Here is a 57,671-nt window from a genome sequence, read left to right as displayed (position 1 = left end):
TACAAATAGTGGTCAAACTGAAATTATGCCACAAGCAGAAAGCATTGTTGCAGTGGGTGTTGAGAAAACATTTGCAGAAGCTGAATTTAATATTCTAGCAACTACTTTCTCGGCGTTTAATGCAGAGTTTTGTGACTCAGGCATATTTGTTACCTCATCGATTCAACTACGTGACCCACTAACGCATACCTTCCAAGCGGGTTACAGATTAGAAATTGATACCGATAATGACGGTGTAGCAGATCAGTTTATGACAAACTTAAACGACCGTGGCCGCGATACAGCGTTCCCTGGGCGTAGCCGTACGCTAATTGGTGAGACAGATGGCGCGGGTAATGATTCATGGGCGTGGGGTACTCCGCTTTATCACTCTGCGGGAGAGGACACCATTACCTTCTCTGGTTGTTCTGAACTACTTAATATAGATGGGACACTACTAGGCGAGCAGATGAACTTTAAAGCATCTGTGGGTTATGCTGCATATCAAAGTGGTGTATTTACTGAAACTGATAGTGTTACAGGTTCAACTGTATTTGGTATGCAACCTCAAGTAGCATTTACCTCGCTTGAAACAGGTGAAGCAGTTACAACACTTAAACCAGGTGAAAAAGCAGTTGTTACAGCAAGTGGTCCATTTGCGCTAACACAGGCTTCAGGCTTAGATGTTGTTAAAGTGATGGCAGCTGCTGATTTAGAGGTTCCAGATGTTTCAGCGCCAGCGCTTGTTGGTGGTGAATTTACTGTTTCTGAAGATGCAGCAAACGGTACCGTTGTAGGTGCTTTAACAGTAACAGAGTCTGAGTTTGATTTAGCTATTTCAGAGTACTTTGTTCAGTCAAATACTCACCAAGGTTTGGGTGTTGATGCCGATGGTCAAGTTGTTGTTACTAACACAGCTTTACTGACAGGTGATTCTTCAGCTGAGATACAAGTAGTGGCAATTGATACGCGTGGTAATGTATCAGAGCCTGCAATGGTTACGGTTAGTATTACTAAAGTAGTACCACCACCGGTTGTTGTAACACCAGAGCCAGAGAAAAAATCTTCGGGTTCATTAGCTTGGTTATTACTTACTGCGCCGCTTGCATTTATGCGTCGTCGTAAGCAAAAGTAAGCTTATAACTTAATTGTTACTTAGAGGGAGCTTCGGCTCCCTTTTTATTTAGCTTCACTAAAGTAAAGGCTTTATCTTATGAAACATATCCCTTGTGTTCTAGCTATATCATCTTTAGCTATTTTAAGTGGCTGCAATCAGGCGCCCGAAGCAGTCCAAACAAACGTTATAAGTACTACAGCAGAGCAGTTACCTCAAGTTGTTGCACCTATAGCTAAAAAAGTACCGCACGCCATGACTATTCATGGCGATACCCGCATTGATAATTACTATTGGCTGCGTGACGATGAACGCAAAGCAGCCGATGTTATTAGTTACCTTGAGGCTGAAAATAGCTACACAAATACCATGCTTGCTCATACTCAAGCGCAGCAAGCTAAACTTTTTGCCGAGCTTAAAGGGCGTATTCAAAAAGATGACGATTCAGTACCGATAAAAAAAGGTGATTATTATTACTCGTCGCAAACTCGTGGCAATAACGAGTACACTACTTATGTGCGTAGCAGTGACTTTTCAGGAGCTAACCAACAGGTTATTTTAGATGTAAATGAACTTGCTAAGGCTCATGACTATTATGCTGTAAGTGGTTTAGATGTGAGTCCAAACGGTAACTTAATGGCTTACGGTGAAGATACTCTCAGTAGACGTATTTATACCGTTAAAATTAAAGATTTAAGCACCGGGAGGCTACTCCAAGATACGCTTGAAGGCACAAGTGGTAACCTTGTTTGGGCAAACGATAACAAAACACTGTATTACATTAAAAAAGACTTACAGACTTTGTTAGGCTACCAGGTTTATCGCCATACTTTAGGTACGCCGCAGGCCAATGACGAACTAGTTTACGAAGAAACAGACTCAAGCTATTACACCGGGTTAAGTAAAAGCAAAGACGGTACTGAAATTTATATTTGGCACAGTAGTAGCACTGCATCAGGTATGTCGGTGCTTAGCGCAAATAACGTTAAAGCAATGCCTCAACGCTTAATTAAACGCCAAGCGAATCTTGAGTATAGTATTTCTAAATTAGGTGAGAGTTATTATATTGTCACTAATTTAAATGCGGTTAATTTTCAGCTAATGAAAGTCGCTATTAATAAAGCACATGATCAAGCAAACTGGCAAACGCTGATCCCAGCACGTGATGATATAAAGCTAGAAGGGATAGAGTTATTTAATGACTATGTGGTTTACCAACAGCGTGAAATGGGGCAATCGCGACAAATAATACGCAATTTAAGCACTAATCAAGAGCAGTTATTATCTTTTAACGACAGTGCCTACACTATTAGTGCTTATGGTAATAACGATATAAACAGCAATAAGTTACGTGTTTACTATACGAGCATGACCACGCCGGGTTCATCTTACGATATAAACCTAAAAACAACGGATAAAACGCTTTTAAAACAACAAGCTGTGCTAGGCAACTTTAATGTTGATAATTACGCATCTGAACGTATATTTATTAACGCCCGCGATGGTGTAAAAGTCCCCGTAAGCTTAGTTTACCGTAAAGATAAATTTAAAAAAGATGCGACGAACCCATTGCTACAATATGGTTATGGCTCGTATGGCGCCACTATGGATCCAACTTTTTCAAGTGCGCGTTTAAGTTTACTTGATCGTGGTTTTGTGTTTGCTATTGCCCATGTTCGAGGCTCGCAAATGTTAGGTCGTCCTTGGTATGACGATGGTAAATTACTTACTAAAAAGAATACGTTTAATGACTTTATAGATGTGACTAAAGCACTGGTAGAGCAAAAGTATGGCGCTAAAGACAAAATATTTGCCCAAGGCGGTAGCGCTGGTGGCTTATTAATGGGCGCAGTAGCAAACCAAGCTCCTGAACTTTACAAAGGTATGGTTGCCGCAGTACCTTTTGTGGATGTGGTTACAACCATGCTTGATGAAAGTATTCCACTAACAACTAACGAATATGGTGAGTGGGGAAACCCAAATGAAAAAGAATACTATGAGTACATGCTATCTTACTCGCCGTACGATCAAGTGTCTAAGCAAGCGTACCCTAATATGCTAGTAACTACGGGTCTGCACGACTCGCAAGTACAGTATTTTGAGCCAGCAAAGTGGGTTGCTAAGCTGCGTGACTATAAAACAGATGACAATAAGTTACTGTTTAAAATTGATATGGAAGCAGGGCATGGCGGTGCATCAGGGCGCTTTAAGCGCTTAGAAGATACCGCGCTAAACTATGCATTTATGCTCGATTTAATGGGTATTAAAGAGTAAGCAAAGTACAACCATTGAGTAATAAGCTAAAGGCATCATTTAAAAGTGATGCCTTAATTTATTACTAAGTTAGCTAAATAAGTTTATAAACTGAGTTATAGTTATGAAATACACACTTACACTCACGCAAAAATAGTAAATATAAGGATAGCGTTATGCATGATGAGCAACAGCTGGAACCCGTCAAAAAAGATGACCGCACATGGGCAATGCTTTGTCATTTAAGTGCCTTGTCTGGATTTATTGTGCCATTAGGCTCTGTAATTGGGCCGTTAATTGTGTGGTTAATAAAAAAAGATGACATGCCGATTGTCGATGTTCATGGCAAAAAAGCACTCAACTTTCAAATCACTATGATGATTGCTTACTTTGTGTGTTTTCTTTTAATGTTTGTTGTTATTGGTGTAATTTTACTGCCAATAGTCGCTATATTTTCGTTTGTAATGGTGATTATTGCCGCGGTTAAAGCCAATGATGGTAAAGAGTTTGACTACCCGTTGAGTTTAAATTTGATAAAATAGCAATGTCGGTTTGTTAATAGCGTATTTTAAACCCAGCTTTTGCTGGGTTTATTTTTTATTTACTTCCTATTGTTAAGGATACTATGCTTTATCTCACGCTATTTTTTAGCGCTTTTATATCGGCTACTTTATTGCCCAGCTCGTCAGAGGTGGTAATGGTAGCTATGATGACCCAAGGTAAAGTAAATTTATTGTTGTTATGGCTAGCTGCCACTTTGGGCAATGTATTAGGGAGCTGCGTTAATTACTGGTTGGGTACTCAAGTACTGCGCTTTAAAGATAAAAGCTGGTTTCCAGTGTCAGAGCAGGGGCTTGAAAAAGCACAAAAGCAGTTTAATAAATACGGTGTATATAGTTTATTATTTGCCTGGCTACCTATAGTTGGCGATCCGCTTACCGTAATAGGGGGAATATTTAAAGTGCGTTTTAGTACGTTTTTATTGTTGGTAACACTAGGTAAGGGGGCACGCTACTTAGCCGTTATCGCCCTTACCTTAGGTGTCGAAAAGCTTATTTAAGCTTTCTTATTTATTCTAAATCAATTGATCCACACGTATTATTTAGCCCAATCTAACGTCAAAGACACAGAATCGGCAAAGCGTAATGCATGCGGTTTATCTACGCGAGCCTTAGCATAATGAACACTTGGGTGTGAATGACAAACAGCAAGAATTTCAGCAACCAGTTTTTCGAGTAATAAAAAGTCGCCTTGTTCTACTAAAGTGATTACTTCTTTGGTAATTACTTTGTAGTTTAGTGCTTGATCTACTTCATCGGTTTTACAGGCGTCGTGTGCAGGGTAATGAATTTCTAAGTTAATCACTACATCCTGCTTTTTCTCGCGCTCTTCTTGGTTAAAGCCAATAAAAGTACGCAGTCGTAAATTGGTTACGTTAATAATTGCATTAGCCATAAGTTAGCCTTTTATTAGCTGCAAAAACTCATTACGTGTTTTTGGATCGGCTCTAAAGTTACCCAGCATTACAGAGGTACGCATACTTGAATTTTGCTTTTCTACGCCGCGCATCATCATACACATATGTTTAGCTTCAACAATTACGCCAACCCCGGTTGCACCCGTTACTTCTTCAACGGCTTTAGCAATTTGATGAGTTAGTTGCTCTTGAATTTGAAAACGACGGGCAAACATGTCAACAATACGGGCAAACTTAGACAGTCCCAATACTTTGCCATTGGGAATATAAGCAATATGACAACGGCCAGTAAAAGGTAATAAATGATGCTCACACATAGAATAAAGCTCTATGTCTTGTACTAATACCATGTCGTCTGCATCTGAGGTAAATACGGCGTTATTAGTAATTTCTTCTAATGTTTGACGATACCCTTGAGTTAGGTATTCCATTGCTTTAGCAGCACGTTTTGGCGTGTCGAGTAAGCCTTCTCTGTTAGGATCTTCCCCTACAGCGGTAATAATATTTTCATAGCTTTGTTTTAGTTCGTTATGCATAAATTTCTCAGTTAATTTAGTTTGGTTTACTTTAAATGCCGACCACCATCTACAGGTATAGCGCGGCCTGTGATGTAGTGGCTATGTAATAGTAAATCAATACTATTGATTATTTCTTGGCATCCTGGTTCGATACCCATTAATGACTTTTTCAGCGTTTTAGCACGATATTGTTCATCATCATGCTCATTAAAAATAATTAACGATGGTGCAACCGAATTTACTTTAATATTAGGTGCGTACTTAGCACTGAACGACTTTGTTAAGTTATCAAGCGCTGCTTTACTTGCGGCATAAGCGACATGTTTTGGGCTACCTGTTTCTACTACGTAATCGGTAAGATGAATAATATCTGCGGGAGTATTCATCTCTGTTTGATAATTTAGTAATAACTCTGCACACAGTAAATTAATTAAATAAGGTGTTTTTGCATGAATTCGCATCATATTGTCAAACAGTTGCGCAAAGTTGGCGTTATTAGCTTCGCAGTCCCAACTGGAAGCATTATGCAAAATAGCGCGTAGTGAGTTGGTATGCTCTTTAAGTGCTTTAATAAAAGTGCTAATACCATCATCAGTACTAAAGTCTGCATAAATGCATACAGCGCCCTGCTGCTCCAATAAATCAACTGCAGCGTGGCGAGTACGATAGGTAATAATTATCGGCTGCCCTTGTGCAATAAAATGTTTAGCTAAAGCAAGGCCAATGCGTTGCCCAGCACCTGTAATTAAAATCGGTGGTGTCATATATACTACAAAGCTCTCTTTTGGCAGGGGATCAGCGTTAATACCAATTTAATTAAAATCTTACGTAATACTTTAAGCGGTCGATCAGTCAAATTACTAAGGTATCGTACGATAATTACTGTATTAAAGCTCATCGTATATAGTTGGCACTGGTTGACGCTTATGTTGCGTACGCTGATAAATAGCGCTAAGTGTTTGTTCAACCTGTTGCGTAACCGGTTTACCTTCTAAAAAGTCATCAATTTGCTCATAACTTAAACCTAACGCTTCTTCGTCGGTAAGTCCTGGGCGATCACTTTCTAAATCTGCGGTAGGTGCTTTATTAACTAATACAGACGAAGCACCTAATGTACTACCTAAAGCGCGCACTTGGCGTTTTGATAAGCCAAAAAGCGGTGCAAGGTCACAAGCGCCATCACCAAACTTGGTATAAAAGCCGGTAATATTCTCGGCACTGTGATCGGTGCCAACTACTAAACCTTGGCAAAATGCAGCAATTTCGTATTGTGCAATCATGCGTTGACGGGCTTTAACATTACCCTTAATAAAATCAATTTTTTCTTGCTCAGGGAGTGATTCACCGTTACCAACAATAGCCGCCATTGTTTGTTCGTGTAGCGCATCGGTTGCGGGCTTAATATTTACCGTCATGCGGCTGCTAGGTTGAATAAAATCAACCGCTAGTTGCGCTTCATTTTCGTCGGCTTGCACACCGTAAGGTAAGCGTACCGCAACAAATTTATAATCAGTAGTGCTTTGCTCTTGGTTAAGTTCATTAACAGCAAGTTGGCATAAACGACCGCACACTGAAGAGTCGACTCCACCACTAATACCTAATACCAAAGACGTTGCATGGGCTGCTATTAAGCGGGCTTTAATAAAGTTAACACGACGGCTAATTTCAGCATTTACATCAATAACTGGCTGCACTTTCATTGCAGCCATAATCTCGGCGCGCATGGCCAACTCCTTAGGGTTAAATAATTATTTCGCTCAGCAGAGCGCTTGTATTATGTGATTTAGGGCTAATAAATTAAAGCCCTAAGTGAGCTTTAATTTTTTGTAACTCGGCTTTTAACTCATCGACTTCGGCGAGTAACTCATTGAGTTCTTCACTTTTTAATTCATCAGTCGCTTGCTCTGCAGGGCGTGTTATTTCACTTATTGGTTGCTCGCCAAGCAAATGCATATAACGACAGTCACGTTTACCAGGCTCGCGCGCAAGTTTGGTTACTATGTCACTTTCAATTAGTTTATTAAGTGCAAGCTCAACGTCATCTACACTATTAAAATTTGCTAATCGTGCGCATCGCGTTTTTAATTCTCCGGGAGTTTGCGCACCACGTAACAGTAACAAGCAAATAATTGCGCGCTGCTGCGTACTAAATTTTAAGCTACTAAACTCGGTGTTACAAAAACGGTGGTCGTATTTATTTACTCGTCCAGAAAGCTCTTCATCAATGGTAACCAGTCGGGCATTTATTAATTCATCGAGTGCAATTTGCACTTCGCTGTCGGTTAAGTTTAAAACCGGTGCACGATTTGATTTTTGATTACACGCATTAGTTAGCGCATTTAACGACAAAGGGTAGTGTTCGGGAGTTGTACTTTGCTTTTCTAGTAAACAGCCAATAATACGCTGTTGATTTGCTGATAATTGCATAACTCATCTCAACTAATAAACTATATGATTAGCTTACACTTTTATTGAGTGCCAAGCCATTGCTGAAGTTTGGGGTGCAGTGCACTAAAATCGAGTGGCTTACTTAAGTAATCATTCATACCCGCTGCTAAGCACTTTTCTTTATCTCCCTGCATTGCATTGGCAGTTAAAGCAACAATAGCTATGTTTTGATAATGTTTACCCGCGTCACCATTTCTAATCGCTTTAGTTGCTTGGTAGCCGTCCATTTCAGGCATTTGGCAGTCCATTAAAATTAGCTGATAAGTATTAGCGGGTTGATCATTTAATTGCTTTATCGCCTCACATCCGTTTTCAGCAATATCAAATGAAATACCGGCTTGTTTTAATAAAGCCCCTGCAACCACTTGGTTAATTTTATTGTCTTCTACCAATAAAACTTGTGGCTCATTTGTATTCACTAATGGCGTTTCAGTGAGTTTATTTTGTAGTTGTGCCTGTTGCTGCTGTTGTTCTATGTATTTATCATTAGCAAGAGAGTCAAATAGGTCTGAGGGCGTTAATGGCTTAAAAATCATTGAGTCTACTTTTAAACTTAGCGTAGAGTCATCTTTGGAATAGCTCATAGGTGCCATTATTATCAGCTTACAACTGTGCTTAGCCAGGTAATTTTTAACTTCAGTAATTTGCGATTGCGGCGCTTGTTCAAAAAAATAATAGTCGATTAAAATAGCATCGAGGGTTGTAGTTGCCTGATCTTTAAAATACGCACTTACAGCAGTGTAGTCGGTTAAGGTATTTGCATTTGCTTGCCATATTATCAGCTGCTTTTTAGCTATGGTTGAGTTTAATAAGCAGCTATCAATAATTAAAATATGTTTGTTTTTAATTAAATGGCTAGGTAGGTCTTGCTGCTTACTTAATTTAGGTTGTACTTTTATTGAAAACGAAAAAGTGCTGCCTTCGTGTAGCATACTGGTTACGCTTACTTCACCTCCCATCAGCTCACATAACTGCTTTGCAATAGCGAGGCCTAAGCCTGTGCCGCCATACTGGCGTGTTGTAGAGGTATCTGCTTGAGTAAATGAGTCAAATAATGTGGCGTGTTTTTCTGGTTTTATGCCAATACCGGTATCAATAATGGAACAAACTAAAGATGTACCATCGGTTGTTTCATCAATTTTTGCGGTGACTACTATTTTTCCGTCAAATGTAAACTTAACCGCGTTACTAATTAAGTTACTTAATATTTGTCGTAACCTATTAGGGTCGCTAACTATTTCGCTGACGGTGATGAGGGTTGCATCTAAAATTAAGATGGTATTATTTTGCTCGGCTTTAAGCGCAAATGATTCAACAACCTCACCTAACAAACGTGGTAAATTAAATTGAATCTTTTCAATATCTAATTTACCAGCCTCTATTTTAGAAAAATCTAAAATATCGTTAATAATATTCAGTAATGATTGCGCCGACGACTGAGCAAGTTCTATATGATGCAACTGTTGTTGATCTAATTGGGTGTTTTTTACGATATTGAGCATCCCTAACACCCCATTCATAGGAGTGCGAATTTCATGACTCATGCTCGCTAAAAACTCACTTTTAGCAGCTACAGCTTGCTCTGCCGTTTCTTTGGCGGTTACTAGTTGTTGCTCTGTTTCTATACGTTGTTGGCTAGAGTAAAGGCTGCCAATAAGTGCTGCTACAGCAATTAAAAAGCTTTCTTCGTTGTGCGCCCAAGCGCGGGTTTTGTTGCATTGCTCGGCGCAAACCATACCTATGATCCCACTTCCGGCAGGAATAACTGCACACAACATGGCATTTATTTTTAGTGGCTTTAGGTAGTGCTCTTTAATTGGCATTAAAATAGGGCACTGCTGTGCATCTGCTGCACTAAATATGGCTTTGCGCTCTATAGCTTCAAAAAAATCAGGAATATCTTTTTGTAACCATGGTTCATTGTTGTTATTTATGGTGGTGTTTATATTATGAAAGGCAATAGGCTTGAGCTGGGTTTTATTGTCGCTAAATAGCCAAATGCTGGCTTGATCGATGTTGAGCGCCTGACAAATTGCTTGAGTAATCACATCTTTAGATTGGCTTAATTGCCCGTTTAAAATTTGATCGTTAACGGTTAAAGACGCTAAGGCTTCGTTAAATAGCGATATTTTATTATTTTCTAATTCTATTTTTTTACGGGTATCAATATTTTGTAATGAGCCAAATATTCTTATACAGCGATCATTTTTATGCTCAGCTTCACCGTGTACCAATACCCAAATAATATTGCCTTTAGCGTCAATAACTTCAAGTTCAGCTTCGTAGCTTTCACCAAATTTAATCGCTCGTTCAATTAATTTAGCTGCTTTTTCTCGGCTTTTTCCGGGCTTAAAGTAGCCAAGATCCTTTGGCCATTGTGGTTGTTCGTCAGGGGCGTATTTAAATATTTTTTTGGTCATATCAGACCAATATGCTTGTTTGTTTTCTAAATTAAACGACCAAGCGCCTACGAGTGCCAGATCACTCATAACTTCCAGCATTTTCTCATTTTGCTGTTGCCGATTAAGCATTTTTAAAAAGAACAAAAATGACCAAATAATCAGTCCGCATATAATTATGCTTGCTAAGCGTAGTGGCCAAATAGTCGCGCTAGGCGGGGCCCAGCCCTTTTTAGGTACAACATAAAGCTCCCAGCTTCCGCCTTGAAAGTTAAGCGTAAACTCTAGTGGGTCTTGTTGCTTTATACTTTTATCGCCATAAAAAAAATCGCCTTTTTTACCTAAGCCATGGCGTCCTTGAATAGCAACATTGTACTGCTCTTGAAGCTCGTAAATACCAGCGTTTTGATATATCTTTTCAAGATCTAATACGACAGAAAGCAGCCCCCAAAAGGATTTATCTGTTTTATAAACAGGAACGCGAGCAACAAGTGCAGAACTCCCTTGTATTAAAGTTAGCGGGCCAGCCATTACAATTTTATTTGTGTCTCTGGCTCTAATTGCATCGATACGTTGAGTTTCATTATCTAAAAAATTAAGGCCTAAGGCTTGTTCATTACCGGCAAGCGGGTAAATCATTTTAATTATCATGTCGGGCGCACCGCCAATATTCCGTAGCTCGTTTGAGGTCTCAAATAAGGGGGCTGCAATTTGTGAGAAACGTGCTTGGTCTAAATTAGCTTCGGCAGTAATAGCGACTCCCAAACCACGAATTAACTGAATATTAGACACTAAAGTTGCTTCGAGTTGGGCCCTGTAAGTGCTCACTTCTGAAAAGGTATGTAATTGATTGGCGTCTTTTGCACGATTATAATTAATACGATCTAGCATAATGATAACTAAGACTATAAGCGTAATCGACAGCCAAAAGGCTAACTTAAAGTTATTGTTTTTACTGTTGTTACTACTTTTTATTGGCGACATTAGCTACATTTTGCTTTTATATTAGACAGTATCCACTATAGCTAATTTATTGTACAAATAAAAATGGCGCATCAGATTATGCGCCATTTTATTTTTATAATTAATAGTTTAACTAAATTACGAGTCGCTAACCTCGCGTGCCCAATGCTGCTGTTTAGCTACATGGAGTTTGCGATAACCATCAAGTAATGCGGCATGCTTTGTAAAGCCAGTAAGCGATAAGCCTGGGAAGGTTAAACCGTTAAATAATTTACGACCTTCGGCTATTTCAATTGCTAGCGTTACATTGGCAGTACCAAACATTAAGCCTAATGCATCTTGATAGTCTGCATATTCGCGTTCGTCATCGTATTTTATTTCTAAAATAGCTTTTAAACAGCGAAAGTGACGCATTGCATCTTCGTTTACTTGCCCGGTATGTAATATCCAGTCAACCCAATCAATGGCTTCTTCGTTACCTGCGGCTAGGCAAAGGTGCGCTTTTAGTTCACCAATACGCAGTGTATCCCAAGATGTATCAGGGTCGGTTACTAAACCAATAAACTCGGCGGCGCGAATGATATCGCTATGACCCGCTTCTTCTAGTGAGTCATAAATTTCCATCCATTGCTCAACGTCGTACTGATCAAGTGATAAAAATGTTTCGCGGAACTTAGCGCCTTCATTGTTGTTACGCCAAATTAGTTCATCAACTGGGTAAATGTCTGACATACCAGGGACTAAAATACGACATGCATATACGTTTAAGTGGGTGTAATCCATGATGTAAATATCATGCCCCATGCTATGAATTAAGTCGGTACAAAAGTTATATTCTTGCTCAGTTGTGCCGCTAAAGTCCCAATGCACAAAGTCAAAGTCGGCTTTTGCGCGGAAAAAGTCATGAGAAATTAAGCCACTAGAATCAATAAAGTGCAGTTCAGTGTTTTCAGGAGAGGCAACTTCATCATTATCAAAAGTAGCAGGTTGGAACACATCAAGTTGATCTAAACGACGACCTTGTAATAGTTCTGTTACGGTACGCTCAAGTGCCACTTCAAACGATGGGTGAGCACCAAAAGAAGCAAATACAGAGCCATCGGCTGGGTGAATAAGGGTAACGCTCATTACTGGGTATTTACCGCCTAGAGAGGCATCGGCAATACGTAAATGAAAACCATGGCTGCGTAACTCTTCACACGCTTCATGAATTTTAGGATACAGCTTAACTACTTCTTCAGGCACGATAGGCAGACACAAGCCCTCAGTAATAATGCGGCTTTTTATAGCGCGTTCAAATACTTCGGATAAGCCTTGTACGCGTGCTTCAAATTTAGTATTGCCGGCGCTCATACCGTTAGATACAAAAATATTACCAATAACGTTAACCGGAATATACACATCTTGGTTATCGCTTTGGCGGGTGTATGGCACAGTACAAATACCACGCTTAACATTACCAGAGTTAAAATCGAAAAGGTGCGATGCATTAAGTTCGCGCTCTGGATCAAAGTAGTCCCATAAGCTTTCATCCATAATGCCTTCAGGCACTTCATCGTTTGTTACTGTAAACCACTTTTCGGTTGGGTAATGGGTAAACTCTGCATGGGCAAACTCTTCACCTAAATAAAAGTCAGCAAAAAAGTAGTTACAGCTTAAGCGTTCAAAGTATTCGCCTAATGCCGAAGCTAACGATGCTTTGTCGTTTGCGCCTTTACCATTGGTAAACATTACGCCACAGTCTTGGTCACGAATATGTACCGAATAACAGTTAGCTACAGGGTTAAGCCATAACGCTTCCTCAATATTAATATTAAGGGCTTTTAGCTTATTTTGCATAGTAGAGATCGACGATTCTAAATCGCGGTCTTTACCTTTTATAAATGTTTTATCAGTCATACTCATCTCAACTAGGGCTGCACAATATGTGGATTAGCTATTATCGTGGATTTTGAGGTTTATTTCATCCTTTGCGCCGCAGAATATGACTTTTTAATAGAAGGATAGTAAATATATGTTAATAATACTTTATTAGAATTCTTAAAGGATAGCTGGATGTTTAAAGTAATCAAGCGCTTGCTGCTGTTAGTAGTGGTTTTAGGGCTGGCCGGTACTGCGGTTGTTTATGGTGTACTTAGTTTGAGTTTACCAGCGCTTGACGGCAAAGGTCATAGCGAAGCGATTAATGAGTCGGTCATTATTTCGCGCGACGTACTTGGTCAAGCTGTTATCAAAGCACAAAGCCACAACGATGCCGCTTATGGTTTGGGGTATGCGCATGGGCAAGACCGATTTTTTCAAATGGACTTACTGAGGCGTAATGCCGCTGGTGAGTTGAGCGAAATTTTTGGTAAGGCGGCGCTAGCACTAGATAAAAAAATGCGTTTTCATCAATTGCGTAAACGCAGCCAAGTTATTTTAAAAAATCTTCCTGAGTCGGATAAGCAATTACTTAAAAGCTACGCTCAAGGGGTTAACGAAGGGTTAGCGCAAATAGGTTACTCAAGCTTTGAATATTTGCTCACTGGTGCACAGCAAAGGCCATGGCAAAGCGAAGACAGCCTATTAATAATTTTTAGTATGTATCTTGATTTACAAAGTGCCACCTTTGAGCGCGACCAAGCATTAATTCAAATTGAGCAGCAATACGGCAAACATATGCTCAAATTTTTAACGCAACCTAGTCAATACCAAGCTGCGCTTGATGGCAGCCAACTAGCGCCTTACAGCGCAGGCATACCTAAACTACCAATACTCAAGCAACAAACGCAGCAATCATCCACTGTGCAATCATCAACACCAGCAATGTATGCATTTAATTCTTTTGCAGCAAGCCAAGAGCGCGGCAGTAATAACTGGGCAGTTACCGGCGCATTAACTACAACCGGATCTGCTATGCTCTCCGATGACATGCACTTAGCAATGGCAGTGCCTGTTATTTGGTACAAAGCGCAACTAAATTATGTACATAACAATGTAAAAACCCAAGTTACGGGCGTATCGTTACCGGGGGCGCCAGCTATTGTAGTAGGCACTAATAATCATATCGCATGGGGGTTTACCAATGGTTATATTGATACCGCGGATTGGGTTGCGCTTACAAGTAACAATAAAACGTGGCAAGTAGATGAGCAAATTGCATTACCTAATAATGAAGCCGAAACTTACACACTTACCCTGAGCGAATATGGCCCGGTAAAATATATTAACGGGCAAGCTTATGCACTGAGCTGGGCGGCGCATCAAAGTTATGCGGTTAACATGCAATTATTACAGCTCGAACAGGCAACTGAAGTTGATGATGCCCTAGCTATAGCCAGCGATGTAGGTATTCCGGTACAAAATTTAATTGTAGTTGATAGCCAAGGCAGTGCCGCATGGAAGTTAATGGGGGGAATTCCTGGGCGTAAAACACCCAGCGAGCTTAGTGTGAAAAGTACTGATTACTCGCCGCTTTGGTTGCAAAATGAAGCGCAGCGCCCCGTGGTTAAAAACCCAGTAAGTGGACGAATATGGACTGCAAACTCACGGGTGGTAAGTGCCCAGGATAACGCTCGCTTTGGTAACGGCGGCTATTCACTTGGCGCGCGTGCAACACAAGTGCGCGACCGCTTGTTTGAAAAACAAAAATTTGTTGAAGATGATTTTTATCAATTACAGCTTGATAACCAAGCCCGGTTTTTAATTCCTTGGCACGCTTTATTGCTCAAGCAACTCAAAGCCGATGAAGGTAATAACGCCGCGTATATTAGCGCGGTTGAAAACTGGCAGCAGTGCGCGTGCGCAAGCTCAGTAGGTTATACCTTGGTAAAGCATTATCGCGATGAAGTGATTAATATTACCTTTAGTACGTTGCAGCAAAGCTTAAGTGAGAAAAATGGCACGTTGAGCTACGTAAGGCGTGACTTAGAACCGGCAGTTTGGCAGCTTATTAACGCGCAACCAAGCAGTTGGCTCAATCCACAATTTTCAACTTGGGAGCAGCAGCTGCAGGGGGCATTTAGTCAAACTATTGCTAAACTCAGTACGCAATACGGTAATAACATTCAAGGCTGGCAGTGGGGCAAAGTAAACGAGCTGGTTATAGAGCATCCGTTTGCTAAACAAATACCAATACTTGCCCGCTTTTTAAATATGCCAAAAACGCCAGGGTTTGGTGATAGTTACATGCCAGCAGTGCAGGGGCGTAGCTTTGGTGCTTCACAGCGCTTTATTGTACAGCCCGGACATTTAGAAAACGCCATTTTAACCGTACCTGGCGGGCAGTCTGGGCACCCGTTATCAAACTTTTATCGTGCCGGTTTTAGTCAATATATTAATGCAGAAAACACGCCATTATTACCACAAGCGCTAGTACATCAAATAATAATATCGCCAAAAGGCAAGTAGCTGTTTAGTGAACTAAGCTAGAGCTTGTTTATCTTTCGAGATTAAATTTACAGCCGTATGTTTGGTTTTTAGGTAAGGCAGGGTCTATGTCGTGTAATTATTCTTCATAAATAGACGATAATTAATTATAAATATAAGTGAGCACTAAAATGAAAAAATTACTTCCCGTATTAATCACTGGCTTGTTGTTAAGTAGTGCGGCTTATGCCGATGAAAGTGTAGTTAAAACGCAAAAACTGAGCGAGCATATTTATATGTTACTTGGTCAAGGAGGCAATATTGCTGTAAGTGTCGGCGACGATGGTATTTATATTATTGATGATCAATTTGCCAAGCTTTCAAGCGATATTAAAAAAACGATTAGCGATTTACAGCCCGGCAGTACTGAGTTTGTAATTAACACCCATCATCATGGCGACCACACCGGAGGCAACGAAAATTTTGCTAAAGCAGGTGCCCACGTTATTGCTCACGATAATGTGCATAAGCGCTTAGTAGCGGAGCATGGTGAAGGGTCAGATTTTTTACCACGGATTAGTTTTAGCCACGATTTAAAGCTGCACTTTAACAACGAACATGCTCATGTAATGCATTATCAGCATGCACATACTGACGGTGACGCAGTCATATTTTTTAACAAGGCTAACATTGTACACATGGGCGACATTTTCTTTAACTTTGGCAGCTTACCGTTTGTAGATGTAGACAGTGGTGGCAGTGTTGATGGTATTTTAGCGGCTGTAGATGACGTAGTGAAACAAATTGACGATAATACAAAAGTGATCCCAGGACATGGTCCGCTAAGCGATCGTTCAGGGCTGGTGGTGTATCGTAAGCTGGTGCAAAAAGCCAAAGATGTTATGCTTAAAGCAATGCAAAACAAGGTAAGCTTAGAGCAAGTACTTAACGCCGACCCATTGGCAGAGCTTGGCCTTGAATACGCTAGCTGGTTACCTAAAGAGCGTGTAACTACACTTTTTTATCGTAGTTTAAAATAATAAAAATGAATTAAGTAATAGCACATCAACTATTTTATTAAGCTGGGCGCATGTTCGGCTTTTTTATTCCCCATTCCTCAAGGAGTTGTGTATGACGGTAGAAAAAACCCATCTCGAAATTTGTAATTTAACTAAAGAGCAATACCCACAAATTAAAACCTTGATGGATCAAGCATACCCAGATTTAGGTGGTGCATGGCCTAGCCATACAATTTTTAGATTAATAGACCAGTTTCCAGAAGGGCAAATAGGCATTGTGGATGATGGTGTGCTGGTAGGCTTAGCATTAAGCGTGCAAGTAGACTATGCCCGCTTTTCTAACCCCCATACCTATGAAGACATAGCCGATGGTCATGACCGCGTATTTAGTGATACCGCTGGCGATGCACTGTATGGCTTAGATGTTGCGATTAGCGAAACGCACAGAGGTATGCGCCTTGGGCGTAGGCTGTACGATGCCCGAAAAGAATTGTGCCGCCAATACAACTTACGCGCTATTTTAGCGGGTGGTCGTATTCCGCGTTATTACAATCACAGTAATGAAATGACCCCAATGGAATATATAGCTAAAGTAGATCAAAAAGAGCTGTACGATCCTATCTTAAGTTTTCAGCTAGCAAACGATTTTCAAGTTAAACGCTTACTTAAAAAGTATTTACCCGAAGATCAAGAATCAGTAGGTTATGCCACATTACTGGAGTGGAATAACATATTGTACGAACCAACCGACACCGTTATTAATATAGTAAAGTCGATTGTGCGTGTAGGTGCGGTGCAGTGGCAAATGCGTAAGGTGGAGTCGGTAGAGGAAATGCTCAAGCAGGTCGAGTATTTTGTTGATACGGTTTCTGATTATCAAAGTGACTTTATTTTATTCCCTGAGTTTTTTAATGCCCCGCTAATGGGCTTAACTGAGCAAGTTAATCAAACCGAAGCGATCCGCAATTTAGCCGAGTACACAGAAACCTTTAAAAATGCTATGTCGCGTATGGCAATTGAATACAATGCCAATATTATTACCGGCTCAATGCCAGTAGCCGACGGGGATAAAATTTATAACGTCAGTTATTTATGTCACCGCAGCGGTAAAATAGATGAGCAACGTAAAATTCATATTACCCCGCATGAGCAAAATGACTGGGTTATTCAAGGCGGCGACAAAATAGCGGTATTTGAAACTGATGCAGGGCGTGTTGGTATTCAAATTTGTTACGATGTTGAGTTTCCAGAACTATCTAGAATTATGGCCAAAGAAGGCTTAGAAATTTTATTTGTACCTTTTTGGACTGATACTAAAAATAGCTATTTACGGGTACGTCATTGTGCTCAAGCACGCGCTATTGAAAACGAATGTTATGTGGTTATAGCAGGCTCTGTTGGTAACTTACCAGAAGTAGAAAGCCTAGATGTACAGTTTGCACAATCGGCAGTACTTACACCGTCTGACTTTTCATTCCCACATGATGCAACACTCAATGAGGCAACCACTAATACCGAAATGTTGTTATTTAGTGACCTTGATATGGATAAATTAAAAATTCTTCACAGCGAAGGGACAGTACGTAACTTAAAAGATCGACGTGAAGATTTATACGACATAATGCTAAAAAAAGTGAGCGACGATAAAAAGGTTAGTGCGGATAAGCAAAAAAGTAGCTTTTAATCACTACAAAATAGGTAGCTTATTAAAGTGTGAGCTGGTTAATTATCATTAATCTTGTTTATTGCTGTTAATGAATAAATTAGCTCGCTAAAATACCGCAAATTTTTAATAGAGTGAGTGCTTTAAGTGGCTTGGATGTATTTAATAATTGCGGGCTTGCTTGAAATTGGCTGGCCAATAGGCTTAAAAATTTCGCAACAAAGTGACAGCCGCTGGTTAGGTATTGGCATTGCGGTTGCATTTATGGTGGTTAGTGGTTTTATGTTGTGGCTAGCTCAACGTGATATTCCTATGGGTACATCTTATGCGGTATGGACAGGCATTGGCGCTGCTGGCACATTTATTGTGGGCATTTTGTTTTATGGTGATGCCGCCACTTTTGGCCGTATTGCCGGTGTATTAATGATTATTTGCGGTGTGATCACACTTAAAATAAGCCATTAATTTATTTTTGTAGTAGATATATTATTAAAACAATATTTTAAAGTAATAGATTCAAGTTAACCCTAAAATATCGCTTTTTAATAAGCATATATTTTAGGGTTATTAAGTGCTGCGACGAGTCGTATGTAATCAATTATGAAACTAGGGTTAATTTATAAATCTAGCCTGTTCTGTATGGTGTGCATCAAAACATGCCGTTAACCATCTCGTGGCTGTATCAGATATGCCTGGGATATATTTAACCCCAACAGCTTGAGGGTATATTGGTAGTTCACCATCTACATAATGCTGTTCATTTAAAAAAGATGTAGGAAGATCTTTGCCATGGGCAAAAAGTATCATCATTAACTTAACTGGAGATGCGCCTACTATATTACCTTTTTTAAATTGAAATACATTATGTAAATATTTTTCAGAAGTTTCTTTAAGTGAGTACTTTAATACATTGGCTCTACTAGAGTATTTAGCATCGAGAATGACAATTAAAGGATCTTTCCAAGCTACTTTGTTAATCCGGATAATATAATCTGGAGAATAATAGTGGCGACCATAAGCAGATCTAGGTTCTTTGTTGCTTATGTTGATAAGATCATTAAATTGAGTAATTCCTTTCTTGTAACTATAAATCTGAGGCTCAAGAAATAACTCAATTGACACATCATCATTACCGAACCCAAAGTAATTATTAATTTTATCAACAGGTCTTTCCCGCTCTTCACCTTCAAAAGATAAGTCTTCAGAATACCTGCGATAAATCTTATTTTCTAGTTGTACATCAAACATCTCAGGGATGCTTTTTGAGAGCATTAACAGTGTTGATATTTCATAGATAGAAGATAAGTTTCTAAGGCCGAGTAAAATATTGTTCTTATCTAGATTTGGCGTACTTGCATTGTACCATTTATTAATTTCTACAAATAAATGTCTATAATACGGACGTTTCATAACAAAAGAGGTAATTCTTGGCCTCAATTTTGGTATTAATTTACTCCGTAATTTACTCTTATTTAAATAAATTAGTTTATCTACTAAGAGTAAAAGAGAGTTTATATCTTCGATATGATGATTAATAATATCATTTTTGAACGATGACAATATATGATCAAACGATACAAACTCTGACGAATCATCTGTTTGTATTTTTTCAGTTGTCATTAACCCTGAAGTGCTTTTATATTTCTTTCTCAGATCAATAAGGAATATTCTGGCCGAATAAAGAAAGCTATTAATAACCCTATTTTCGAATATGTCAGTATTATGAATTAAACGCTCAGACGGTACTTCACTGATTGTATAGGTCCTATTATGTATTTTTAACTTTGCTTCTTCAGCATTAGAAGGTGTAATTTTATCTAAGTTCTGTAGAAGCCAATAAATACTATCAGGCCCAGTAGGCTGCCCTTGCTGGGATGTTTGTAACGAATTCTCCAAAGTATGTTTATAATCTCGATAAAACACCCCTAATTTATTATAAAAATAGTGTACCGTTTTTCGTAATAAAGAGAATTTATGCATATTCTCTTGACTCTGATTATCGAAATTACCACCTATAAAACTTTTTGAGAAGCATAAGGACACAAGTTCATTTTCGTTATCAGAAATATACTCTAACATCGATTTAGCAAGCTCTGAGTTGGCTTTTCTGGCTTTTACATCAATATGAACTCTATCTAAAATCTTATGCTCGCTTTCAAACTTTAAATATATTTCACTTTCTCCAAAATAATTGAAAAACAACTGATTTTTGTTAAACTCTTTATGCTGAATAGAATTGAATTGTCTGTAGCCATCGCCTCGATAACTAAGCTCCAACTGAATAGGTACATCACCAATTAATATATACGGGTCGCCAAGACCAAAATACTCTTCACTAATATCAACTATAATTTCGACGATATCAGTTTCATTAATTTGCAATATTTGCTCAGGCGACGGCTTATAAATTACAGCATCCTCATTAACTCCATGAGTTAGCTTAAATGCCCATTGGATCATAAAAAGGCTCCATAAGCTTGCATATTCAGCTCACCTCGAGAAATAATATGATTAATTTTTTTATAAGACTTATTTAACTCACTAGGGATTATATTAGCTAATTTCTTAAGCCTCTCACCAAATTGTTCACCATAACCATTTAATAAGGGTAAAATATGTTGGCAAATAGCATAATCTAAAGCAGCTAAATTATGTGAAATCATAAGTGGAGATGCAACATTGCAGTAAGCTGATATCGCTTTTATTTTTCTATAAGAAATAATGATTTGAGAACCTAGCTCGGGGCTATCATCATGTAAAACGCTGGTAATGTCATTTATGATAGAAGCTATATCATCAGGTAATTCATACTTTGATGCTTTGAATAACTTAATAAAATCCTCACCTTTTATACACTCAGATATTGCGTCAAATGTTTTTTTAGAAGAAATCGCATTAATAGAACCTTGGCTAACTAAATTATCAAAGTTGATAATTGCAGCCCTATCTAGCATCCTCGGCGTTAATGCCTGGACGGATTCGTCGTGATTAACTGTACCTAAAAATCTTAGATGTTGTGGGATAACAAGCTCAGGTTGATTTGGATCACCGGTATAAATAGTGCGGTTGGATTCACTATCGGCCATCTCCATAAAAGGGCTAAAATAGTGTTCGGGTTGAGATAAATTAAACTCATCGAGTAAAACAATAGCAGTTGAGCCATTATTAACATCTTCACTTTGCATTTGTTCTATTAAGTCATAGAGCCCTGTTGAAGATGGTACAAAAGATTGAGATAAGGCATTAAAAAAGCCGAGAACATCTCTCTGTGAAGTCCATCCTCGGGCAACGGGGATATTTAGTAACCTACTCTGAAGCCCCATAGATTGGCCAATAAGTTTAGCAAGTGACGTTTTTCCTGTACCAGGTAACCCACTAAACAAAGTAAACTGGCTTTGTGATAACGTAATTATAATATTTGCTAAGTCATCAAAATCAGTTTTTCTTCCTAATGTTGTTAATTTATCAGAGATATCATTAATAAAACTTTCTCGCGCATCACTATCATATTGATCAATAGCTTTGTTAGCGCTGACAATAAAGTTAACTTGGACTTTCTTTTCTGTTGGATTCGCCCCAGTTAACACGTCGACTTGGTTTTTAATTTTTAATAGGCTTTGAACTAGTTGCGTATTATCTTTCTTTAATTCATCTGCGATTTCATCCCGTCTTACACTTAACCTCTCTATGTCTTTATCTTTTTCTTTATTAATAATTTCTAAGTTATTTTTTCTCAACTGAACTTCTTTAAGGGAGTTGTACTCGCTAAATTCACTTTTTATTTCCTTTAATTTTTCTCCATAATTTTTAATTTCTTGCTTAACTAGTTCAAGGTCAACCTCTAACTTCTCTTTTAACTCATCACTAATAGCTTGTTGGTGCTCTTCAGTATCACTATTTTGAAGCTCATCTTTTTTCTGTCTTAGCTCACTTTGAACGCTTTCTTTAGTTTTAATTAATTCATCTATTTCAGATTGAATTTTGAGATTCTCTTCTTTTAAAGTTAAAAGATATTCCTCACGTTCGTCCTTAAAAAAATCTGCTTTGTTCTCGGCAATATACGACTCTAATACTTTGCTACCATTAGGACTATTGATTAACTCTGACATTAAGTCTGAACGGACTCTTCCCCACTCAAGAGGAAGATCTAATAAATCAAAAAACCTATGGAAGCGCTCTTTATTAGATTTGTACTCTTTTATATTAGTTGCCTGACTTCGGATAAGGCTTACCATACTCTTACTAAAGTTACGTATATTAGGGTTTTGAGCGACCATATTTCCATATTTAGTAATAACTTGCTCATCAGTCATGTAGTCGATAGTCTGTTCCATATGGCCAAGGAAATCTTTATGGTTTATCAAGACATTTACAAAAGCACCTGAAATAATAGTTTGATGAGTATATTCTTCTAACTTAAATTTATCTAAAACAGCATAGTGATGATTAGTTATTAACTTACCTGGGGCTACTTGTAAATCTAACGCTGCTGTAATTAATTTGACTGCATGGCGCCTCTCATCTACATCAGAGACAATCTCATAGTCAAAAGGACCTAAAACTGAGTTATCTTCTTGAAGAAATATGGTTTTGGTATGTGGGAGGTTAGGCAAAAATATAATTGGTTCAGAAACATCTGGTAAAGATGTATTAAACACCTCAGATACGTTTAGCTTACTTCTAATAGGTGATGCATATTCAGGCAATGAAACATATTGGCAATCACCTTCATTCACTTCAAACTTACTAGGTGAGCATCTTAATTCAAATAACTCGTCTTTATATTTTTCTTCTAGTTCAGAGTAATTTCTAGTTATAAATACTTCTTTGGTATGGCAAAAAAATTCTTCAATGTTGATGGGGTATAATTTATCGTGTATTTTTTCAAAGAATACATTAACTTTTCCTCTATCGCCTTCATTTCCAAAGCTTTTAGCTAAAGAGCATATTACAATTCTTTCCATTTTAATAAATCCTTTTTAATCGTTTAGATAATTTTATATTCAGATGTACTATATATCTAAAATAAACTATAAGTAACAGTAATCTTATAAATCAGTTGGTTAAGTGATTTTTTAATACAATAAGAGAGTATGTAATTAATTGGGCAACATGACTAAAATAGCGGCAACAGCAATGAGTAATAACCCGGCGCTGTCTTGTTTTTTAAGCGGTTGTTTTAGCCACAGTACGGCAATGAGTATGGTAAAAAACACCTCTATTTGGCCAAGCGTTTTTACATAGGCAACATGCTGCAAGCTCATGGCGCTAAACCAGCCAATAGAGCCCACACAGCTAAAAATACTAATCGCGACAGTTGTGCCCTTATATTGCCAAAGTTTACTGAGGGTGTGTGGCTCTTTTAATAATAAATACCCCAGCAATATTAGAGTTTGTAAGCTAATAACAAAAAGCAGTACCCAAGCAGCAGAGTGAGGAAATAATAGCCCTGAATTTAAACTGCCCTCACGTACCCATAATGAAGTAAGCGCAAAGCAAGTACCGCACGCAAGCCCTAATAAAGCTGTTTTGGCATCGAAGCGTTTAATGCTGGTTATACCGCTCATTAGCAGTACGGCAATAGCCCCTAAAAATACCCCCAACCAACCCAATAAGGTTAACGCCGAGCCAAAAAATAATACTCCTAAAATAGCGGCAACCAAAGCCTCACTTTTTGCAAGCCCAGCGCCCACAGCGTAATTATTCATTTTAAATAATTTAACCATTAAGCCAGTAGCAAGAATTTGCATAATACTTGCGCCAATAATAAAGCCCCAAAAAGCATTATTAAAACTAGGCATAGCGGTATCTTGGTATTGATATAAACCATACAAATACACAGCAGCAATAGGGCCTGCAACAATAAAACGCGATAGAGTAACGCCAGCTACGCTCACATTACTACTTAACTTACTTTGTAGTGCATTGCGCCACGCCTGCATAAAAGCGGCTAAAAAAGTGAAAAATACCCAAGTCATAATAACAATACAAAAATAATAGAGGGCGATAAGTTAACAAGGTATACAAAGTAAAGCGATAGTGCTTTAGGCTCAGCTGCGACAATATGCCGCAGTTTAACTGCCGTAAAATTAGTTTATAGTTGGCTTGATGTTACTGTTTAGCCGTCAGGTGCTTATCTGGCGGCTTTTTTATAGTGGGTGTGTTATTTTAAATAATTAACAATAACAAAGAACCGTACTATGACTATTTTAATCGCTTGTGCTTTATTGGCCGTTGTAATGCCTTATTTAGCAAGAATACCCGCAGTAATCGAACTTAATAAATTGGGCGGCTACGACAACAAGCATCCGCGCCAACAACAAACTCAATTAACCGGTTTAGGAGCGCGCGCTTTAGCTGCACACCAAAACTGTTTTGAGTCGTTAGCAGTATTTGCCGTTGCACTTGCGGTGGTATTAGGCACTAATAATGTTAATGCGGTAACCGAAACCTTGGCGATGAGCCACATTGTAGCGCGTGTTTTATTTTGTGCTTTTTACTACCTTAACCTAGATATTATGCGCTCAATTATGTGGTTTGTTGGTATAAGTACAGCTATTGCAATGATTGCAGTGAGCTTTTAAATTTATTTTAAAACCCCAAAGCGTTTTAAAAGGCGCTTACTTTATAATATCGCTTTTATTAATTGCAATATATTGCCCTTGGGCAAGGTTTAGCGTTTGCAGGGTTAGCTCGCTAATTTGCTCGCGATACAAGTCAATTACCTTGTAACCACAATAGTGTGCCATTTTTCTAATTTGCCTATTAAGCCCTTGCTTTAAAATAATACTAAATTGTTTGTCTGCTATTTTTTCAACGCTACAGGGCAAGGTTATTTGCTTATCTACCGGTACACCTGCGGCCATTTTTGTACAAAACTCGGCATCAATGCTTTTATTAACGCTAACTAAGTAACGTTTTGGCTGGTGGAAGTCGGGATGAATTAGTTGGTTACACAACTCACCATCGTTGGTTAATATAAGCAAGCCACGGGAGTCTTTATCAAGACGGCCAATAGGGTAAACCCGCGTAATAGTAGGCAGGTGGTGATAAAGGCTAGCAGGGTCATTCTGATCAAGCTTGCAGTCAATACCTACAGGCTTATGATAAGCAAAATAAATTAACTCAGCAGTGCCTTTAATAATTTGCCCGTTAACTGTTATTTGGTCTTGCTCATCAACATGGTCAATATGATTAGCCGGGCGGTTATTTACTATCACTGCACCTTCGTCAATTAAGCGTGAGGCTTGTTTACGCGAGCAAACACCAGCATGGGCAATGTATTTAGCGAGTCGAATTTTGGTGCTCATAAATGGTTGCTGTTAGTCATTGGCAAAAAGTGTGCAGCAGATTATAGCAAAGCTGCCAAGTAAACATTACTGAAGGTGGGTAAATAGCTATAAATTTAGTGTTAGGCGCTACAGAATATGCATTTTTATAAGCAGCTGTTGGTTTAATAATTTTTAATTTTATAAATATTAGAGGCGTTAATGTATCAATTATATGCAAATAATGACGATTGCTTAAATCAGGCGCTTCGTCAAAAAATAGTGGCGTTTAATAGCGCGCATTTTGATGCTGAGCGTATGCCTATTGGTTATCAGTTTTTAGACGCACAAGAGGAATTGGTCGCTGGAATTAGTGGCTGTGTATTTGGCAATTGGTTGCAGATAAATTGGCTTTGGTGCAGCGAGTTAGTACGTGGCAATGGCTTGGCGACTAAGTTATTAGTCGCACTTGAAGCGGCTGCAGTTGAGCTTGGGGCAACGAGGGGGCAGCTCGATACGCTTGATTTTCAAGCCAAGCCTTTTTATGAAAAGCACGGTTACCAAGTTAAGTATCAACTTAATAATTATCCGCGCACGGGTACTCGCTATTTTATGGAAAAATCGCTTATTTAACCTTTGCAGGGTGATTAAATAGCTTTAAGTGGCTCGCCTGTAAAGGTTACGCCTAAAAACGGGGTCACTTCAGGAGCAAGCATAAAGGTGCGAATATTCATATGATCGCTACCTTTGGGGTTGTTAAGCACATCTTGATGATAAAACTGACCAAAGCAATCGAGCGTATTTTGTTTACTAAGTTGGTTTAGTTTTGCAAAAGCGAAAATTTTGCAAGAACCATTGTTCTCGCTCGCAGCACTAAGTAAACCATGATTATTAAATGCGCAAGGGGTGAAGCGGTAATGTGTATCGATAATTGCCATAGTGTCGGTAAATTCGATGCTTTTTGGCTCATTTGCCAATTTTTCTAGGTAGTCACTTAGAGTCACTTTCTGTCCTTAGGATTATTTTTATACTTAACTCTAACCTATCTGTTTACTGATTTATATTAAACTAGTACACGTGCACTTAAATTAAGTGTGATAAGGCATTAATGTTAGTTATTTCAATATCGGCAAGGCCTTTGTAAGTATAGTTGGCAGCTTGGTTATTTAACCATACAGATTGGCAGCCGGCATTATTAGCGCCTTGCACGTCGCTATCTAGGCTGTCACCAATGTGTAAAATAGCTTTGTGTGGCACCTGTAAATGTGTAGCTGCTTGATCAAACAAGTTATTGTGCGGTTTAGCTTTACCGTGTAAACCCGCTTGCAGTACCAAGTTAAATTTATTATTTAAATTAAACTGGCTCACATCGGCATTGCCGTTGGTTATGGCTATAAGGGTAAAGTGAGTAGCGAGCTTGTCGAGTAAGTTAAGTACGTCATCGGTCACGGTTATATTACTGCGAGCTTGAGCAAATACCTTGTACGCAGCACTTGCAAAGTGTTTTGCGTCGTCGGCATTAAAGCCTTGCTTAGCAAGAAGTAAGCCCAGTGTTTGCAAACGCCACTGCGTTACATCTTCAATTAATTTTGGCTGCTGTTGCAGTGCACAATCACGACAATGTAGCCATTGCTGCAAGCCCTGATGTTGATAACCCGGCAGGGTATTTAAATAATCAGTTTGCGCTTGTACGGCGGCTTTTATAATAGGGCGATTGTCGTAAAGGGTATCGTCTAGGTCGAAGCTTAATACCGACACAGGTGCAATGGCACGATTAAAGCGGATCATATTATGGCTTCCTAATCAGTTCGCTTTTTTGCCCTTGGGTGCGTGTTGTCGTACACCTTGGCTAAATGCTGAAAATCTAAATGAGTATACACTTGAGTGGCCGACAAACTACTGTGCCCGAGCAGTTCTTGTACCGCGCGTAAATCGCCAGATGACTCTAAAATATGCGAAGCAAACGAGTGGCGTAATTTGTGCGGATGCACTTGCGAGCTAATGCCTTGCTTGATGCCCCATTCTTGCATTCTTAAACGTACTTGGCGTACCGAAATGCGATTTTTTTTGCTACTTAAAAATACCGCCACTTCGTCAGGGGTTGCAAATTGAGGGCGTATTATGAGCCATTTTTTTAGCGCGTTTAGCGCTTTACTGCCTACCGGAATTAAGCGTTCTTTATTGCCTTTACCGCGTACTAATATTTCACCATTTGCGGCGCTTATATCTTGTAGGTTAGCACCAACTAATTCGCTAATACGTAAACCTGATGAGTACATAAGCTCCATCATGGCTTTGTCTCTAATGGCCAGAGGTTCGTCGTCGGGTATTTCGAGCAAGCGTGCCATTTGATCTACATCGAGATTTTTAGGCAAAGGCTTAGCAAACTTAGGCCCTTTTATGCCTACCGCCGGGTTATGATAATGCGCTTGTTTAGCAATATTTTTAGCTTTTAAGAATTTATATAAACTGCGAATACAACTGAGCTTTAAACTAATAGTGCGGCCACTTAATTGTTTTGAGCGCAGTGCCATGCTGTAACGGCGAATATGCTCACCCTGTACACTAAACCAGTCGTCGCAGAGCTTACTAAAGTAAAGCGCTGCAAAGCCAAGTTGGCTGACATATTGGTTAACAGTGTGCGCTGAGTATTGCCTTTCAAACTTTAAATAGTCGCTAAATAAAGTAATAGGAGTGCGCCAGTTATCGCTTAAGTCGCTGATATTTGGCGCAGGGTTGTCACTCATGCAAGTTCCAGCAACCTTGACTGCAGAGCGACTACAAAGTCTAGTACAAAAAGGGTGTCTTGTGCGGGCTCAAAGTGGTTGGCGTTGTTGCTGGCAAAAGCCAAAATAGCAATTGGCTTGTTAATATCACCAATTAAATAAATAGCCGTTGATTGCGTCGTATCGCTAAATAACAAATCTCGTTCTTGCTGATTAATACGCCCTAAATAGTGCCCTGAATTGCTCAGGCGATGCTCAACAAGTTGAGCATATTTAGTGTCGTACTTTACTAACCGACAGTCGCTAATATCTGGATTGCTACAAATAATATCTTGTAAGTTACTGGCAAGCGCATCGAAGTCGTTATTACTGCAAAGCTGTTGATGGCATAGGCTAAATAAGCGATACACTTGCTCATTTTGTGCAGCGTATTTGCTCATGCTGGCAATTTGATTTTTTAACAACGTATTGTGCTCGCGCAATTGCCGCTGCTGAATATGCACCAAAGATGTTGCACCTTGGGCTTGTTGTTGCAGCTCAAGCTGAGCAAGTAGCTCAGGGTGCTGAATTAAAAAATCAGGGTGGAGTTGTAAATAATCTACCACTTGCTGCGCGTTTAGCTCACTCATAGTGCCACTTGTCCATCAAACACATGCTCTGCTGGGCCGGTCATACGTACTGGGTGGCCTTCACCGTTCCAGCGAATTTGTAAACTGCCACCGGGTAAGTCTACTTGTACTGTGCTGATTAATTTATTTTGAATAAACCCAATAACCATTGCTGCACAAGCGCCTGTACCACATGCTAATGTTTCGTTTACACCGCGCTCCCACACTCGTAATTTAATATGCTCTTTGGAAATAACTTGCATAAAACCAATATTAGCTCGCTGCGGAAAACGCTCATGGTTTTCAAGTAACGGGCCCAAAATATCAACTTGTGCGGTAGTAATATCGTCAACTTCTAATACACAATGTGGGTTACCCATAGAAACCGCGCCACTAAAAACAGTATGCTCTTCGGTACGAATAATATAGGTCAGTTCGCGCTTGGTTGCTTTGAGTGGGATTTTACTTGGCTCAAAATTAGGATGGCCCATATTTACAGTTACTTGGCCGTCTTTTTCTATGTATAGGGTTAAATTACCCGACTTAGTAGACACAGTAATTTTGTGTTTATTGGTAAGGCCTTTCATACGTACAAAGCGGGCAAAGCAACGTGCGCCATTGCCGCATTGCTCTACTTCGGTGCCATCGGCATTAAAAATACGGTAATGAAAATCGAGATCAGGGGAGTATGGTGCTTCAACCATTAGCAGTTGGTCAAAGCCAATGCCAAAATGGCGATCGGCCAGTTTTATTATTTGATCTCGCGACAAAAAAACGTTTTGTGTAATATTATCAATCACAACAAAGTCGTTGCCTAAGCCGTGCATTTTGGAAAAATTAACTAACATAGCGCTCTAATTCGGTTTTGCTCTGCGCTAATCATGCCACAGAGCAGGGACTTACAAAAACGTTTAAGGTAAAATTTTCTCACCTTGATACAGGCTCTCTATGGTTTCGCGTTCGCGAATAAGATGGTGTTGACTGCCATCTACCATTATTTCTGCAACACGCGGACGAGAGTTATAATTTGAACTCATAGTAAAGCCATAAGCACCGGCACTTCTTTGTACCAGTAAGTCGCCTTGTTTAAGTGCTAACTCGCGGTCTTTACCTAAAAAGTCACCAGTTTCGCAAACAGGGCCAACAATATCAAAGTTATGAGTAGGGGTTTCGTCGTCGCGTACCGATACCGGAATGATTTTTTGCCATGCTTGATAAAGCGCTGGGCGCAGCATGTCGTTCATGCCTGCATCAACAATAGCAAAGTACTTATCTTGGTTTTGTTTAATAAATTCAACTTGAGTAACTAAAACTCCTGCGTTAGCAGCAATGGCGCGACCGGGTTCAAATATAAGCTCAAGGTGGCGATAATTAACTAGGCGCTCAGTAACTTGCGCTGCATATTCGCTAGGGTGCGGAGGTTGCTCGTCATTATAAGTTACCCCTAAACCACCGCCTATATCTAAATGGGTAAGCTCGATGTTACACGCTTTTAATTCATCTATTAGCGTTAGTAGCTTATCAAGTGCTTCAAGAAAAGGTCTGGTTTCGGTGAGTTGCGAGCCAATGTGGCAATCAACGCCAATAATGTTTAATCCAGGCAGTGAAGCGGCATGCTGATACACGCTCACAGCTGTTTGGATATCTATACCAAACTTGTTTTCTTTTAAGCCGGTAGAAATATACGGATGCGTTTTTGCATCTATATCGGGGTTAACGCGAATAGAAATAGGCGCTGCTAAATTTAGCTCACAGGCCACTTCTGAAATACGTTCTAGCTCCGAGACCGACTCAACATTAAAGCATTTAATTCCGAGCTTTAATGCATAGGCTATTTCGTCTGCTGTTTTAGCCACACCCGAAAACACCACTTTGGAGGTGTCGCCACCGGCTTTAATTACTCGCGCCAGTTCACCCTTAGATACAATGTCGAAGCCCGACCCTAAACGCGCTAATATATTGAGTACCGCAATATTAGAGTTGGCTTTAACGGCGTAGCACACCAGGGATTTATGATTTTTAGTAGCATTAGCAAAGGCTAAATAATGGCGCTCAAAGGTGGCTCGCGAATAAACGTAGCATGGCGTACCATATTGCTGAGCAATACTTGCAATGCTTACGTCTTCAGCAAATAATTGATTGTTTTTATAATTAAAAAAATCCATTTATTGCTCCTGCTTTTTAGGTGTATTGGTTTGCTCAGTTTGAGTTGCTGGATTAGCTACGTCTTGAGGTTTATTTTGTTCTGCTTTTTGCTCTGGCAAATAGAGCGGACCGCTTTGACCACAGCCAGCTAATGCGCTTAGCAGTACAGTGCTTATTAATAGTTGCTTAAATTGTGAAGTATGTATCGCTTTCATTAGATTAATAGTGTTGCTGGCTTTATAATCGCAGAGTAACAGAATATCTAAAAAATGCAGCTATTCGCGGATGATTTTATTCCTGTTACACTAGCTGTACAAAAACGCACCCACTATTAGGCGGCTCGCCTGCAAAGGAAATTAACCATGACTGATCATGAATATCACCAATTAGCCGAAGCACTTATGTTCACAATTGAAGAACAAGTTGATGATTGTGAAGCAGATTTAGATTATGAGTCGGCACAAGGTATTTTAGAACTAATTTTTCCTGACAACAGTAAAATTGTGATTAACAAGCAAGCACCTTTACACCAAGTATGGGTTGCGACTAAGTTTAACGGACATCATTTTGAATTACGTGGTGATAAGTGGATAGATAATCGCTCTGGCGCAGAGTTTTGGCAGTTTATTAACGAGGCATCAACTCGCCAAGCTGGCCAAGACGTTAAATGGCAATCATCGTTATGAGTTTAGAGTTTGTAGAATATCCGGCTCAAGGTGAGCATAAAGCAACCGTTATTTGGTTGCACGGTTTAGGTGATTCGGGGGAAGGTTTTGCACCCGTAGCACCACAGTTGCAATTACCAAGTGAACTAGGGCTGCGATTTATTTTTCCGCACGCGCCTGTGCAACCGGTCACCATAAATGGTGGCATGGAAATGCGTTCTTGGTATGATATTAAATCAATAGAATTAGATAAACGTGCCGATGAGCAAGGTGTAAGAGATTCTGCCGCTAAAGTAGAGCAACTTATTAACCAAGAAATAGCCAATGGTATTGCTGCTGATAAAATTATTTTAGCGGGTTTTTCCCAAGGTGGCGTTGTAGCTTTGCATTTAGCCCCACGTTTTGAGCAAAAGCTGGCGGGTGTAATGGCGCTTTCAACCTATATGTGTGTACCAGAAAAGCTGGCAGATGAAGCACTACACACAGATTTAAATATTTTTATGGCGCATGGCAGTCAAGATAATGTAGTACCGCCTAGTGCAGGTAAAAGTGCGTTCGAAGTATTAACAGCACTTAGCATGGATGTAAGCTGGCAAGAGTACCCTATGGCTCACCAGGTTTGCGCAGAAGAACTGCAAGCTATTCGCCATTGGTTAATTGCTCGCTTAAGCTAATAATGGAGCCGCTGAGGTTAAAATGAGTCAAAAAATAGTTATTAAAGCAAATGTTAAACGCGAACCACAAGAAAGTGTAACTACACTAACCTACGAGTGGAATTGGCGTCGTATTGTGAGTATTTCTATGCTGCTACTCATGACCTCTGCTGCCGTTATATATGGCTTAACTAGCGCCGTTAGTGCCGAGCAGGACGAACACCCAAATGAGCCAGAGGATAGAGTGTTGGCGCAAAGTAACGATATAAGCCAGCGTGCTGTTACTTCATTACAAACAACGCAAGTAGAGCTAAATACCTCGGCAACAGTTGCGTCACAAAACAGTGAAAGTGAGTTGTTAGTTGCGCCTATTAATTTAGTTGCAGAGCAAAAAGTAGCAGAGCCTGATAAAGTAGCAGCGGCAGAGTTACCCGCAATCCCGCAAGCTGAGGCTAAAAACCACTCACCAGAGCCGGTTAATATTGAGCAAGTACCTACTACCGATTTATTAGTTGATACAGATGTTGCCGCTATTAGTGATACTGCACTCTCTAGCACGCAGGGCTTTGCCCCTTTAGCGCAGCTAGCGAGTGTGGCACTTGGCGCGCAAATAGATACCGATAAAATAAGCCGAGCAGTGCTTACACGTAAAGTAAGCAAGCGAGAGCCGGTAAATGTATTTGCTGCAGATATTCGTTTAAGTCAATTTGACGAGACGTTATCGTTTTTTAGTGAGCTAAAAAACTTACAAGGCCAACAGGTAAAGCATGTATGGTTTTTTGAGGATGATATTGTGGCTGAAATTGAGTTAGATATAACATCCTCTCGTTATCGTACGTATTCGACCAAGAATATAATGGACTCGCAAATAGGCCAATGGCGGGTTGATGTAATTGATGAGCAAGGCCAATTAATTGCTCAAAAAGAATTTAGAATATTAGCTGATTGAGCCAGCTAAATTGCAATTATTAAGTGAGTATTTTTTATGACCCAAACAACAAATATAGTGCGTATTGCTACTCGTAAAAGTGCATTGGCACTTTGGCAAGCTGAATTTGTAAAGGCGCAATTAGAGCATTATCACCCAGGTATTTTAGTAGAATTAGTGCCTATGTCGACCCAAGGCGATATTATTTTAGATACCCCTTTAGCTAAAATTGGTGGTAAAGGTTTATTTGTTAAAGAGCTTGAACAAGCCATGCTAGAAGGGTTGGCCGATATGGCCGTGCACTCGATGAAAGATATGCCTGTAGAGTTTCCAGAAGGGTTAACACTACACACTATTTGTGAGCGCGAAGATCCACGTGATGCTTTTGTATCAAATAACTTTGCCAATATTGACGAGCTGCCACAAGGTGCAATTGTGGGCACTTCAAGCTTACGTCGTCAGTGTCAAATACGCGCATCACGTCCAGATCTAAAAATTCATGACCTTCGCGGTAACGTAAATACACGCTTAGCAAAATTAGATTCAGGCCAATACGACGCAATTATTTTAGCAGCAGCAGGCTTGATCCGTTTAGAAATGAAAGACCGCATTCGTGCTTATATTGAGCCAGAAGTGTCATTGCCTGCCAATGGACAAGGTGCTGTAGGTATTGAGTGTCGTACTGATGACGAAGCAATAAAAGCATTACTTGCTCCACTGGAGCACAGCGAAACACGTATTCGGGTAAATGCCGAGCGCGCAATGAACCGCCATTTAGAAGGTGGGTGTCAGGTGCCAATTGGTGCTTATGCGCTAGTTAACGGCGATCAAGTGCACTTACGTGGTTTAGTAGGCGCAATAGATGGTAGCGAAATTTTACGTGATGAAGTTAGCGGCCACGTTAATGACGCAGAAAAACTAGGGGTTGAGCTGGCTAAAATGTTATTGGCTCAAGGTGCAGACAGAATATTAGCTGAAGTATATAGAGACGCGTAATGTTAAATATCTTGATAACTCGTCCCCAAGGAAAAGGCGCAGCCCTTGCACAACAACTTGAGCAAGCGGGTTATCAAGCGTCTTTATTTCCCGTATTAAAAATAGAGTATTTAACCCCCGATAGTATTGAGCTCAGCCCATTAACTAATGCCGATAAAATTATTTTTGTGTCGCAAGATGCGGTTTTGGCGCTGAGTGAATTAAAGCCAGATATTAATATAAAAGCGCAATTTTATGGGGTTGGCCAACAAACAGCCGACACTATTTATGAGGTGTTTGGCGTGCGAGCGGCTGTTCCTAAACAGCACGACTCAGAGGGGTTATTAGCGCTTAAATCGCTTGCCGATGTTGATAGCTGTAATATTGTATTGGTTAAAGGAATAGGGGGGCGTCCTGATATAGCTAAAACACTAAAGCAGCGTGGTGCCTTTTTAAATAACTGCGTAGTGTATCAGCGTACTCCCATAGACCCTGAGCCTAACAACTGGATAGACCACTGGCAAAGCCAGAATGTACACGGTATAGTCATAACAAGTAATGCGGCGGTTGATGCTATTTTTAAAAACCTTGCTGCACCCCAAAGACAATGGTTACAACAGTGCCGATTTTATGTAGCTAGTGAGCGTATAGGCGCTTATTTACAGCAGCATCAGGTAAGTTCGGCTAATATACATATTGCAGCAGGAGCTAGCGATAACGCTATGTTTACCTGCATTAATCAGCAAGGTAGCAAAATGAGCGAACAGTCAGTACCGTCAACGGTAGATAAAGCAGCGCAAAAAACGACTAATGCAACAGCCAACAATGGCAAAGCTACGGCTAAAAGCGATACGCTTAAAGCAACTGATAAGGCTGGCAACACTAAGCAACGAGTAAGTAAAGTTGGGAGCTTAGCTCTTATTATTTCATTAATTGTTGCCTCTGGAGTTGGCTTTGAGTTTTATCAAAAGCTCAACGCGAGCAAGACGCAAAGCTTAGCTGTTAATCAGTTAAATGAGCAAAATAAATTACTACAACAAGAGCTACAAGCACTTAAGTTAGCTCAAGCTAATTTGCAACAGACACTATTAACGTCTGAGCAAAAAGTAACAGCTGCAATGCGCGAAAGTACTACAAAAAACCAGCAAGAACTAAAGGCTGCCTTACAACAAGCGCAGCAGCAAGGCTCGTCTTTAAATCCACAAGAAGTTACCAGCTTGCAGCGCATGGCTGAGTTTAAGTTGTGGGCCGAAAACGACTATCAAGGAACTAGCGCTGTATTAAAACGTTTAGATGCTTTACTTAGCGATCACCCCGGTACAATTACAGTGCGCCAAGCCATTACACAAGACATACAAACCTTAGATGCCATAAAACCAATTGCCGTTGAAGCTATTTATTTACAGCTTAGTAGTGTGCTGAAAAATATTGATGAATTGGTATTTAATGCGGTGAACCTGCCTGAAGAAGTAGCAAAAATTGATGACAAGGTATTAAGTGAAGATCTTAGCGATTGGCAGCAAAACTTAAAAAATAGTTGGGATCAATTTTTAGATGGTTTTATTACTATTCGTCATCGTGAAGGCGTTGCTATAGAGCCATTATTAAGTGAACAACAGCGACACCTGGTAAATCAAAGAGTTAAGCTTTATATAACGCAAGCGCAAGATGCATTATTGAGCAAGCACGCCAGTGTTTACTTTGCAGCACTAAGCGAAGCAAAACGTTTAGTGGCTGAATACTTTAAACAAGATGATGATGTTACAAAAATGGTTTTAAAGTCGCTGTCTAATCTAGAAAAAGAGCAGCTAAACTTTAACCCTAAAGTAAACTTACAAAGCACGCAGCAAGTTAAGGAGTGGGCAAAATGATAGGGTTGATCATTTTAATTATTGCACTTGTTGTGGTGTTAGCAGCAGCCCCTTTTTTATTGGACGAAAAAGGCTATGTACTAATTTCGTTTAACAACACCACAATTGAAGGCACAATAGTTTCGTTTGCCGTGCTAACAATCGCAGTATTAGTCGTTAGTTATTTAACCTATAAACTCGTGCGTTATTTATTCTCTATTTATCGCAATACTAAGCATAGTTTTTTTGCTCGTAGCCAAGGGCGCAAGCAAGCTGCAATTGAGCAGGCGCTATGGAGTGTAATTAATGACGACTATGCACAAATAGAGCAGGCGCTATCTAGCAAGGTACCCGATCAGTATCAAGATATACGTTTAGCACTGCTTGCTAAGGCGGCACTAGCTAATAATCAAACCGACAAAGCCCTTGAGTACTTATTTGATATAAACCCAGAGCAGCAACTAAAAGTAGCAAAACTATGGCTAGCTAGTGGTAATAGTAGCGCTATAGAGTCGCAACTACGGGTTATTGCAGAATCGAAAAAAGCGACAGCACTTGAGCTAAAAATTTACACCGAAGTGCTAGTGCAGCAACAACATTTTAGTGCTTTAGAAGCATTTTTACCGCGTATTTTACGCAAAAAAGTACTAACAAATGAGCAGTGGCATCGCGTTTTTAATGCCTATTTTGCCTCATTTCCTGTTGATGAAGTAACAGCTAAATATAAGCAGTTACCTAAAAAGCTACATAGCTACGCCTACAGCGCTTATTTAACGCAAATGGCTGCTGCAGGGCAGTTAAGCGTAATTGAAAATGACTTAATAAAAATGGTTAAGCATGAAGAACAACATGCACAATTAGCTAACATATTAAGTAAAGCAACAACGGCAAATGCCCGTAAATTACAAACGAGTATTCAAGATCGACTTAAAAAAGATGAGCAAAATAACTCATTACTGCTCGCTTTGGCTTGTCTTGCTAATGCGCAAGGTGATTACGACCTAGCGGCAAGGGTGTTTGATAAAGCACTAAATAATGAAAATAAAAAACAATATATGCAGCAAGCAAAGTTAAGTTATGAAAAAAGTGCACAACTAGATAAAGCATTGGTACTTTATAAATAATGAGTTACATTTAATAAACACCATTTAATATTGCAAGGAGCAAAAGGCGATGAAAGGTTTGTTTAAATTGTCTTTTTGCTTAGCTTGCGCTTACTTTATTACAGGCTATTTTAGTAATTTATTGCTTGCTATAGATGGTTTCGCTGTGGCTTCTTGGCCCCCTGCGGGCATAGCTGTAGCAAGCTTTTTGTTATGGGGCCGTAAGTCTTTTTTAGGTATTTTTGTTGGTGCATTACTTACTAGCTTAATTCACCTTGATAATGTTGTTGATATATTAAACTGGCAAGTTTTTTTCCAAGCCGCTGCAATTGCTATCGCTGTTGTTTTTCAAGCATGGCTTGGCGCGCAAATAATAATTAAAGTTATTAAAGCCCCCCTCGATTTATCGCCACTAAAACATAGTGTACAAAGCTTAATTATAGCCGGCCCTGTATGTTGTATTATTGGTGCTAGTGTCGGCACCAGCTTACTTGTTTTTAATAATATAATTGCTCAACATGCCGCGCTAGATAGTTTTATTGCGTGGTGGATTGGCGACAGTATTGGGGTGCTCATTTTTACGCCATTGATGCTGGCTGCATTTAATTACTCAGTGATGCGATACCGGCTACAAGTTATCCTGCCTTCTTTACTTATTTACATTCTTATTAGTGTTAGCTTTTATGGTGCTGCCAGTGTTAAAAAAGAAAAAAACATTCAAAAACAAGAGATAAAAACATTAGCTGTACAAGACTCAATTACTCATAAATTAGATGAAATCTCTGCACACTTGACTTTACTGGCTACTTTTTTTTCGAGCAGTGAAGATGTGAGCTTTAAAGAGTTTCGGCAATTTACGGCAAAACAGTTAAGCTACAGCGAAGAAATATTGGCGTTTGAATGGGTACCGTATGTTCCTAAAAGTGCGCTGTTAGAATATCAACAAATGACGCAACTAGCCGATGTTGAACATTTTTTTGTAAAAGAAAAATCACCAACCAACCAATGGCAAGCCGTTGCTGAGCGAGATGTATATTATCCAATTAGGTACGCATACCCATTAAAAGGCAATGAAGATGCTATTGGCTTTGATTTAGCATCAAACGACTTTATGCAAGAGGCATTAAATAAGTCAAAAACGCTTAACGAAATGGTCATTAGCCAACCGGTTAAGTTGGTGCAAAATCAGGCTGAGTTAGGGGTGTTATTTTTGCATCCTGTATTTGGAAGTATAGAGACTGAAGATGACTTTAAAGGTTTTGCCGTTGCGGTAGTGAGCTTAAAAAAACTATCGCAGTCGTTGCTTTTTGATCATGAAAACTTAGTTACAGCAAGCTTTTTAGATATTAACAATACCAATAATACCCACGCTATTTATATTGCCAACAACGAGTCAATGGACTTGTTAAAGTCCTACCAGCTACTTATTGGTAACCGTATGTGGCAGGTTGAGTTACACGAGCCCTTAGTTACAACCTCCTGGTTAATATATTGGTTGGCACAAATAGTGGGGATGCTGTTTGTTTGGTTACTGGTAGCATTTTTAATTTCTGTTACAGGCACAAATGTTCAAATACGCGAGCAAGTTGCTAGGCAAACGCGCACATTACGCCAAGAAAAGCAAAAAGCTGATGAAGCGAGTCAAATAAAAAGCCAGTTTTTAGCGAATATGAGCCACGAAGTGCGCACGCCAATTAATGGTATTAAAGGCTTACACTACTTAGCGTTACAACAAAATGATTGGCAACAAGCCCGTACTTACATAGAGCAAGCTGATGGTGCGTTAGGGGTGTTACTTAGAGTATTAAATGACTTACTCGATTTTTCTAAAATGGAGGCAGGTAAACTTGATTTAATGCAAGAACCCGTAGATATAGGGCGCTTGGCTGAAGAGGTAATTAACTTAATACAATTTGAAGTAAGTGTTAAGTCGTTAGAAATAAAGCTAGATTACGATAAAAATACAAACTTGATGATTAACACCGATGCTATTCGTTTAAAGCAAGTGTTACTAAATTTACTCAATAATGCGGTTAAATTTACTGCTCAAGGGAGTATTACACTGAAAATTTGGCAATCGAAAACCATGACCTATTTAAGTGTAAGCGATACAGGTATTGGTATTAGTAAAGAGGCACAAAAGAAATTATTTAGGCCTTTTGCTCAAGCAGATAACTCTACGTCACGCCAATATGGCGGTACAGGATTGGGCCTCAGTATTTGTAAAAAGCTAGTTGAGCTTATGGGTGGCGCTATAGATTTAAAAAGCACTGCAGGGCAAGGTTCAACATTTACCTTTAGTTTACCGCTTAACTCCCCTTTACCTAAAGTAGAGAAAAGTGAGCAAAGCTTTAGTGACGTGGATATAGAAAACGTATCATTTGCGAACAGCGCAGTACTTTTAGTTGAGGATAACCCGTTAAACCAACATGTAGCCACTGCCATTTTAAAAACCAAAGGGTGTGTTGCTGATATTGCTAATGATGGCTTTGCCGCAATTGAAATGTTAACTGAAAAAAGTTACGACATTGTCCTTATGGACATTCAAATGCCCAAAATGGACGGCTTACAAGCAACCAAGGTAATACGTAATGAGCTAGGCTTATTAGATTTGCCTATTATAGGTTTATCGGCTAATGCCCATGATGACGATGTTAAAAAAGCGCTTGCCTGTGGAATGAATAGCTATATAACGAAACCAATAGATGCGAATATTTTGTTCAAAGCTCTTTGGCATTATTTAGCGGCGATAGAAAAATAAAATCATCTGCTTTTTTGCATAAAAAGCAGACATATGGCCTCAAAAGTATATTTTAAATAAACTAGACTTGAATTATTACTATAGCTGCGTATTATGCGCGCAATTTTAACCTAACTGAGTTGCTACTATGATCAATAGAAAACTACCTTTGCTAGATATTCATCGCCATTTAGATGGTAATGTACGAGCGCAAACCATATTAGAACTTGGTCGTCAGTTTAATATAACTTTGCCTGCTGATAACGTTGCAGCACTTATCCCTCATGTACAAGTCATTGATCCTGAGCCAAACCTGATGGCATTTTTACAAAAATTAGATTGGGGTGTAACTGTATTAGGTGACTACGATGCTTGTAGACGTATAGCGATTGAAAATATTGAAGATGCACAAGCCCAAGGGCTTGATTATGTTGAACTGCGCTTTAGCCCTTACTACATGGCACAAAGCCAAGGTTTACACCCTCAAGGTGTGGTTGAGGCGGTAATTGATGGCATTAAGTCGGCAACCAAAGGCGCTAATGTAAAAGCTAATTTAATTGGTATTTTATCACGCACTTATGGCGTAAAAGTTTGCCAACAAGAGCTTGATGCCTTACTCGCTTTTAAAGACGATTTAGTGGCTGTAGATTTAGCCGGTGATGAAATTGGTTTTCCGGGTGAGTTATTTGTAGAGCATTTTAAGCAAGTACACGACGCATACTTAGCAGCAACAATTCATGCCGGTGAAGCACTAGGTGCACCAAGTATTTGGCAAGCAATTAACGAGCTAGGTGCGAGCCGTATAGGCCATGGCGTTAAAGCAATTGAAGATATTGAATTAATGAACTATCTGCGCGATAAGCGTATTGGTATTGAGTCGTGCTTAACTAGTAATATACAAACCAGTACCGTAAATGATTTAGCTCAGCATCCGCTAAAACAGTTTTTAGATCATGGTATTTTGGCTTGTATTAATACCGATGATCCAGCGGTTGAAGGTATTGAAATTGAACACGAATACTTAGTGGCAGCGCCACAAGCTGGTTTATCACAAGCCGATATAGAAAAAGCGCAAGCTAATGCGCTTGAAATAGCCTACTTAAGTTACAGCGATAAAAAAGCACTGCTAACAATGGCAAGTACGCGCTAATTTAATATTATTAGTATAAAAAATGCCGCTATTAATAGCGGCATTTTTGTATCTAAGCAACCAGAGTTCAGGTGAAGTATTTATAAATTAGTGTTTTTAGTGTGTTTGACAAGCTAGGTAGTTATCGTAAAGGGCTTTGAGAATATCGGCTCTGCTGATCATTCCTATTACTTTTTCGCCGTCAACCACAGGGTAGTTTTTCGGTTTACCGGGTCTCATTTGCTCAGCAAGTTCAATAATGTTGGTGTCGCCATTTACAGTCACGACTTCTGTTTGCATTAGTTGCGATACTTTCACCACCCCATCACAAAAATAACTGCTTTGCATGAGTGGTTTAAGCAGCTCTTGCTCAGAGATAAAGCCAACTAAAAATTTATTGCTATCGAATACTGGGGCACCAAGTAATTTAAATTTTTGCAGCTCTGCAATGGCAGTGGTCATTTCGGTATCTGGGGTAATGTTTGGCAACTTGTGTTGCATAAAGTCTTTTACTTTTGTATTTAGCATATGGGTCTCTCCCGCTGAATGTTCTATACAAAGTATGGTTTATAGATCGACTTTTAGGAAATTGTTTATGTTGATGATGTTGATAGATTTTAACTATTAATTATTTATTGTTATAAAAACAATTAAGGCACCTATTTAGATGCCTTAATATTTGAAATGAGAGCGTTAAGTGCAATTATTTAATAAATGCAAACGCATCTGCGTACATGTTTTCGCGAATAGCACCATGAGCAATAAAATCGTCACGAACTATGCCTATCATGTCAAAACGTCCAGCCATGTAAATATCGTAAGGCGCTAGCGATACTATATCTTGCATTACGGCTTTGTGTACATAACCGGTATGTCCTTGCCAATCAGGCGATGGGTTTTCTACTACCGGAATAAACTGAAAGTTTTTGTGGCTATCGGCCCACACTTGCATTTCGCGGTGTGCATAAAGTGCCGATTCTTCTCTTACGCCCCAGTATAATAATACCGGGCGGTCGCAGCTAATTTCAGCTAGGTGATCAGCCATTGATTTTGCATATGAAAACCCAGTACCGCCAGCAAGTAAAATAATTGGACGTTCACACTGTAAACGAAGTTGCGATATACCTAAGCCTGCTTCTATCTCTATTAGCTGCTTTTCGTTAAGTGCATTGCGTAAATGTTCAAGCGACTGCATTGCATATGTATCGGTTCCCGAAGCGCCAATATGTAACTCTATTTGATCGCATTGTGAAGGGCGGCTGGCAATCGAAAATGCACGCTTGTCATTTTCGCTCAATACAAGATGCATGTATTGGCCTGCTTCAAACGAAACCGGTTGTTGTGGTTTTAAAATTACTTTATGAACAAATTCTGTAAGTGGGCTGATAGCAACAACTTCAGCTTTTAATGTTTGCATTTTTTACCTTTTAGCAGCGCTTTTCATAGCAGATACGCAATAGAATGTGTTGATTCTAGCATATCTGCAGGGTTGTTTTATAGCCTATTGGTCTAGGATATTAGAGAATGTTGAGGCTCTGCCAAATGTCGTCTACGCGATCTTTGGTGGCTTTATCCATCTCAATCGGCTCGCCCCATTCACGGTTTGTTTCGCCAGGCCATTTGTTCGTTGCATCCATACCCATTTTAGAGCCAAGGCCAGAAACCGGTGACGCAAAATCTAAATAATCAATTGGTGTGTTTTCTATTAAAGTGGTGTCGCGAGCGGGATCCATACGCGTAGTAATTGCCCAAATAACATCTTCCCAATCTCGGGCGTTAATATCGTCATCGCACACAATAACAAACTTGGTATACATAAATTGACGTAAGTAAGACCACACTCCCATCATTACGCGTTTTGCATGACCAGGATATTGTTTTTTCATGGTAACAATAGCCATGCGGTACGAGCAGCCTTCTGGTGGCAAGTAAAAATCAACAATTTCAGGGAATTGTTTTTGTAAAATAGGTACAAATACTTCGTTTAATGCCACCCCTAAAATAGCAGGCTCATCAGGCGGGCGGCCGGTAAAGGTACTGTGGTAAATAGGGTTTTTACGGTGGGTCATATGGGTTACTGTCATCACCGGAAAGTCATCAACTTCGTTATAATAACCAGTGTGATCGCCATACGGACCTTCAGGTGCCATTTCACCTGGCATTATGTAGCCTTCAAGTACTATTTCGGCGCTTGCGGGTACTTGTAAATCGTTTGATATTGATTTAACTACTTCAGTTTTACTGCCGCGCAGTAAGCCTGCAAAAGCGTACTCGCTTAATGTGTCGGGTACAGGGGTTACTGCACCTAATATAGTCGCCGGATCGGCGCCCAATGCCACAGATACCGGGTACGGTTGGCCTGGATTTTCTTTACACCACTCTTGAAAATCAAGCGCGCCGCCACGGTGAGACAACCAGCGCATAATAATTTTATTTTTGCCTAACAGTTGTTGGCGGTATATTCCTAAATTTTGGCGCTTTTTATAAGGCCCTTTAGTAACGGTAAGGCCCCAAGTAATTAACGGTGCAGCATCACCTGGCCAGCAATGTTGAATAGGCAGCTTAGTTAAATCGACCTCATCACCTTGTAAAATAACTTCTTGGCAGGGGGCTTTTTTTACTTCTTTTGCTGGCATATTAAGCACTTGTTTATAAACAGGTATTTGCCCTAGCGCTTCTTTAATGCCTTTTGGTGGCTCTGGTTCTTTTAAAAAAGCCAAAAGCTTGCCAACTTCACGTAATTCGCTTACATCTTCTTGGCCCATACCCATGGCAACACGCTTGGGTGTGCCAAATAAGTTAGCCAATACCGGAATATCGTAACCTTTAGGGTTTTCAAATAATAACGCAGGGCCTTTAGCACGTAATGTACGGTCGGCTATTTCGGTCATTTCAAGATACGGGTCGATTTCTTGAGTGATGCGTTTAAGCTCACCTCTTTTTTCAAGTAAATCGATAAAATCACGAAGATCTTTGTATTTCATTGTGGGCCGCTATTAAGCAATAAAGTTAAAAGTATTATACCCAAGTAACGTAAAATTGCATGCTCAGTTACTTAGCTATTAGCACTTGGAAAAATACAGTTACTTTGTATCACTAAACTTGCTTTATCACGGTTTAATTTTATTAGTTTTACTGTACTACCTACTGTTGTAGGCAGTGGTATTTTGCCCCTTCAATAATAAGCATGGCTTCGTTATCTTTACTCCAAAACAACACATTTTTATTTATGTATTTATTACCTGAGGCGCTTTTTTCTCGGCTAAGTTGATAGGTATTATTATTAAGTGTTAGTGCTGCTGTTTGCTCATTGATAACGCTAAGCGTGGCTTCTTTTTGATTACATAGATAACGAGTGTTAATTGTGGGCTCATTACAAGCAGATAAGCCTAATACACTTAATGCGATTATCAGCAGCGCTTTCATTTATATCTCCAGTGCAAACAGCAAGTAATTATCGATATTTGCGTATTAATTTTAATCAGCATAGCAAAGCAAAATTAACCGTTGGTGAAAATGCGGCTTTAAGTTATGTTAATAATATTATTTTTAAGCTAGGTATTTATATGGCAGGTACTAATCTTTTAACCTTATTAGACGACATTACTGTGCTACTAGATGATATTGCAACTATGAGTAAAGTTGCTACAAAAAAAACAGCGGGTGTATTAGGTGATGACTTAGCGCTTAATGCTCAACAAGTTACCGGTGTAGCTGCAGAGCGTGAGCTACCTGTGGTGTGGGCGGTAGCAAAAGGATCGTTTTTAAATAAAGCAATATTAGTACCTGCGGCGTTATTAATAAGTGTGTGGTTACCTTGGTTAATTACGCCTTTATTAATGTTAGGTGGATTATTTTTATGTTTTGAGGGCGCAGAAAAAGTATTTGCCAAGTTTTTGCCTCATGATGATAAAAGCGAAAGTGAGGGCGACAAATTAGACCTAGTAGAATACGAGAAGCAAAAAGTTAAAGGTGCGATTAGAACCGACTTTATACTTTCTGCTGAGATCATAGTAATTACGCTTGGCACAGTTGCAGCTGCTACATTAATAAATCAGGCATTGGTATTGTGTGTTATTGCCATAATTATGACTATTGGCGTTTATGGCTTAGTTGCAGGAATTGTGAAGCTTGATGATGCAGGTCTATATTTACTTAATCAATCTAAGCTATCGGCTAATAAATTTAAAGAAATACTAGGCAAAGGGTTGTTAGCGGCAGCACCACGGCTTATGCAGTTTTTAGCATTTGCGGGTACAGTTGCAATGTTTTTAGTGGGCGGCGGCATTTTAGTGCATGGCATTAAAGCTTTGCATCATATTCAAATAGCGGTAACCAATTATGGGCAAACAATTGTAGGTACTACAGGTGAAGTGCTGGCACCACTTATATTTGATGGCTTATTAGGTGTTATAGCAGGCTTAGTTGTTGTGCTTGGGCATTTAGCTTATTTAAAAATATTCAAAAAATAGCGCTAATTCACAGCTTACAATTATTGCCTGTTTAACAACCGTATAGTTAAATAAGCCCATACAGTTAAATGTGTATGGGCTGTATTAATTAAAAGCTAAATTGTGCTGCTAAGCGTACGCTCGCGCCTTCACCTATGGTTACATTATTTAAACCACCGCCTGCTAGGTAGTTTGTATCAAATAAGTTTTCAATATTTAGGCGTAAGTTAACGTCGGTATTGTTTAAGTTTATTTTATACGTTGCACCCACATCTACGCGGGTGTAGGCATCTTTAGTAACGGTATTGGCATTGTCGGCAAAGCGTTCGCCTTCGTAAAATGCACCTGCGTTTAATGCAATTACGTCGTTTAATTCATAACGCGTCCAAAGTGATGCAGACCATTTAGGGGCATCGGTAGGGCGCTTACCTTGCAATGTTGCGTCGCGCTCGTAGTTGGCATCTAAGTACATAGTTGATGCCATTACAAATAAGCGATCAGTTGCTGCACCTTGCGCCGCTAATTCAAAGCCTTTATGGCGCTGCTCGCCAGCTTGAGTAGTGATGCTGGTTATATTATCAACAGGGTTTACAAGATCTTCGCTCACTAAAGTGCCTGTTTTGCTAATATCAAATAATGCGCCACTGAGCATTAATCGATCGTCAAACAGCTGCCATTTAATACCAATTTCTTTTTGCTCAGAGGTAATCGCATCGAGCTTCATGCCATTATTAACATCGTTTGTATTTACTAGCGTTTCGTTTTGCGGCTCAAAACCTTCAGAGTAACTAGCGTAAATAGTGGCCGAGGCATTAGGGTGATATAGCACACCCACTTTAGGAACAAACGATTCATTATTACTATTTTCTTTACTTTGCTTGTCGTAACGACCGCCTAAAGATAACTGCCATTCTGGTGAGAACGAAATGAGATCTTGCATGTAAATACCGTAATAGTCATAAGCAGATGAGCTAACAGTGTCATCTGTTTTATAGCTTATAGCTGGGCGAAATGGTTCGTTTTGCCCGGCGCTAAAGTCAAATGATTCGGCATTAGTTTTTAATTGGCCATAATAATAATCAAGCGAATTTGCGCCAATTAAAAATTGGTGCTGAATACCAAAGGTTTCAAATTCACCAATAAAGTCAACAAAGGCGGTTTTAAACTGCCAATCATCAAAACGATCGTAAGGGCGTGACGCGTAGCTATCACCTTCGATAAAGTTACTTGGTTTACGAGGTGCTGACTCAAAGCGTTGACGCTCAAATGTTTGCTCGTTGTAACCAAGTTTTACTTGCCAGTTTTCGGTTAAAAACACTTCTAGGTCAACACCTAGGTTTTCTACCGTTATATCTGTAAACGCCCAAGACATATCGCGAATTGTTTTATCGTCGCCAATTACATTGGCATTACTATCAATCCAGGCACCCGTATCTAAACCGGCTTCGTCATCTGTGCGGTCGTAATGTACGCGTACTAAGGCGTTATCGCTAATATCGTAATCAACAATTAATGCACCTAAAAAGCGATCGCGTTCACGGTTTTCACCATTTTGGTATTCACGCCAATAATCAACATCTTGCTTTACTAAAATACCGCGAGCACGTAAATCTTCCGACTCAGTAAGTGCACCGCCCGCATCCAGCATAAAGCGAGTTGAACCATGTTGATCAACATCGGCACTGGCTTTAAATAATGTTTGTGACGTGGGTTTTTTAGTGACCATATTAACCAAGCCACCAGGACCCGATTGGCCATATAAAATACTTGATGGGCCTTTAATAACTTCAACTTGTTGTAATATTTCGATAGGTTGTTGGTAGTGCGACCAGTGCTGATGGCCGTCACGCAAGTAACCTGTAGATGAACTCAGTTCAAACCCACGTAAATTAAATACTTCACGGTTACGTTGCTTTGAACCTGGCGTTAAGCTGGCATCGTTAGTAAGTACTTCACCTAACGTAGTTGCGAGTTGTTCATTTACTATGGTGTCGGTAATAACGGTAACCGACTGTGCGGTATCAAGTAACGAAGCTGACGTTCTCATTGCGCCATTAGCATTGTCTACTTTATAGTCATTAAAATAACTTCCTTTTACTTCTATATGTTCTATATCTGTTGCGTTTGCATAAACACTCGCAGTAGTACTTGCTAGCAGTGCGATAAAAAGTGGGCTTAGTTTCATTAGTTGTTTCCGGGTTGATAGTATTAATGCTGAGTTAATCTTAATGAAAACCAGTATCATTTGCAATGCCTTTTAGTGTGTTTTTTTATAATGCTTAATGGTTGCCAATTAGGAATTCTGCTATTATTAGCAGCATATTGAGTGGGGCTTTTCCCCATGTTATTTTTTTGTATTGGGATTTACTGTGACCACAACTGCTTTTTCATCTTTGGCTTTACCTTCTGGGTTAGTTGATAACTTATCAACACTCGGCTACACCCACATGACACCTGTTCAGGCGCAAAGTTTACCGCCAGTACTGGCTGGAAAAGACATTATTGCTCAAGCAAAAACGGGGTCAGGTAAAACTGCGGCGTTTAGCTTAGGCGTATTGGCTAAATTAAACGTAAAACGTTTTCGTATTCAATCTTTAGTATTGTGCCCAACACGTGAGTTGGCAGAGCAAGTAGCTGTAGAAATGCGCAAATTAGCGCGTGGCATCCATAATATTAAAATACTTACTTTATGTGGTGGTGTATCAATTGGTCCACAAATTGGCTCACTTGAACATGGCGCACATATTATTGTTGGTACACCGGGGCGAGTTGACGATCATATTCGTAAAGGTACTTTGCGTTTAGATGATGTAGAAACGCTCGTATTAGATGAAGCCGACCAAATGCTAGATATGGGTTTTCAAGATACCTTAGATGCAATTATTGAGCGTATTCCTACTAACCGCCAAACATTACTATTTAGCGCTACGTTTCCACGTGCAATAGAAGCTGTTGCAAAGCGTGTGCTTAGCAATCCAGTAATGGTTAAGGTAGAAGAAGAGCAAGCTAAAAGCACTATTAAGCAATACTTCTATAAAATGGATAACAATAAACAACGTTACCCAACACTTAAATTATTGCTGCTTAAATTTACCCCGCAAAGCTGTGTCGTGTTTTGTAATACTAAAGTAGAAACACAGCAATTGTGTGATGATTTAGTTGATGAAGGCTTTAGTGCGGTATCTTTACATGGTGATTTAGAGCAGCGTGATCGTGAGCGTACGTTAATTCATTTTTCTAATAAAAGTGCATCAATACTAGTGGCAACCGATGTGGCCGCGCGTGGTTTAGACATTGACGATATGGATATGGTGATTAACTATCACTTAGCTCACGACACACAAACACATGTGCATCGTATTGGTCGTACCGGTCGAGCGGGTAAAAAGGGTATTGCATGCTCTATTTATGGTGAGGCAGAAGCATTTAAAATTGCACAAATTGGTGACCATTATGAGCGCGATGTGATCCCAGAGCCAATGCCATCGTTTAGCTTATTAGAAAAACCACCATACAAACCAGAAATGGTAACCTTAATGCTTGATTCTGGTAAAAAGCAAAAAGTACGCGCAGGTGATATTTTAGGTGCACTTACCGGTAAAGACGGTATTGCGGGGCGTCAAGTTGGTAAAATAAACGTACTCGACAACGTTGCGTTTGTTGCCGTAGAGCGTAATTCTTCAAAACCGGCACTGCGTAAATTAACCGAAGGCAATATTAAAGGCCGTAAAATACGCGCTCGTCGCCTTACGTGCTAATAGTGTATTGAATAACTAATTCAATAATTACTAATCTACTGAGCAGCTTGCCCTAAGCTGCTCATATTCACCCTTTAACTGTTTAAATTTTTCTGCATTACCAACTGCTTTATCAGGGTGACACTGTAACGCCAGTTGCCGCCAACGCTTTTGTACTTCTTTTAGCGTGCTTTGCTGAGATAGTTGCCACTTTATTAATAGCTGTTTATGAGTGTCTAGATCTATTATTTGTGCAGATTTACTGTGTTTGGTAAAACGCTGCCAAAACTGGGTTAAAAGAGTATTGATTTCGGCGCTAGAGGTTTCAAAGTTTTGCCAATCAAGGTAGTAGTCTCGTAGCGGATCGGTGTTTTTTATGAGAGTGTTACTGGCTGTGGTAATAAGTTGTATTTGTAAACCACTAATAAGGAGTTGCTGCTTAGGCATAATTTGCTGCTGTAGCTGATAAAGCGCGTTCATAATTAAAAAGTTACGTTTGAATAAATCACGATCAGGGGCAACATCAAGCGTGTTAATCATTTTACGTTGTTGTAATTCTGCTGCTAAAGTATGTACCATCCATACTTTCTTTTGCAAAAGTAACTCAAAAATCTCATCTATCAGTGGGTTAAGCATTGTTTACAATCTAGTTATTAGTGTATCTTGGGTAAATTATCATAGTGGCTACAAAAGTTTCAAGGATGTAATTATGCAGGGTTGGTTACAACGCTTCTTTTTTGTTGGCTTTATGGCTGTATGCAGCATTTTTTCTACATTGAGTTTTTCTGTTACACCAGCCGACTTATTTGAACAATTTAAGTCTGCTGAAAGTTGGTCAGATAAACAAAGCTTTGCCTCTACACTGTTAGCTAAAAAAAACTTACCACACCAACAGCGCATTGCTATATATAGCGACTTAGCTGAACTTGCCTTTAATGCCAACGACCTTCCCCATGCCTTAGAGTATTATAAGTTATTAGAGAGTAGCATCACCTTTAATGAGTTGCCCGATCTGTATTTTAGAGCAATAAAAATGCAAGGTGTGGTGTTGTATTATCAAGGGTTTGTACAACAAGCTGTGGTTGATTATAGCCGGGCTTTAGGGTTAGCCATACGTTTAAAAGGCTCATTAAAACAAGCCAATTTATTAAGTAATATAGGCTTGGCTTATTTTGATATGTATAACATGGAATTAGCACTAGATTATTATCAGCAAGCAAAACTGATCTACGAAAAAGAGGGCAGTGCGCAAGACAAAGCCGATATTTTGCACAATATTGCCGGGATATATATTCGCCTTTCTCGTTACGAATCAGCACTTGAAATGTATCGTGAGGTATTAAAGGTATTTCAACAACTTGGTGATGAAGATGGTGTAGCTCAAGTCTATGGCAATATGGGAGTAGCCTATACTGAGTCAAAGCAATACCAGTTGGCACTGCATTATAATCAGCTGGCACTGCGTTACTATCAGAGCATAAATAATGCATTCCAACTCTCTACTAAGCACGCTAATTTAGCGAGTATTAATCTGCACTTAAATAAATTTGATGTGGCCTTATATCATGCAAAGGCGGCGCAGCAATTTGCACTTGATGCAGGGAATAAATCGTTATTAGCGGCAGCACTGCATGTGCTTGCCACTGCGCAGTTTGCTCAGGGCGATATTGAAAATGCAAAAACAACGTCAGAGCACTCAATTGCATTAGCAAAAGAATATAAAAATGGCATGCGCATTAAAGACGGCTTAGGTATTGAGGCTTTGATTTACTCAAGCTTAGGCGACTTTAAACAAGCGCTGCAATTGCATCAGCAGTATGTTGACTATCAACGTAGTATAAATACAGAAGAGGCTTCAAAGGCAGTTAGTATTTTTCAAACTCAATTTGAAGCAGATAAACTAAACCAAGAAATTAAACAGCTAAAACAACAACAACACTTACAACAACTGCAAATATCTAAACGTTCACAGTTAACTATTCTGCTTGGCATTGTAGCAATCCTTATTTTAATTACAGTAATAGCAATTTACCGTCGCAGAATAGAAAGTAATGCAAAATTACAACTAACAGAGCAAGTAGAGCAACGCACGTTAGAATTACAAAGTGTGGCGCAAGAGCTGCGCGAAGCAAACGATGTTAAAAGTCAGTTTTTAGCAAATATAAGCCATGAAATTCGCACCCCACTCACCGCTATTTTAAGCCAAACCGACGACTTAATTAATGGTTTGTATGATCCTGAGCAGTTACAAGATGAGCTCAAAGTTATTCAGCGTCAAAGCGAGCATTTAAAAAGTTTAATTAATGATGTGCTCGATTTAAGTAAAATAGAAGCAAACAGATTGGAGCTGTCTATTTCTTGTTTTGATATTGTACAAGTGCTGAATGACATACATGGGATGTTTAGCGTACAAGCAAAAGCTAAAAACTTATCTTTGGTATTTGACAACCAACTCGGTGATGAACTGTATACCAGGCTTGATTTAACCCGAGTAAAGCAAATATTAATAAACCTGTGTGCTAATGCAATTAAATTTACTCACAGTGGCCAAGTTACGATTGTGGCCAATAATACCGATCAAGGGCTAGTGCTCACGGTAAAAGATACCGGAATAGGTATGAATACAGCGCAACTTAAGCTTATTTTTGAATGCTTTAGCCAAGCAGATAATAGTATTAGCCGTCGTTTTGGTGGTACTGGTTTGGGGCTTAGTTTGTCACAACAACTAGCTGCCATGATGGGAGGATATATTAGTGTGCAAAGCGAATTTAAAAAAGGCAGTCAATTCTCATTCTTTGTACCGTGCGTACCAGTAGATAAAAGCGAATGTGCAGTTACAGCTAAAGACAATATAAATGGTGACTATAAAGCGCTAAGCGCTAAAGTGTTACTTGCTGAGGATCATGACGATAATCGCAGATTAATAAGCCGTTATTTACGCGCCATGGGGCTTGACGTTATTGCAGTTGAAAATGGCGAGCAAGCTGTAGAGCAATGTTTAAAAGAGTATCCTGATTTTGTGCTGTTGGACATTCAAATGCCTATTATGGATGGCATTACTGCTTTTGAGTTGCTCAGGCAGTGCGGTTATGAGCAGCCAATATTTGCCTTAACGGCCAATGCAATGAGCCATGAGATCGAGCAGTATTTAGCACTTGGTTTTACTGATTACTTAGCTAAACCAATTGATAAAGAGAGGTTTTATAGCACTATAGCTGAGCATCTCGCATCAATAAAAAATGAGCAAAACAGCACAAGCGTAAATATAGATATGAGTGACTTAGTGACTAGTTTCAAACAAAGCTTATCAATAGAAAGTGAGTTAATTAGCCAACACTTTAATAGTGGCGACTTTGTTGCGTTACAAAAAGATAGCCATCGTATTTTAGGGGCAGCACAAATGTTTAAGTTGTGCGATATTGCAGACGCTGCAAAAGCGTTAGATGATGCGTGTAAAAGCCCAGAAGAAGTACAAAATATTGCAGTGTTAGTTGATAAACTACAAGCCTTATTTTTGCACTACAAAGAGCATGGTTAAAGCGGTACAGCGCTACTTTTTTGCAGGCAAATAAAAACGCCTAATAATTGATATTCAATTGTTAGGCGTTTTTTTATAAGCTTTAAAACTTATATGGTATTACTGGCGTTTCATCGAATCAAAAAACTCATCGTTGGTTTTGCTCATCGATAATTTATCAATTAAAAATTCCATTGCGTCAATTTCTGACATGTCATGAACAATTTTACGCAAAATCCACAGCTTTTGTAGCTCATCTGGTTTTGTGAGTAACTCTTCACGACGAGTGCCTGAACGGTTAAAGTCGATAGCTGGGAATACACGTCGTTCCGCAATTTTACGGTTAAGATGTAGTTCCATGTTACCAGTACCTTTAAACTCTTCGTAGATAACTTCATCCATTTTAGAGCCGGTATCAATAAGCGCAGTAGCAATAATTGTTAAGCTGCCGCCTTCTTCAACATTACGTGCAGCACCAAAAAAACGTTTCGGTTTATGGAGTGCGTTTGCATCAACACCACCGGTAAGTACTTTACCAGATGATGGAATAACGGTGTTGTAAGCACGGGCTAAACGTGTGATTGAGTCAAGTAAGATAACAACATCTTTTTTATGCTCTACTAAACGTTTTGCTTTTTCGATAACCATTTCGGCTACTTGTACGTGGCGAGAAGCAGGTTCATCAAATGTTGATGCAATTACTTCGCCTTTTACAAGACGCTGCATTTCGGTTACTTCTTCCGGACGCTCATCAATTAGTAATACCATTAATGTTGCATCTGGGTGATTGTGAGTAATCGATTGCGCAATATTTTGTAGTAGCATGGTTTTACCCGCTTTTGGCGGTGCTACTAATAAACCACGTTGACCACGACCAATAGGAGAGGCTAAATCAAGTACTCGGGCTGTAATATCTTCTTTACTACCGTTACCGCGTTCCATACGAAAACGTTCGTTTGCATGCAGTGGTGTTAGGTTTTCAAAAAGAATTTTAGTGCGAGAGTTTTCAGGTTTATCAAAGTTAACTTCATTTACTTTAAGTAAAGCAAAGTAACGCTCACCGTCTTTAGGTGGACGAATAAGGCCTGAGATTGAATCGCCAGTACGCATACTAAAACGGCGAATCTGGCTAGGTGAAACATAAATGTCATCTGGGCCAGCTAAGTAAGAGGCTTCTGATGATCTTAAAAAGCCAAAACCATCTTGCAAAATTTCTAATACACCGCCACCGAAGATATTCTCTCCGCCTTTGGCATGTGATTTTAAAATAGCAAAAATGATATCTTGCTTTCTTAAGCGGGCTACGTTTTCGAGCCCCATGGACTCAGCTAAGTCTACAAGCTCTTTTATAGATTTGTCTTTTAGTTCGCGTAAATGCATATTGGTGGGTTCTTTATTACAGTTGTCATACTCAAAATCGCTTTGTTTGATCGTTGAGTGAGGTTTGTTGAATATAACTAAGGATTAGTTGGCTTTATAAACTAGCAGCTCATTGACACAGCGTCCAGTGTTTATACAAAAAAATAATAAAAAAAGGGCATTAAGCCCTTTTTTTATTGTTTAAATTTAAAGATTGTTTTCTAAAAACTCGATTAATTGAGTTTTTGAAAGTGCGCCAACTTTAGTTGCAGCAACTTGGCCATCTTTAAAAAGAAGTAATGTAGGGATACCACGAATACCAAATTTAGGCGGTGTACCCGCATTTTGATCGATATTAAGTTTAGCTATGGTAACGCGACCATCAAATTCCTCAGCAACTTCACTAAGGATAGGGGCGATCATTTTACAAGGTCCGCACCACTCAGCCCAAAAGTCTACTAGTACAGGCTTGTCTGATTGTAATACGTCAGCTTCAAAGCTATCGTCAGTAATTTGGATTATTTTCTCGCTCATTGCGCTCTCCGGTTTAGTTAGGCGAAATATTTAGTGCGTATTTAAACACTCTTGTTTCTTATTGCAAGTTTAAACGTTATGCTTAAACGCTATGACTAAGACACATTTGACCGATAAAAAGTTTTCAGACTTTGCTATTGCACCGGAAGTGGTTGCCGGTTTAACCGAAAGTGGGTTTGAATATTGCACACCCATTCAAGCTAAATGCCTACCTTTTATTTGTGAGGGTCGCGATATCGCAGGCCAAGCACAAACAGGTACAGGCAAAACGTTGGCGTTTTTAACTGCCACGTGCCATCGGTTATTACAATCTAGCAAAGCCCCTAGTAAACATCCAAGAGCCCTGATCATGGCCCCTACAAGGGAGCTGGCGATTCAGATACACAAAGATGCAAAAATTTTAGCGCCGCACTGTAATCTTAACTTAGGTTTAGTATATGGTGGCGAAGATTACGAAAAACAACGTGCACAACTAGAAAAAGGCGTTGATATTTTAATTGGTACTACAGGTCGTTTAATTGATCTGTATAAGCAAGGCTGTTACACCCTTAATGAAATTGAGGTAGTCGTGCTTGACGAAGCAGATCGTATGTTTGATTTGGGCTTTATCAAAGATATTCGTTATATGTTCCACCGTATGCCAGATACATCAAAGCGTTTAAATTTATTATTCTCTGCAACGCTATCGTATCGTGTACAAGAACTTGCGTTTGAACATATGACCAATCCTGAGCACGTACAAATTGAACCAGACGTAAAAACCGGTAAACGCATTCAAGAAGAGCTATTTCATCCTTCACAAGAAGATAAAATTAAGCTGCTGCTGACGTTAATTGAAGAAGAGTGGCCTGAAAAAGCCATTATCTTTGCTAACACTAAGCATAGTTGTGAAACCGTATATGCCTGGTTAAAAGCCGATGGACATCGGGTTGGCATGCTTACCGGTGACGTAAATCAGAAAAAACGTCAATCAATTTTAGCTGAGTTTAGTAAAGGCGACTTAGACTTTTTAGTGGCAACAGATGTTGCAGCACGTGGTCTACATATTCCTGAAGTAAGCCATGTATTTAATTTTGATTTACCAGATGATTGCGAAGACTACGTACACCGCATTGGCCGTACAGCCCGCGCTGGCGCGTCTGGTCACGCTATTAGTTTTGCATGTGAACAATATGCTTATAACTTGCATGAAATTGAAGAGTATATAGATCACAGTATTCCTTTATCACATTACGATAAAACAGCATTACTGGATGATTTAACTAAACCTACTATTCATAGAAAGCGTAACTTTTCTACAGGCCCACGTAATCGCAGTAACAACAGCGGACGTCGCCCAAATAATAGTTATCAAAAAGGACGGTCATAAACGACCGTTAGTTTAACTGTAATAGTAATTAGAGGTTTTTGAACGGTGGGGCAACTTAAACCGCAAAAAAATGTATATGCAGTTATTGATTTAGGTTCAAATAGCTTTCATATGCTTATTGCTAAATCAATAGCTGGCGGCCTGCAAACCATAGGTCGTGTTAAACGCAAAGTAAGGTTAGCTGCAGGGCTTGATATAGACAATGTATTAAGCTCAGAAGCAATGCATAGAGGATGGGAGTGCCTAGCGTTATTTGCTGAGCGCTTACAAGATATCCCTAAACAAAACATCACTATAGTTGCCACCGCCACATTACGTTTAGCTAGTAATGCTGATGTATTTAAAGCGCAAGCAGAAAAAATCCTCGGTCATAAAGTTAATATCATTAGCGGTGAACTAGAAGCGCGCACTATATATAAAGGCGTTGCTCATACCTCATCTTGTACCGGTAGTCAGCTTGTTATCGATATTGGTGGTGCTAGCACTGAAGTGATTATTGGTAAGAACTTTGATGCATTACTTTACAAAAGCCTGAACATCGGGTGTGTTACCTACCTAGAGCGCTATTTTAAAGATTGCAAATTAAGCAATGCAAACTTTAACACCGCAATAAAAGCCGCACGTACTGTCATTGATGAAATTGCATCAGAGTATAAAGTTAAAGGCTGGCAAATAGCCTCAGGTGCTTCGGGTACAGTACAAGCAATTCAAGAAATCATGATAGCGCAAAACCTAGATGAGCTATTAACCCTTGAAAAACTCTACACTATCAAAAAGCAATCAATCGCTTATAAAACGATTGCCGCATTAGACCTACCAGGGCTAAGTGAAGATCGCCGTTTAGTATTTGTATCAGGGCTTGCCATTTTAATTGCATTATTTGAATCGCTCGAGATCGAAAAAATGGGATTAGCAGGTGGAGCACTGCGTGAGGGTGTTTTATACAGCATGCTACCAGAGCTGCATAATAGCGATATTCGTAAACGTACAATCGATGGCTTTATCGATCGTTACCATGTTGATCAAAAGCAAGCTAGCCGCGTCGCCAGTCTCGTATTAAACTTAGCATCAGAAGTAAATGAAAGCTGGCCAATAAAAGCACTTAATGGGTTGCCTTTATTAACGGCAGTTGCACAGCTTCATGAAATTGGTTTATTGATAGAGTATAAGCAGTATCACAAACACAGTGCTTATATTTTAAAAAATACTGAAATGCCAGGTTTTTCGCAGTCAGAGCATAAAGTCATTGTTGCGGTAGCTAAAGGGCATCGCTCTGATCTTCAAAAAGGCTATTTTGATTCTCTTGGTGCAAATAGTGTACTTGCGCAGTATTTAGTAAGACTAATACGTATAGCTGTCATTTTATGTATGCGTCGCCAAGATGATGTACTCCCTGAGTTTGCGATAACTGTTAAAGACGATGTCTTAAATCTGCAGTTTGAAAATGACTGGTTGAAAAACCATCCATTAATGGCAAGCGAGCTGCAACAAGAATCTAAGCAGCAAGCGAAACTTGGCTGGAAGCTCATAGTAAATTAACTAAACAGGCCCATAAGGGCCTTTTTAGTGTTTAAAATAACCACTTGGTTTAAATATCAAGCGAACAGCGTTTTATTTTAAGTTTTCTTTAAAAAACGCTTGCGTAAAACTGGCTGCGCCCTATAATGCGACCCCACTGAGACGGCAGACAGCAACGCTTAGCGAGGCAAGAGTCAATCAGTGAGTCGAGTAAAA

Annotated in this window: 49 protein-coding genes (1 of these 49 running past the window's edge); 23 read left to right on the top strand and 26 right to left on the bottom strand. The window is 39.5% G+C overall.

Annotated features, from left to right (window positions below; translation table 11 throughout):
• The 4 genes from H5058_RS08180 to H5058_RS08165 form a co-directional block, all read left to right on the top strand.
• Positions 1–1,114, top strand: partial view of a S8 family serine peptidase gene (locus H5058_RS08180; protein ID WP_182677627.1) — the 3' portion only. 2,351 nt of this gene lie to the left of the window's left edge; only the last 1,114 of its 3,465 coding nucleotides appear in the window; its start codon lies off the left edge, out of view; the stop codon is at positions 1,112–1,114.
• 78 nt (positions 1,115–1,192) lie between these two features.
• Positions 1,193–3,367, top strand: coding sequence for a S9 family peptidase (locus tag H5058_RS08175; RefSeq protein WP_182677625.1), 2,175 nt, complete (start codon positions 1,193–1,195; stop codon positions 3,365–3,367).
• A 155-nt stretch (positions 3,368–3,522) separates the two neighbouring features.
• Positions 3,523–3,888 (top strand): DUF4870 domain-containing protein, encoded by a 366-nt coding sequence (locus H5058_RS08170; protein WP_011326797.1) that lies wholly within the window; start codon positions 3,523–3,525, stop codon positions 3,886–3,888.
• 83 nt (positions 3,889–3,971) lie between these two features.
• Entirely contained in the window at positions 3,972–4,406 is a 435-nt protein-coding gene (locus H5058_RS08165) for a YqaA family protein (RefSeq protein WP_089367541.1), read from the top strand.
• 38 nt (positions 4,407–4,444) lie between these two features.
• On the opposite strand, the gene folX is transcribed toward H5058_RS08165, so the two are convergent.
• From folX to ycaO, 7 genes are all read right to left on the bottom strand, one after another.
• Positions 4,445–4,801: a dihydroneopterin triphosphate 2'-epimerase gene (gene folX / locus H5058_RS08160; RefSeq protein ID WP_011326799.1), complete on the bottom strand. Its 357-nt coding sequence runs from the start codon at positions 4,799–4,801 to the stop codon at positions 4,445–4,447.
• Between the two features lie 3 nt (positions 4,802–4,804).
• A complete protein-coding gene (gene folE, locus H5058_RS08155) occupies positions 4,805–5,359 on the bottom strand; it encodes a GTP cyclohydrolase I FolE (RefSeq protein ID WP_058372272.1) in 555 nt (184 codons plus the stop codon).
• Between the two features lie 26 nt (positions 5,360–5,385).
• Entirely contained in the window at positions 5,386–6,105 is a 720-nt protein-coding gene (gene folM, locus H5058_RS08150) for a dihydromonapterin reductase (RefSeq protein WP_011326801.1), read from the bottom strand.
• 123 nt (positions 6,106–6,228) lie between these two features.
• Complete coding sequence (gene nadE, locus H5058_RS08145) at positions 6,229–7,065, bottom strand: ammonia-dependent NAD(+) synthetase (protein WP_011326802.1); 837 nt, start codon at positions 7,063–7,065, stop codon at positions 6,229–6,231.
• A gap of 73 nt (positions 7,066–7,138) precedes the next feature.
• Positions 7,139–7,768 carry a YceH family protein gene (locus tag H5058_RS08140; RefSeq protein ID WP_182677623.1) on the bottom strand — a complete coding sequence of 210 codons (630 nt, stop codon included), beginning with the start codon at positions 7,766–7,768 and terminating at the stop codon, positions 7,139–7,141.
• Between the two features lie 41 nt (positions 7,769–7,809).
• The gene (locus tag H5058_RS08135; protein WP_182677621.1) at positions 7,810–11,172 is read right to left on the bottom strand and encodes an ATP-binding protein; all 3,363 of its coding nucleotides are present in this window, start codon (positions 11,170–11,172) and stop codon (positions 7,810–7,812) included.
• A 117-nt stretch (positions 11,173–11,289) separates the two neighbouring features.
• Positions 11,290–13,050 (bottom strand): 30S ribosomal protein S12 methylthiotransferase accessory factor YcaO, encoded by a 1,761-nt coding sequence (gene ycaO / locus H5058_RS08130; RefSeq protein WP_086997093.1) that lies wholly within the window; start codon positions 13,048–13,050, stop codon positions 11,290–11,292.
• Positions 13,051–13,206: 156 nt separating this feature from the next.
• Here ycaO and H5058_RS08125 point away from each other — a divergent pair, with 156 nt between their 5' ends.
• The 4 genes from H5058_RS08125 (at position 13,207) to H5058_RS08110 (ending at position 18,645) form a co-directional block, all read left to right on the top strand.
• The gene (locus H5058_RS08125; protein WP_182677619.1) at positions 13,207–15,540 is read left to right on the top strand and encodes a penicillin acylase family protein; all 2,334 of its coding nucleotides are present in this window, start codon (positions 13,207–13,209) and stop codon (positions 15,538–15,540) included.
• A 149-nt stretch (positions 15,541–15,689) separates the two neighbouring features.
• Positions 15,690–16,538, top strand: a complete 849-nt coding sequence (locus H5058_RS08120) for an MBL fold metallo-hydrolase (RefSeq protein ID WP_182677617.1) — start codon at positions 15,690–15,692, stop codon at positions 16,536–16,538.
• A 91-nt stretch (positions 16,539–16,629) separates the two neighbouring features.
• Positions 16,630–18,201, top strand: a complete 1,572-nt coding sequence (locus H5058_RS08115) for a bifunctional GNAT family N-acetyltransferase/carbon-nitrogen hydrolase family protein (RefSeq protein WP_011326808.1) — start codon at positions 16,630–16,632, stop codon at positions 18,199–18,201.
• A gap of 126 nt (positions 18,202–18,327) precedes the next feature.
• On the top strand, positions 18,328–18,645 hold the full coding sequence (locus H5058_RS08110) for a multidrug efflux SMR transporter (RefSeq protein WP_041454308.1): 318 nt from the start codon (positions 18,328–18,330) through the stop codon (positions 18,643–18,645).
• A 147-nt stretch (positions 18,646–18,792) separates the two neighbouring features.
• Here the strand turns inward: H5058_RS08110 and H5058_RS08105 are convergent, their stop codons facing one another.
• From H5058_RS08105 to H5058_RS08095, 3 genes are all read right to left on the bottom strand, one after another.
• Positions 18,793–20,640 carry a DUF2357 domain-containing protein gene (locus H5058_RS08105; RefSeq protein WP_182677615.1) on the bottom strand — a complete coding sequence of 616 codons (1,848 nt, stop codon included), beginning with the start codon at positions 20,638–20,640 and terminating at the stop codon, positions 18,793–18,795.
• On the bottom strand, positions 20,637–23,144 hold the full coding sequence (locus H5058_RS08100; protein WP_182677613.1) for an AAA family ATPase: 2,508 nt from the start codon (positions 23,142–23,144) through the stop codon (positions 20,637–20,639). Before H5058_RS08100 ends, H5058_RS08105 begins: the two co-directional genes overlap by 4 nt.
• A 135-nt stretch (positions 23,145–23,279) precedes the next feature.
• Positions 23,280–24,158, bottom strand: a complete 879-nt coding sequence (locus H5058_RS08095) for a DMT family transporter (protein WP_179807257.1) — start codon at positions 24,156–24,158, stop codon at positions 23,280–23,282.
• A gap of 222 nt (positions 24,159–24,380) precedes the next feature.
• Between H5058_RS08095 and H5058_RS08090 the strand changes: the two genes are divergently transcribed.
• Positions 24,381–24,764 carry an MAPEG family protein gene (locus tag H5058_RS08090; protein ID WP_086997040.1) on the top strand — a complete coding sequence of 128 codons (384 nt, stop codon included), beginning with the start codon at positions 24,381–24,383 and terminating at the stop codon, positions 24,762–24,764.
• 36 nt (positions 24,765–24,800) lie between these two features.
• Here the strand turns inward: H5058_RS08090 and H5058_RS08085 are convergent, their stop codons facing one another.
• Positions 24,801–25,490 carry a pseudouridine synthase gene (locus H5058_RS08085; RefSeq protein WP_011326812.1) on the bottom strand — a complete coding sequence of 230 codons (690 nt, stop codon included), beginning with the start codon at positions 25,488–25,490 and terminating at the stop codon, positions 24,801–24,803.
• Between the two features lie 180 nt (positions 25,491–25,670).
• On the opposite strand from H5058_RS08085, the gene H5058_RS08080 reads away from it, so the two are divergent.
• Positions 25,671–26,081 (top strand): N-acetyltransferase, encoded by a 411-nt coding sequence (locus H5058_RS08080; protein WP_086997037.1) that lies wholly within the window; start codon positions 25,671–25,673, stop codon positions 26,079–26,081.
• A 14-nt stretch (positions 26,082–26,095) separates the two neighbouring features.
• Here H5058_RS08080 and H5058_RS08075 read toward each other — a convergent pair whose 3' ends face one another.
• The 7 genes from H5058_RS08075 to H5058_RS08045 all read right to left on the bottom strand — a co-directional run bounded on the left by H5058_RS08075 (position 26,096) and on the right by H5058_RS08045 (position 31,142).
• Positions 26,096–26,452, bottom strand: a complete 357-nt coding sequence (locus H5058_RS08075) for a HopJ type III effector protein (RefSeq protein WP_011326815.1) — start codon at positions 26,450–26,452, stop codon at positions 26,096–26,098.
• Positions 26,453–26,531: 79 nt separating this feature from the next.
• The gene (locus tag H5058_RS08070; RefSeq protein ID WP_182677611.1) at positions 26,532–27,236 is read right to left on the bottom strand and encodes an HAD-IA family hydrolase; all 705 of its coding nucleotides are present in this window, start codon (positions 27,234–27,236) and stop codon (positions 26,532–26,534) included.
• A gap of 11 nt (positions 27,237–27,247) precedes the next feature.
• On the bottom strand, positions 27,248–28,195 hold the full coding sequence (locus tag H5058_RS08065) for a tyrosine recombinase XerC (RefSeq protein WP_086997027.1): 948 nt from the start codon (positions 28,193–28,195) through the stop codon (positions 27,248–27,250).
• Positions 28,192–28,803 (bottom strand): DUF484 family protein, encoded by a 612-nt coding sequence (locus H5058_RS08060; RefSeq protein ID WP_182677609.1) that lies wholly within the window; start codon positions 28,801–28,803, stop codon positions 28,192–28,194. Before H5058_RS08060 ends, H5058_RS08065 begins: the two co-directional genes overlap by 4 nt.
• Positions 28,800–29,630, bottom strand: a complete 831-nt coding sequence (dapF, locus tag H5058_RS08055) for a diaminopimelate epimerase (protein ID WP_011326819.1) — start codon at positions 29,628–29,630, stop codon at positions 28,800–28,802. The genes H5058_RS08060 and dapF overlap by 4 nt, the downstream gene beginning before the upstream one ends.
• Positions 29,631–29,693: 63 nt before the next feature.
• Positions 29,694–30,947: a diaminopimelate decarboxylase gene (lysA, locus tag H5058_RS08050; RefSeq protein WP_182677607.1), complete on the bottom strand. Its 1,254-nt coding sequence runs from the start codon at positions 30,945–30,947 to the stop codon at positions 29,694–29,696.
• Entirely contained in the window at positions 30,948–31,142 is a 195-nt protein-coding gene (locus tag H5058_RS08045) for an LPS translocon maturation chaperone LptM (protein WP_011326821.1), read from the bottom strand. It abuts the gene before it with no gap.
• A gap of 147 nt (positions 31,143–31,289) precedes the next feature.
• Here H5058_RS08045 and cyaY point away from each other — a divergent pair, with 147 nt between their 5' ends.
• The 8 genes from cyaY (at position 31,290) to add (ending at position 40,991) form a co-directional block, all read left to right on the top strand.
• Positions 31,290–31,613 carry an iron donor protein CyaY gene (cyaY, locus tag H5058_RS08040; RefSeq protein WP_011326822.1) on the top strand — a complete coding sequence of 108 codons (324 nt, stop codon included), beginning with the start codon at positions 31,290–31,292 and terminating at the stop codon, positions 31,611–31,613.
• Positions 31,610–32,266, top strand: coding sequence for an alpha/beta hydrolase (locus H5058_RS08035; protein WP_182677635.1), 657 nt, complete (start codon positions 31,610–31,612; stop codon positions 32,264–32,266). Before cyaY ends, H5058_RS08035 begins: the two co-directional genes overlap by 4 nt.
• 22 nt (positions 32,267–32,288) lie before the next feature.
• Positions 32,289–33,194, top strand: a complete 906-nt coding sequence (locus H5058_RS08030) for a DUF2914 domain-containing protein (protein ID WP_182677605.1) — start codon at positions 32,289–32,291, stop codon at positions 33,192–33,194.
• Between the two features lie 36 nt (positions 33,195–33,230).
• The gene (gene hemC, locus H5058_RS08025) at positions 33,231–34,169 is read left to right on the top strand and encodes a hydroxymethylbilane synthase (RefSeq protein WP_011326825.1); all 939 of its coding nucleotides are present in this window, start codon (positions 33,231–33,233) and stop codon (positions 34,167–34,169) included.
• A complete protein-coding gene (locus tag H5058_RS08020) occupies positions 34,169–36,019 on the top strand; it encodes a uroporphyrinogen-III C-methyltransferase (RefSeq protein WP_179807252.1) in 1,851 nt (616 codons plus the stop codon). Before hemC ends, H5058_RS08020 begins: the two co-directional genes overlap by 1 nt.
• Positions 36,016–37,122, top strand: coding sequence for a heme biosynthesis HemY N-terminal domain-containing protein (locus tag H5058_RS08015; protein WP_182677603.1), 1,107 nt, complete (start codon positions 36,016–36,018; stop codon positions 37,120–37,122). The genes H5058_RS08020 and H5058_RS08015 overlap by 4 nt, the downstream gene beginning before the upstream one ends.
• Before the next feature lie 49 nt (positions 37,123–37,171).
• Positions 37,172–39,862, top strand: a complete 2,691-nt coding sequence (locus H5058_RS08010; protein WP_182677601.1) for a CHASE domain-containing protein — start codon at positions 37,172–37,174, stop codon at positions 39,860–39,862.
• Positions 39,863–39,989: 127 nt separating this feature from the next.
• Positions 39,990–40,991, top strand: coding sequence for an adenosine deaminase (gene add / locus H5058_RS08005; protein ID WP_011326829.1), 1,002 nt, complete (start codon positions 39,990–39,992; stop codon positions 40,989–40,991).
• Positions 40,992–41,087: 96 nt separating this feature from the next.
• Here the strand turns inward: add and H5058_RS08000 are convergent, their stop codons facing one another.
• The 4 genes from H5058_RS08000 to H5058_RS07985 form a co-directional block, all read right to left on the bottom strand.
• Complete coding sequence (locus tag H5058_RS08000; RefSeq protein ID WP_011326830.1) at positions 41,088–41,498, bottom strand: CBS domain-containing protein; 411 nt, start codon at positions 41,496–41,498, stop codon at positions 41,088–41,090.
• 175 nt (positions 41,499–41,673) lie between these two features.
• The gene (fre, locus tag H5058_RS07995) at positions 41,674–42,387 is read right to left on the bottom strand and encodes an NAD(P)H-flavin reductase (RefSeq protein WP_011326831.1); all 714 of its coding nucleotides are present in this window, start codon (positions 42,385–42,387) and stop codon (positions 41,674–41,676) included.
• A 100-nt stretch (positions 42,388–42,487) separates the two neighbouring features.
• Complete coding sequence (gene ubiD, locus H5058_RS07990; protein ID WP_011326832.1) at positions 42,488–43,954, bottom strand: 4-hydroxy-3-polyprenylbenzoate decarboxylase; 1,467 nt, start codon at positions 43,952–43,954, stop codon at positions 42,488–42,490.
• A 160-nt stretch (positions 43,955–44,114) separates the two neighbouring features.
• Positions 44,115–44,396: an MliC family protein gene (locus H5058_RS07985; RefSeq protein WP_182677599.1), complete on the bottom strand. Its 282-nt coding sequence runs from the start codon at positions 44,394–44,396 to the stop codon at positions 44,115–44,117.
• Between the two features lie 140 nt (positions 44,397–44,536).
• Between H5058_RS07985 and H5058_RS07980 the strand changes: the two genes are divergently transcribed.
• Positions 44,537–45,442 carry a DUF808 domain-containing protein gene (locus tag H5058_RS07980; RefSeq protein ID WP_011326834.1) on the top strand — a complete coding sequence of 302 codons (906 nt, stop codon included), beginning with the start codon at positions 44,537–44,539 and terminating at the stop codon, positions 45,440–45,442.
• A gap of 88 nt (positions 45,443–45,530) precedes the next feature.
• On the opposite strand, the gene H5058_RS07975 is transcribed toward H5058_RS07980, so the two are convergent.
• Positions 45,531–47,606, bottom strand: a complete 2,076-nt coding sequence (locus H5058_RS07975) for a TonB-dependent siderophore receptor (protein WP_011326835.1) — start codon at positions 47,604–47,606, stop codon at positions 45,531–45,533.
• A gap of 184 nt (positions 47,607–47,790) precedes the next feature.
• Between H5058_RS07975 and dbpA the strand changes: the two genes are divergently transcribed.
• Positions 47,791–49,179 carry an ATP-dependent RNA helicase DbpA gene (dbpA, locus tag H5058_RS07970; RefSeq protein ID WP_011326836.1) on the top strand — a complete coding sequence of 463 codons (1,389 nt, stop codon included), beginning with the start codon at positions 47,791–47,793 and terminating at the stop codon, positions 49,177–49,179.
• Positions 49,180–49,209: 30 nt separating this feature from the next.
• Here the strand turns inward: dbpA and H5058_RS07965 are convergent, their stop codons facing one another.
• Positions 49,210–49,794 (bottom strand): DNA-J related domain-containing protein, encoded by a 585-nt coding sequence (locus H5058_RS07965; RefSeq protein WP_182677597.1) that lies wholly within the window; start codon positions 49,792–49,794, stop codon positions 49,210–49,212.
• 73 nt (positions 49,795–49,867) lie between these two features.
• Between H5058_RS07965 and H5058_RS07960 the strand changes: the two genes are divergently transcribed.
• Positions 49,868–52,696 carry a tetratricopeptide repeat protein gene (locus H5058_RS07960; protein WP_182677595.1) on the top strand — a complete coding sequence of 943 codons (2,829 nt, stop codon included), beginning with the start codon at positions 49,868–49,870 and terminating at the stop codon, positions 52,694–52,696.
• Positions 52,697–52,795: 99 nt separating this feature from the next.
• On the opposite strand, the gene rho is transcribed toward H5058_RS07960, so the two are convergent.
• The gene (gene rho / locus H5058_RS07955) at positions 52,796–54,055 is read right to left on the bottom strand and encodes a transcription termination factor Rho (protein WP_011326839.1); all 1,260 of its coding nucleotides are present in this window, start codon (positions 54,053–54,055) and stop codon (positions 52,796–52,798) included.
• A 186-nt stretch (positions 54,056–54,241) separates the two neighbouring features.
• On the bottom strand, positions 54,242–54,568 hold the full coding sequence (trxA, locus tag H5058_RS07950; protein ID WP_011326840.1) for a thioredoxin TrxA: 327 nt from the start codon (positions 54,566–54,568) through the stop codon (positions 54,242–54,244).
• A 91-nt stretch (positions 54,569–54,659) separates the two neighbouring features.
• Here trxA and rhlB point away from each other — a divergent pair, with 91 nt between their 5' ends.
• Complete coding sequence (gene rhlB, locus H5058_RS07945) at positions 54,660–55,937, top strand: ATP-dependent RNA helicase RhlB (RefSeq protein ID WP_041454311.1); 1,278 nt, start codon at positions 54,660–54,662, stop codon at positions 55,935–55,937.
• 45 nt (positions 55,938–55,982) lie between these two features.
• The gene (gppA, locus tag H5058_RS07940) at positions 55,983–57,476 is read left to right on the top strand and encodes a guanosine-5'-triphosphate,3'-diphosphate diphosphatase (protein WP_182677593.1); all 1,494 of its coding nucleotides are present in this window, start codon (positions 55,983–55,985) and stop codon (positions 57,474–57,476) included.
• Positions 57,477–57,671 lie beyond the last annotated feature (195 nt).

It is taken from the genome of Pseudoalteromonas sp. SR45-4, assembly GCF_014163535.1.
Lineage (GTDB): Bacteria > Pseudomonadota > Gammaproteobacteria > Enterobacterales > Alteromonadaceae > Pseudoalteromonas > Pseudoalteromonas nigrifaciens.
The sequence above is the reverse complement of the archived record's forward strand: the minus strand, read 5'-3'. Positions and strand labels throughout refer to the sequence as shown.

Bases quoted from the DNA above. Each gene is read 5' to 3' on its own strand.
- H5058_RS08175 (WP_182677625.1), top strand. From the start codon at position 1,193: ATGAAACATATCCCTTGTGTTCTAGCTATATCATCTTTAGCTATTTTA.
- H5058_RS08170 (WP_011326797.1), top strand. From the start codon at position 3,523: ATGCATGATGAGCAACAGCTGGAACCCGTCAAAAAAGATGACCGCACA.
- H5058_RS08165 (WP_089367541.1), top strand. From the start codon at position 3,972: ATGCTTTATCTCACGCTATTTTTTAGCGCTTTTATATCGGCTACTTTA.
- folX (WP_011326799.1), bottom strand. From the start codon at position 4,801: ATGGCTAATGCAATTATTAACGTAACCAATTTACGACTGCGTACTTTT.
- folE (WP_058372272.1), bottom strand. From the start codon at position 5,359: ATGCATAACGAACTAAAACAAAGCTATGAAAATATTATTACCGCTGTA.
- folM (WP_011326801.1), bottom strand. From the start codon at position 6,105: ATGACACCACCGATTTTAATTACAGGTGCTGGGCAACGCATTGGCCTT.
- nadE (WP_011326802.1), bottom strand. From the start codon at position 7,065: ATGCGCGCCGAGATTATGGCTGCAATGAAAGTGCAGCCAGTTATTGAT.
- H5058_RS08140 (WP_182677623.1), bottom strand. From the start codon at position 7,768: ATGCAATTATCAGCAAATCAACAGCGTATTATTGGCTGTTTACTAGAA.
- H5058_RS08135 (WP_182677621.1), bottom strand. From the start codon at position 11,172: ATGTCGCCAATAAAAAGTAGTAACAACAGTAAAAACAATAACTTTAAG.
- ycaO (WP_086997093.1), bottom strand. From the start codon at position 13,050: ATGACTGATAAAACATTTATAAAAGGTAAAGACCGCGATTTAGAATCG.
- H5058_RS08125 (WP_182677619.1), top strand. From the start codon at position 13,207: ATGTTTAAAGTAATCAAGCGCTTGCTGCTGTTAGTAGTGGTTTTAGGG.
- H5058_RS08120 (WP_182677617.1), top strand. From the start codon at position 15,690: ATGAAAAAATTACTTCCCGTATTAATCACTGGCTTGTTGTTAAGTAGT.
- H5058_RS08115 (WP_011326808.1), top strand. From the start codon at position 16,630: ATGACGGTAGAAAAAACCCATCTCGAAATTTGTAATTTAACTAAAGAG.
- H5058_RS08105 (WP_182677615.1), bottom strand. From the start codon at position 20,640: ATGATCCAATGGGCATTTAAGCTAACTCATGGAGTTAATGAGGATGCT.
- H5058_RS08100 (WP_182677613.1), bottom strand. From the start codon at position 23,144: ATGGAAAGAATTGTAATATGCTCTTTAGCTAAAAGCTTTGGAAATGAA.
- H5058_RS08095 (WP_179807257.1), bottom strand. From the start codon at position 24,158: ATGACTTGGGTATTTTTCACTTTTTTAGCCGCTTTTATGCAGGCGTGG.
- H5058_RS08090 (WP_086997040.1), top strand. From the start codon at position 24,381: ATGACTATTTTAATCGCTTGTGCTTTATTGGCCGTTGTAATGCCTTAT.
- H5058_RS08085 (WP_011326812.1), bottom strand. From the start codon at position 25,490: ATGAGCACCAAAATTCGACTCGCTAAATACATTGCCCATGCTGGTGTT.
- H5058_RS08080 (WP_086997037.1), top strand. From the start codon at position 25,671: ATGTATCAATTATATGCAAATAATGACGATTGCTTAAATCAGGCGCTT.
- H5058_RS08070 (WP_182677611.1), bottom strand. From the start codon at position 27,236: ATGATCCGCTTTAATCGTGCCATTGCACCTGTGTCGGTATTAAGCTTC.
- H5058_RS08065 (WP_086997027.1), bottom strand. From the start codon at position 28,195: ATGAGTGACAACCCTGCGCCAAATATCAGCGACTTAAGCGATAACTGG.
- H5058_RS08060 (WP_182677609.1), bottom strand. From the start codon at position 28,803: ATGAGTGAGCTAAACGCGCAGCAAGTGGTAGATTATTTACAACTCCAC.
- dapF (WP_011326819.1), bottom strand. From the start codon at position 29,630: ATGTTAGTTAATTTTTCCAAAATGCACGGCTTAGGCAACGACTTTGTT.
- lysA (WP_182677607.1), bottom strand. From the start codon at position 30,947: ATGGATTTTTTTAATTATAAAAACAATCAATTATTTGCTGAAGACGTA.
- H5058_RS08045 (WP_011326821.1), bottom strand. From the start codon at position 31,142: ATGAAAGCGATACATACTTCACAATTTAAGCAACTATTAATAAGCACT.
- cyaY (WP_011326822.1), top strand. From the start codon at position 31,290: ATGACTGATCATGAATATCACCAATTAGCCGAAGCACTTATGTTCACA.
- H5058_RS08035 (WP_182677635.1), top strand. From the start codon at position 31,610: ATGAGTTTAGAGTTTGTAGAATATCCGGCTCAAGGTGAGCATAAAGCA.
- H5058_RS08030 (WP_182677605.1), top strand. From the start codon at position 32,289: ATGAGTCAAAAAATAGTTATTAAAGCAAATGTTAAACGCGAACCACAA.
- hemC (WP_011326825.1), top strand. From the start codon at position 33,231: ATGACCCAAACAACAAATATAGTGCGTATTGCTACTCGTAAAAGTGCA.
- H5058_RS08020 (WP_179807252.1), top strand. From the start codon at position 34,169: ATGTTAAATATCTTGATAACTCGTCCCCAAGGAAAAGGCGCAGCCCTT.
- H5058_RS08015 (WP_182677603.1), top strand. From the start codon at position 36,016: ATGATAGGGTTGATCATTTTAATTATTGCACTTGTTGTGGTGTTAGCA.
- H5058_RS08010 (WP_182677601.1), top strand. From the start codon at position 37,172: ATGAAAGGTTTGTTTAAATTGTCTTTTTGCTTAGCTTGCGCTTACTTT.
- add (WP_011326829.1), top strand. From the start codon at position 39,990: ATGATCAATAGAAAACTACCTTTGCTAGATATTCATCGCCATTTAGAT.
- H5058_RS08000 (WP_011326830.1), bottom strand. From the start codon at position 41,498: ATGCTAAATACAAAAGTAAAAGACTTTATGCAACACAAGTTGCCAAAC.
- fre (WP_011326831.1), bottom strand. From the start codon at position 42,387: ATGCAAACATTAAAAGCTGAAGTTGTTGCTATCAGCCCACTTACAGAA.
- ubiD (WP_011326832.1), bottom strand. From the start codon at position 43,954: ATGAAATACAAAGATCTTCGTGATTTTATCGATTTACTTGAAAAAAGA.
- H5058_RS07985 (WP_182677599.1), bottom strand. From the start codon at position 44,396: ATGAAAGCGCTGCTGATAATCGCATTAAGTGTATTAGGCTTATCTGCT.
- H5058_RS07980 (WP_011326834.1), top strand. From the start codon at position 44,537: ATGGCAGGTACTAATCTTTTAACCTTATTAGACGACATTACTGTGCTA.
- H5058_RS07975 (WP_011326835.1), bottom strand. From the start codon at position 47,606: ATGAAACTAAGCCCACTTTTTATCGCACTGCTAGCAAGTACTACTGCG.
- H5058_RS07965 (WP_182677597.1), bottom strand. From the start codon at position 49,794: ATGCTTAACCCACTGATAGATGAGATTTTTGAGTTACTTTTGCAAAAG.
- H5058_RS07960 (WP_182677595.1), top strand. From the start codon at position 49,868: ATGCAGGGTTGGTTACAACGCTTCTTTTTTGTTGGCTTTATGGCTGTA.
- rho (WP_011326839.1), bottom strand. From the start codon at position 54,055: ATGCATTTACGCGAACTAAAAGACAAATCTATAAAAGAGCTTGTAGAC.
- trxA (WP_011326840.1), bottom strand. From the start codon at position 54,568: ATGAGCGAGAAAATAATCCAAATTACTGACGATAGCTTTGAAGCTGAC.
- rhlB (WP_041454311.1), top strand. From the start codon at position 54,660: ATGACTAAGACACATTTGACCGATAAAAAGTTTTCAGACTTTGCTATT.